Raw genomic sequence first — 52,270 nt, forward strand, 5'->3', positions numbered from 1 at the left:
TGGCGCGGGCCGCGCAGTGCGGCCAGCTCCAGGACGCGGCGGTGCTGTCCGGGGTCGTCGAGCGGTCCGTGGCTCGGTTCGCCGTACGCCGGCGCGGTGGCTCGGGGCCCCGCTCCGGAGCTCCGGGCCCGCATCAGTTCCAGTCGAAGCCCTGCGGGTCCGGGCCGATGCGCTTGCCGGTGGCGACGGCCGCGATCGTCGAGAGGTCCTCGGCGTCCAGCTCGAAGCCGGCGACGTCCAGGTTCTCCCGGATCCGGGACGGGGTGACCGACTTCGGGATGGCGATCACGCCGCTCTGCAGGTGCCAGCGGAGGACCACCTGGGCGACCGTGCGGCCGTGCTTCTCGGCGATCGCGACCAGCGTCGGCTCGGCGAGCAGCTCCCCGCCCTGGCCCAGCGGGCTCCACGCCTCGGTGGCGATGCCGTGCTCGGCGTGGAAGGCGCGCAGCTCCTCCTGCGGGAAGTACGGGTGCAGCTCGACCTGGTTCAGCACCGGGACGACCGAGGCCTCGTCGAGCAGGCGGGTCAGCTGCTCGGTGCCGAAGTTGGAGACGCCGATCGACCGGACCCGGCCGTCCGCCTTCAGCTGCTCGAAGGCCTTCCAGACGTTGAGGAAGCTGCCGTGCATCGGGCGCGGCCAGTGGATCAGGTACAGGTCGAGGTAGTCGAGGCCGAGCTTGGCCAGCGAGGCGTCGAACTCGCGCAGCACCGCGTCGCGGCCCTGCTCGCCGGACCAGTCGCGGGTGCCCGAGTTCCACAGCTTGGTGGTGATGTAGAGGTCCTCGCGGGCGACGCCGCCCGCCAGTGCCCCGGCGATCGCCGCGCCGGTGCCGGCCTCGTTCTCGTAGATGGCCGCGGTGTCGATCGAGCGGTAGCCCGCGTCGATCGCGGTGCGGACGGCCGGGGTGGCCTCGTCGTCCGGGACCTGCCACACGCCGAAGCCGAGCTGCGGGATCTGCGCACCGTCGTTGAGGGTGACGCTGGGGATGTTGCTCACGGGACGGGGTGCCCTCCTGGTCGTAGGTCTTTCCAGTGGGGGGCAACTGGCGCCGGAACGTGATTGTTCCCGCCGAACGGGTGAATCTTGGGTGTTGTTTTGCAGGGCCCCGACCGGGTCGGAGGGGTCGGCGGAGCGGGCCGGAGGAGGGCCGAGGAGGGCCGGTGGGGGGCGGAGGAGGGGCCGGCGGGGCCGGAGGAGGGGCGGAGGCGCCCCGGCCGGGCCGCACCGGCGGACGCGGGCGGTCGGCCCCTTCGGCCCGGCGGCCGGTCGACCGGTCATGGCGGCGGAAAACCTGTTGCGCGGGTCACACCGGGGTTGGCAGGCTCGCGGACATGGCCTCCTGAACTCCGGGCCCTTCGTGCCCTTCCCAGTCCGTCCGGCCCTCCCGCCGGACGCATCGACGCCGCCGTGCCGTTGCGCCGCGGGCCCGTCGTCCGTCGCCGGCCGTCCGTCGCCCGGTGCTTCTCACCTGTTGCCCGTTGCCCGTCGCCCGTGGGTCCGGGCTGCTCGGGTGAGCCGGGCTCCGGGCCGGCGGGCGAGCCCGGCGCGCACCCGTTCGCGCGTCCGTTCCCTCCTTACCCGTACCTCCGCACCGTTCGCATCGGAGTGTCATGCCGCTCACCCCCCTGCCGCTGGCCGACCCCGGCAGCCCCGATCTGTCCTCGCCCCTGGCCTTCCTGCGCTGGCTGCAGCGCAGCCAGCGGCGCGGGCAGCTGCTCGCCACCTGCTGGACCCTGCTCGAAATGGGGTGCCAGGCCGCCCTGCCGGTGCCGCTCGGAGCGGGCGTGCAGTCCGCCGTCGACGGTGACGCCGGCGGGATCTGGCGGGCCGGCGGGCTCGCCCTGCTGCTCGCCGCGGGCGCCGCCCTCGGCACCGTCCTGTCGCACCGCCAGGCGGTCTGGAACTGGATCCACGCCGCTTGCCAGGTGCGGCAGTTGGTGTCCCGGCAGGCCTCCCGGCTCGGGGCCGGGCTGTCCCGCCGGATCGCCACCGGCGAGGTCGTCGCGGTCGGCAGCGGGGACGTCGAGCGGATCGGCTGGTACGTCGAGCTGGTCGCCCGGGTCCGGTCCGCGGTGATCGTCTGGCTCGCCGTCAGTTCGGTGGTACTGGTGGTCGAACCGGTGCTGGGCGTCGGCGTGCTGCTCGGCGTACCCGTGCTGGCGGCCTCCGTCTGGCCGCTGATCGGGCCGTTCGAGCGGCGCTACGAGCAGCAGCGCGCGCTCGGCGGCAAGGCCACCGAGCTGGCCGCCGACACCGTGGCGGGGCTGCGGGTGCTGCGCGGCATCGGCGGTGAGGAGCTCTTCCTGGAGCGGTACCGGGCCGCCTCGCAGAAGGTCCGGGCGGCCGCCGTCCGCTCGGCCCGGATCTGGTCGCTGATGCAGGCGCAACAGGTACTGCTCCCGGGCCTGTTCGTGGTCGGGGTCACCTGGTACGGCGCCCGGCTCGCGGCCTCCGGCGAGCTCGACGTCGGCACCCTGATCGCGGTCTACGGTGCGACCGCCTTCCTGGCCTCGCCGCTGCGCATCCTGGGCGAGGCGGCGCACGCCTGGAGCGTCGCCCGGGTCTCCGCCGGGCGGGCGGTCCGGGTGCTGTCCCTCGGCCGGACCGGCGGAACGGCCGACGCCGCGCTGACCAGGCCGGCCAAGGCCGACCTCCACGACCCGGTCAGCGGACTGACCGCGCGGGCCGGCGAGCTGACCGCCGTCGTCTGCGGGGACCCGGACTTCGCCGGGGCGCTCGCCGAACGGCTCGGCGGCCACGTCCCGCTCGCCGACGGCGAGCCGGAACAGCCCTCCGTACGGCTCGGCGGCACGGAGCTGGACACGGTGCCGCTCGCCGAGGCGCGGGCGGCCGTGCTGGTCCACGACAAGGAGCCGGTGCTGCTCTCCGGCACGCTGGCCGAGCTGTTCGACATCCCGTCCTCGGGCCGGGTCTCCCCGGCGGAGGCGCTGGCGGCCGCCCGGTCGGACGACGTCCTGGAGGCGCTGGTGGACGGCTCGCCCGAGTGCGCGGGAGATCCGATGCGCGCCCGGATCACCGAGCGCGGGCGCTCGCTGTCCGGCGGGCAGCGCCAGCGGCTCGCCCTGGCCCGCGCACTGCTGGCGGACCCGCCGGTCCTGGTGCTGGACGAGCCCACCAGTGCGGTGGACGCCCACACCGAGTCCAGGATCGCCACCGGGCTGCGGGACACCCGGGCAGGCCGCACCACCGTGGTGTTCGCGACCAGTCCGCTGCTGCTCGACCAGGCGGACCGGGTGGTGCTGCTGCGCGACGGCCGGGTGGTCGCGGCGGGTCCGCACCGCGAGCTGATGCGGACCGAGCCGGCCTACCGCGCCGTGGTCACCCGCGACGAGGAGGCCGCCCAGCGAGTGGGTGAGGCCGTGTGAACGCCTCCCGGACCTGTTCGTCAACCGCCCTGCCACGCAAGCGAGGAGTACGCCATGAAGCCACCCGTCCATGAGGAGCAGGGGCCCGCCGCCACCCTGCCGGTCGGCTCCCCGGCCGCCGTGCGCGGGTACCTCCTGCTGCTCGCGCGGCGGCACCGCGGCGGGTTCTCCGGGGTGGTGGCGCTGCACTCGGTGGCCACGCTCGCCGGGCTGGTCGGCCCCTGGGTGCTCGGCCGGCTGGTCGAGTCGCTGGCCACCGGCACCGCCGGGTCCACCATCACCGTGGCCGTCGCGTGGTACCTGCTGGCACTGGTGGCGCAGGCGGCGTTCACCGGCTGGTCGAGGATGCGCGGCGCGGTGCTCGGCGAGCGCGTGCTCGCCGACCTGCGCGAGGACTTCCTGGTCCGCTCGGTCGCACTGCCGACCGGCGTGCTGGAGCGGGCCGGCACCGGGGACCTGGTCTCCCGGGGCACCACCGACGTCGACCGGCTGGACAAGTCGGTGCGCGAGGCGGTGCCCGAACTCGCCGTCGCCGTGGTGTCGTTGCTGCTGGTGCTCGGCGCCCTGCTGGTCACCTCGCCACTGCTCGCGCTGACCTCGCTGATCGGGCTGCCGCTGCTGCTGGCCACGTCCCGCTGGTACTTCCGGCGCGCGCCGCAGTCGTACCGCAACGAGTCGGCCGGGTACGCCGCGGTGAACACCGTGCTGGCCGAGACGGTGGACGCCGGTCGGACGGTCGAGGCGCTGCGCCTGGGCGAGCAGCGGATCCGGCTGACCGATCGCAAGCTGCGGGAGTGGCTGGCCTGGGAGCGCTACACCCTGTGGCTGCGCTCGGTCTGGTTCCCGACCATCGACGCGGTCTACACCGCCGCCGTGCTCGCCACCCTGGTGCTCGGCGGGCTGTTCACGCTCAGGGGCTGGATCACCGTCGGCCAGTTGACCACGGGCGTCCTGTACGCCCAGATGCTGACCGGCCCGGTGGACCTGATCCTGCGCTGGTACGACGAACTGCAGATCGGACAGGCCTCGCTGGCCCGGCTGGTCGGTGTGCGCGAGGTACCGGAGCACGAGGGGGACGAATCCGCCCGTCCCGACGGCCGCCGGGTGGAGGCCACGGACGTCCGCTTCGGCTACCGCGAGGGCGCGGACGTCCTGCACGGGATCAGCCTGGACGTCGCCCCGGGCAGCCGGGTGGCGCTGGTCGGGCCGTCCGGGGCGGGGAAGTCCACGCTCGGCCGTCTGCTGGCCGGGATCTACGCCCCCGGCCGCGGCAGCGTGACCCTCGGCGGGGCGTCGCTGTCGCGGATGCCGGCCGAACGGGTGCGCGCGGAGGTGGCCCTGGTGAACCAGGAGCACCACGTCTTCGTCGGCACCCTGCGGGACAACCTGCGGCTGGCCGCGCCCGACGCGGACGACACCGAGCTGCGGGCCGCGCTGGACGCGGTGGACGCCGGGGACTGGGTGGACGGCCTGCCCGAGGGCCTGGACACCGAGGTCGGCTCCGGCGGCACCGCGCTGACCCCGCCGCAGGCCCAGCAACTGGCCCTGGCCCGGCTGGTGCTGGCCGATCCGCACACCCTGGTGCTGGACGAGGCCACCTCGCTGCTGGACCCGCGCGCCGCCCGGCACCTGGAGCGCTCGCTCTCCCGGGTGCTGGAGGGCCGGACCGTCATCGCCATCGCCCACCGGCTGCACACCGCGCACGACGCGGACGTGATCGCGGTGGTCGAGGGCGGGCGGATCAGCGAGTACGGCAGCCACCCGCAACTGGTCGCGGCCGGCGGTCCGTACGCGGCGCTGTGGCGCTCCTGGCGGGACGAGCGGTAGTACGGGACGAGCGGTAGCAGTCGGGGGAGCCCGGCCGCAGGGCGTAGATCGGTAAACCCGCACGGGGTCGGATTGCCCCGTGCGGGTTACTGCCCGGCCCGGAAGGGCGCGTAACCGGGCAAATCGGCGGTCCGGCCCGCAGACTGCTCCGGTGACCAAGATTTCAGACGGCCCGTCCCGCTCCCCGCGCGGTGAGATCGGCGGGATCCCCACGCGCTACATCGGGATCGGCGTCATCGTCATCCTCGCCGTGTGGTTCCTGTTCGCCAACCTCGACCGGGTGAAGATCCAGTTCTGGGTGTTCACCGTCACCGCGCCGCTCTGGATCACCCTGCTGGCCACGCTGATCGCGGGCGGTGTGCTGGGCTGGCTGCTGAAGGGGCGGCGCAGCCGGTGACGACCGATCCCGAGTCGGCCCGCAGCGGCACCTCGGCCTTCACCCCGCTGATCGAGCTGCGCGGGGTCAACAAACACTTCGGGGACCTGCACGTGCTGCAGGACATCGAACTGACGGTGGGCCGCGGCGAGGTCGTCGTGGTCATCGGCCCGTCCGGCTCCGGCAAGTCCACGCTGTGCCGGGCGATCAACCGGCTGGAGCCGATCGAGGACGGCAGCATCCTGATCGACGGCCGGCCGCTGCCCGAGGAGGGCAAGGGGCTCGCCCGGCTGCGCGCCGACGTCGGGATGGTGTTCCAGTCCTTCAACCTGTTCGCGCACAAGACCGTGCTGCAGAACGTCTCGCTCGCGCAGATCAAGGTGCGCGGCCGGCCCAGGACGGAGGCCGACAGCAAGTCCCGGGCGCTGCTGGAGCGGGTCGGCCTCGCGACCCAGGCCGACAAGTACCCGGCCCAGCTCTCGGGCGGCCAGCAACAGCGGGTCGCGATCGCCCGCGCGCTCGCGATGGACCCCAAGGCGCTGCTCTTCGACGAGCCGACCTCGGCGCTCGACCCCGAGATGATCAACGAGGTGCTGGACGTCATGCGCCAACTCGCGCACGAGGGCATGACGATGGTCGTGGTCACCCATGAGATGGGTTTCGCCCGGGCCTCGGCGAACCGGGTGGTGTTCATGGCGGACGGCCGGATCGTCGAGGACCGTGCCCCGGAGGACTTCTTCAGCGCACCCGAGAGCGAGCGCGCCCGGGACTTCCTGTCCAAGATCCTGAAGCACTGAGGCGGCGGCGTGAACCGTGAGACGACGCCCCGCGCGCGGGCGGGGAGGTCCGGTGCGCGGACGGGGAGGGGCGGCGCACGCGCGCGGACGCTCGTGCTCGCCGTCGCTCTGCTGCTCACCGCTCTGGCGGCGGCCTGCGGCAAGCCCGGCACCCCGCCGCCCAAGGGGCCGCAGCCCAGCGCGCTGCCCAGCTACCAGGTGCAGGACGCCGTCTCGATCACCGGCTCGCCGACCCTGGACGCGGCCCGGAAGCGCGGCCACCTGGTGGTCGGCGTCAAGGAGGACCAGCCGTACCTGGGCCAGAAGAACCCGGCGACCGGCGAGTACTCCGGCTTCGACATCGAGATCGCCAAGATGGTCGGCGCCTCCCTCGGCTTCCCGCCGGACGAGATCCAGTTCAAGACCATCGCGTCGGCCAACCGCGAGACCGCGCTGCAGAACGGCCAGGTGGACTACTACGTCGGCACCTACACCATCAACGACAACCGGAAGAAGCTGGTCGGCTTCGCCGGGCCGTACTTCGTCGCCGGGCAGTCGCTGCTGGTGCGCAAGAACGACAACACCATCCACGGCCCGCAGGACCTGGACGGCAAGAAGGTCTGTTCGGCGGCCGGCTCGACCCCGTACCAGCGCATCCAGTCGCACTTCCCGAAGGCCAAGCTGATCGGCTACGACACCTACTCGGCCTGCGTGGACAACCTGATCACCGACCAGGTCGACGCCGTGACCACCGACAACGCGATCCTGCTCGGCTACGCGGCCAAGGTGCCGGACGAGCTCAAGGTGGTCGGACCGCTGTTCTCGACCGAGCCGTACGGGATCGGGGTGCCGAAGAACGACACCGTGCTGCGCGCCGCGCTGAACGACGCACTGGAGCACCACGAGCAGAACGGCGACTGGAACAAGGCCTTCGAGGCGACCCTCGGCCTCTCCGGGGAGCCGGCGCCCACCCCGCCGCAGATCAACCGGTACTGAGAGGGGCCCGCGCCGTGAAGACGCTGATCGACAACTGGTCGACCTACTGGGAGGGCTTCCTCGGCACGCTCTCGCTGTTCGCGGTGAGCGCCGTGCTGTCGCTGGTGCTGGGGGTGCTGATCGCGAGCTTCCGGGTCTCGCCGGTCAGGCCGCTGCGGGTGTTCGGGGCGGTGTGGGTGACGATCCTGCGCAACACGCCGCTGACCCTGCTGTTCTTCATCGTGGTGCTCGGCCTGCCCCGCTTCGACATCACCCTGCCCTTCTACACCTTCGCGGTGCTCGCGCTCGGCTGCTACACCTCGGCCTTCGTCTGCGAGGCGATGCGCGCGGGCGTCAACACCGTGCCGACCGGGCAGGGCGAGGCGGCCCGGAGCCTGGGCATGAGCTTCGGGCAGACGATGGGCCTGGTGGTGCTGCCGCAGGCGTACCGCTCGGTGGTGGCACCGATCGGCAGCGTGATGATCGCGCTGGCGAAGAACACGGCGATCGCCGGCTCGTTCAGCGTCACCGAACTGCTGGGCACCTACCGGACCATCAACGAGCTGGGCTACAGCATCGTGTGGACCTTCGTCTGGATCGCCGTCGGCTACCTGATCATCACCCTGGGCGTCAGCGCCGTCTTCTACCTGCTGGAGCGACGAGTGGCGGTGTCCCGATGACCGTTGAATCCTCGGCGCTGTACGACATCCCCGGTCCCAAGGCGCTCGCCCGCCACCGGCTGTACGGCGGGATCGCGCTGGTGCTGATCGCGGCAGTGCTCGGCTGGGTCGTCTACATGCTGTTCCACACCGACCAGTTCACGTACGAGAAGTGGACGGCCTTCCAGTACCGGGGCGTGCAGGAACTGCTGTTGCGCGGGCTCGGGAACACCCTGAAGGCCTTCGGCTGGACGGTCCTGTTCGCGCTGCCCTTCGGCGCGCTGTTCGCGGCCGGGCGGCTGTCCGACCACCGGGCGGTGCGCTGGCTCTCCACCCTGGTCGTGGAGTTCTTCCGGGCCATGCCGGTGCTGGTGATGATCTTCTTCGTGTTCGTGGCCCTGAAGGTGCAGCCGTTGTGGGCGCTGGTCACCGGGCTGGTGCTCTACAACGGCTCGGTGCTGGCCGAGGTGTTCCGGGCCGGCGTGCTCGCGGTGCCCAAGGGGCAGCGGGAGGCCGCGTACGCGCTGGGCATGCGCAAGACCCAGGTGATGACGTACGTGCTGGTGCCGCAGGCCAACAGGGCGATGCTGCCGGCCATCATCAGCCAGCTGGTGGTCGCGCTCAAGGACACCTCGCTGGGCTTCCTGATCACCTACGAGGAGTTCCTGCACGCGGGCAAGCTGATCGCCACCAACCTGGACTACGACCTGCCGTTCATCCCGGTGGTGATCGTGATCGCGCCGATCTACATCGGCATGTGTCTGCTGCTCTCCTGGTTCGCCCGCTTCGTCGAGAAGCGCAGCCGGCGCAGCCCGAGCGTGCGGGGCGGGGCGCCGGTGGCCAAGGCCGAGGTCTCGATGGGGCTGCCGCCGTCCGCGCAGCAGTGAGAGGCCTGGTTCGGCAGTGAACCATAGGTACGGATGGGGTCGGGGTCGGTACCTCCAAATTCCTCTTATGATTGCGGGGCTGGACGGGACCGCCCGAGCGGTTCGGACGACGACCACCCGGGCGGGAGGGGCCATGGAGCCGGTGTTCGACTCGCGGCACATCAGGACGTTCCACGAAGTCGTCCGGGCGGGCTCCTACTCGGCCGCCGCCCGCGAACTCGGCTACACCCAGCCCGCCATCACCCAGCAGATGAAGGCACTCGAACGCACCGTCGGCGTCCCCCTGTTCACCCGTGCCGGGCGAGGACTGCGGCTCACCGAGGCGGGCGAGGCGCTCTCCCGGCACGCCGAACTGATCCTCGGCAGCATGTCCGCAGCCCAGCAGCAGCTCGCCGCGCTCGCCCGGCTGCGCGCCGGGCGGGTGCGGGTCTGCGCCTTCCCCAGCGCCAACGCCACCCTGATACCCGAGGCGATGGCCCGACTGCTCGCCGAGCACCCCGGCGTACGGGTCGAGCTGCTGGAGGCCGAGCCCCCCGACTCCGTCCAGCGGCTGCTGCGCGGGGAGTGCGACATCGCGCTGGCCTTCCGCTACCCCGGCGCCGCCACCGAGCTGCCGGACGGGGTGGACGAGATCCCGCTGATGGAGGACCTGCTCACGGTGCTGCTCCCGGTCGGGCACCCGCTCGGGCGCCGGCACGCCGTCCGGCTCGTCGACCTCGACGGCGAGCGCTGGATCGCCGGCTGCCCCCGATGTCGGGCCAACCTGCTGCACGTCTGCGCGGAGGAGGGCTTCGCGCCGGACATCGTCTTCTCCACCGACGACAACCTCGCGGTGCAGTCGCTCGTCGCCGCCGGGGTCGGGATCGCCCTGATGCCCGCCCTGGTGCTCTCCTTCATGTGCCACCGGAAGGTCACCGGGCGGGCCGTCGAACCGCACCTGCGGCGGCAGGTGAGCGCGTACGTGCTCCGCGAACACCGCCGGATCCCGGCCACCGGGCTGGTGCTGGACCACCTGCGGCAGGCCGCGGCGAGCCGGGTCGGCTGCTGACCCATAAGCCCTGATGGGGATGTCGCTTACGAACCCTCCTTGGACGTGATAGGTCCATTGGTCCCAATCTGCTGACATGACGCCCCCAGCCACGGTCGGCAGCGACCGGCTCACTGAGCGGATGACCGCGCTGATCAGCGAGATCCGCGCCGTCGTGGACCGCGGACTGCCCCCGGAGCTCACCGCCTACCTGGTGGGCGAGCGCCTCGCCCCGCACCTGCACGCCGACCCGGACGGGCCCGACGCCCTGCTCACCCCCGCCCAGTGCGAGGGCGACCCGCAGCGCTACCGCCAGCACGTCCTGCACGCCGAGGAGGACGGCAGCTTCTCCGTCGTCGCCCTGGTCTGGCTGCCCGGACAGCACACCCCGATCCACGACCACGTCTCGTGGTGCGTGGCCGGCGTCCACCGGGGCCAGGAGAGCGAGACCCGCTACCGACTGGTCTCCGACGGCCGGACCGCCCGGCTGGTCGAGACCGAGCACGTGGCCGGCCCGGCCGGCACCGTCGCCGCGTTCGCCCCGCCCGGTGACATCCACCTGGTGCGCAACTCCTGCAACACCACGGCCATCTCCATCCACGTGTACGGCGCGGACGTCTCGCGGCTCGGCACCAGCATCCGGCGGGTCTACCGGCTGCCCGCCGACCAGGAGCAGTGAGCGGCGGCGTGGCACTGACCCTCCGGCAGCGCGCCGCCGGCACCCGTTCGCTGCCCCCGATGCGCGGCGACGCCCCCGGGCTGCTGCTCGCGGTCCTCGGCGTGGCCGCCGCCCTGGCCGTCCACGCGGCGGTCCCGGCCGTGCCCAAGCTCACCGCCGCCGTCGTGCTCGGCATGGCGGCCGCCCACCTGCCCGGGCTGCGCCCGGTGGTCCGCGGGGTCGCCCGGCCGGGCCTGTCCACGGCCGGGAAGCGGCTGATGCGGGTCGGGATCGTCCTGCTCGGGCTCAAGCTGAGCCTGGGCGACGTGCTCGGCCTCGGCTGGGCCACCGTCGCCATGGTGCTCGCCGTGGTCGCGGCCACCTTCGCCGGCACGCTGTGGCTGGGCCGACGGCTCGGCCTGCCGGGGGACCAGCCGCTGCTGGTCGCCACCGGGTACTCGATCTGCGGGGCCTCGGCGATCGGCGCGGTCAGCCAGGCGGCGGGCAGCGAGGAGGAGGACGTCGCGGCCTCGGTCGCCCTGGTCACCCTGTGCGGGACCCTCGCCATCGCCGTCCTGCCGCTGCTCCAGCACCCGCTGGGGCTCGGCGAGGTCGAGTTCGGGCGCTGGGTCGGCGCGAGCGTGCACGACGTCGGGCAGGTCGTCGCCACCGCGCAGACGGGCGGGGCGGGGGCGCTGCGGGAGGCGGTGCTGGTCAAGCTGATGCGCGTGGTGCTGCTGGCGCCGCTGGTCGCGGGGGTGGCCGTGGTGGTGCGGCGGAACCTGCGGGTGGCGAAGGCTGCGGGTGTGGGTGCCCGTGCCGGTGCCGGTGCCGCGGGATCGGGCTCGGCGGAGGGGGCGGCTGGGAAGTCGGTGAAGACCGCGAGCCGTCCGCCGATCCTGCCGCTGTTCGTGGCCGGGTTCCTCGCGATGATCGTCCTGCGGACCACCGGGGTGCTGCCCGAGCGGGCGCTCGACCTGGCCGGGGACGCCCAGGAGCTGCTGCTCGCCGCCGCGTTGTTCGGACTCGGCAGCGCCGTGCACCTGCCGACGATGGTCCGCACCGGCGGACGGATCGCCCTGCTGGGGCTGGGCTCCTGGGTGGTGGTGGCCGGCGTCTCCTACGCGGGGGTACTGATCACGACCTGACGGAACCGGGTGCGGACTCGGCTATTGTCGGGCGGGTACTCGTCCGCATCGGGACGGTCCCGTGCTCGCACGGGAGCCGCCGGCGGTCGAGTGCGCCCGAGTACGCCCGAGTTCGCCCGAGTTCGCTGGGTTCGTCGAGGAGGACGGATGACCACCGCACTGCCCGAACGGGACGGCCCCGAGGCCGTCGTCACGCTCGACCGGCGGGAGGGCCCGTTCGGCGAGGTGGTGCTTCGGCAGCGCGGACGGCACTTCGAGATCATCGCCAACGGCTGCTTCCTGATGGACACCGCCGACGGGCGCTCGGAGCGGCTCTTGGTCCAGGCGGCACTGGACGAGCTGGACCGCACGGGCAGCCGCGCCGAGCGGCCGACGGTCCTGATCGGCGGCCTCGGGGTCGGCTTCTCGCTCGCCTACGCGGCGGCCGAGCCCCGCTGGGGGCGGATCGCCATCGTCGAGCGGGAGACCGCGATCATCGACTGGCACCGGAACGGCCCGCTCGGCAGCTTCTCGGACGGTGCGCTCGACGACGAGCGGGTCGCGGTGCTCCACACCGACCTGCTGGAGTACCTCGCGGCCGCGGACGGCGAGCGCTACGACGCGCTGTGCCTGGACATCGACAACGGGCCGGACTGGACCGTCACCGACTCCAACAACGGGCTGTACGGCGCGGACGGGCTCGCGGTGCTGTGGCACCGGCTGCAGCCGGGCGGGGTGCTGGCGGTGTGGAGTGCGCAGCCGTCGGTGGCCTTCGAGGAGGCGCTGCGGGCGGCGGGCTTCTCGGACGTGGTGACGCACGAGATCCCGGTGTCCCGGGGAGTGCCGGACGTGGTGCACCTGGCGCGGCGCGTCGGCTGAGAGCCGACTCGGCCTGCGGGGCGGGCTGTTGGCAGTGATCGTCCGGGTGGGGTGCCCCGATCGGGCTTCCCCCCGGGGTGGTTGATGGTCTGGCGGGCGGTGGTGGGTGGTGGCTGAGAGCGGGACTCCCTCGGAGCGGATCGCGGCCGAACTTCGACGGCGCATCGTGGCAGGGGAGTTGGCGCCGGGCGAGCGGGTGCCGTCGACCCGGCGGATCACCCGGGAGTGGGGCGTGGCGATGGCCACGGCGACCAAGGTGCTGAGCCGCCTCCGGGAGGAGGGGCTGGTCCGGGCCGTCCCCGGGGTGGGGACGGTGGTGGTCGGGGCGAAGGCTCCGGGCGCGAGGACTGCCGGGGCGGGGGCTGCCGGGGAGCGAGCAGCCGGGGTGAGCGCCGGCGGGGCGAGGGCTGGCGGGGAGCGAGCGGGCGAGGCGCAGGGGAGTTCGGGGGCCTCGGGGGTGCCCGGGGTCCGGCGGGCGCGGGCCGGGGGTGACCGCGAGCTCACCCGGGAGCGGATCGTGGCGACGGCCGTCCGGGTCGCGGACACGGAGGGGCTGGCGGCGCTGTCGATGCGCAGGGTCGCGACGGACCTCGGGGTCGCGACGATGTCGCTCTACCGGCACGTGCCGGGCAAGGACGAGCTGTTGCGGCTCATGATGGACGTGGCCTTCGGTGAGCAGCCGCTGCCCGAGCCGCCCGCGTCGCACTGGCGGGAGGGCCTGGAGGCCGTCGCGCGGCTGCAGTGGCGGATCTACCGGCGGCACCCGTGGCTGGCGTCCACGATGTCCTTCACCCGGCCGGTGCTGGCGCCGGACGCGGCCCTGCACACCGAACGGTCGATGGCCGCGCTGTCGGGGCTGGGGCTGAGCTGGGAGGAGATCGCCCAGGCCTCCGTCGCGCTGGCGGCGTTCGTGTGCGGGTTGGCGGTCCACTTCGAGCGGGAGGCGCAGGCCGAGCAGGACAGCGGGCTGTCCGCCGACGAGTGGATGGACCGCCTGGGCGACGAGGACCACGATCGGCTGATGTCGGACCCGGAGCGGTTCCCGATGTTCGACGCGATGAACCGGGGGCCGGAGATCGACCTGAGCCTGGAGGCGCTGTTCGAGTTCGGGATGGCGCGGATGCTGGACGGGATCGAGGCGGCGATCGAGCGGCGGCGCGCCTGAGGAGGGCGGCTGACGGGCGACGGGGCCGGGGGACGGGTGACAGAGAACAGCTGGCAGGGAACAGCTGACAGATTTCAGAGTTCAGCGAACGAAATCTGAAATCTGTCAGCTGTTACCCGTTGTCGCCGACTGCCCGCTACCCGCTGCCCGCTACCCGCTCAGCCGAACGGCCGGTGCTCCGGCACCGCGTCGTTCGCCTCCGCCGCGGGCTTCGCCTCCTCCACCGGCGCGGTGGCCGAGAAGTCCGACATCGCGAAGGGGTCGAAGTCCGGCGGCGGGATCATGACCGGCGTGCCCTTGCGGGGCGCTCCCTCGTCGCCCGCGGTCATGGCCGGGGCGGGCGCGGCGGCCACGACGGGCGCCGGGACGACCGGCGGGGTCGACGGCGGCGGCGGGACGGCCGGGCCCTGCGAGGCGAGGGTGGTGCCGAACGGGTCGTCCTTCTGCTCGGCCGCGACCGTCGTACCGAACGGGTCGGCGACCGCAGGCGCACCCACGGGCCGGGCGGTCGGCGCGTCGCCCGGTGTACCCGTGAGGGCCTCCGGGGCGAAGGGGTCGAAGTCCGGCGGCGGGATCATGACCGGGGTGCCCTTCGGACGGTCGTCCGGGGCCTGCCTGGCCTGCGCGGCCTCGGCGGCGGCCGACTCGGCGACCGGGGCGAAGGGGTTGAAGTCCGCGGGCGGGACGCGCACCGGCGTACCGCGCAGGTGCACCGGCACCTCCGCAGGCTCGTCCGCCGCCCGCTGTTCCACCTGTTCCACCCGGTCCGCCCGTTCCGCCTCGACGGGAACGGCGGCCGGCGCCAGGACCGGTGCCGAGACCGGCGGCTGGGCGGGCTCCTGGGCGGGAGCGGTCGCCGGGACGACGGCCGGCACCGCGTCACCCATCGCCGCGGTGGGCGCGGGCTCGCCGTCCCATCCGAACTGGATGCTCTTCAGCAGCTCCGCGAACGCCTCCGTGTACAGCTCCCAGTCCTCCGGCCGTGCCGTGGACAACTGGGCGCACAGCACGGTCGCGCCGTCCGGCAGCGGGATGAAGGCCTGGACAGCCGAGGTGACCACCCAGCGCCGCTGCCCGTCGGCCGCCAGGGAACCCGGCACCGGCACGGTCCGGCCCTCGACCAGGACGGCGGCCGGTCCGGCCGGCAGCAGCACCGTCCACACCTCGGCGTGCCGCCGGACCGTGGCCAGCTCGGTGGCGAGCGCGGTGATCGGCAGCGGGTGCCGGGTGAGGGAGACGACGAGGGCGGCGTCCGAGGCGCGGTCGTCGAGCTGCAGGGCGCAGACGCCCGCGTACGCGACGCCCGCGTCACGGATCAGGTCGGCCAGGGTGGCGGAGATCACCGCGAAGTCGCGGCGCCCTTCGGTGCCGGTGGCGCTGAACAGTTCCTCGGCGACCTCCGCCAGGTGCCCGGACAGCTCCGCGGCCGACGCCACGGTGGCCCGGTCGGCCGGGTCGGCGTCGGCGGGCAGCAGCGGCACCGTACGGGCGGAGACGCCGGGGGGACCGCCGGGGGAGGTGAGCGGGTGGAAGCCGGGCGGGACGACCAGCCGGACCTCGGCGCCCGCGCCGGTGGGCAGCTCGACCGGCTGCCGGGTCTGCTGTCCGGCCGCCAGCGCGGCCAGCGCCGGGGCGAACGGTGGGCGCAGCTTGGCATCGGCGAACTCGCCGGTGACCGGCAGTTGGAACAGTGCGGCCGAGGTGGTGCCCCGGTCGGCGATGGCGCCGCGCACCGGTCCGCCGCCGTAGCGGGACTGCAGGGCGTCGATGACCCGGTCGGCGATCCGCGCGCCGGTACCGGGACGCGCGGAGCCCGCGGTGATCACCGTGCCGAGCCGGTCGACGGCGGCGTGCACCGGGCCGTTGGGGGCGAGCGGCAGGCCGAACAGTGCCTCGGCGGCGGGGTGCGCGCTCGTGCGCAGCGCGCTCAGCGAGGCCGCCGGGTGGCGCGAGGTCTGCTCGTCGAAGAGGGCGTCGGTGAGCGTGCCGAGGGTCGCGCAGACCTGCTCGGCTGCCGCGAAGGGGTTGGCCTCCGCACTGAACTGGACGTCCTGGGTCAACTGGTGAGCCCCCCGCTCTGCTCCGTCTGCCGTCGGTGGTTCGGGTGGGACCGGGCCCGCCGCGGCGGCGCGCCGTCAAATCCCTGCCCATTCCTATCAGAGCCCGCCGTCCTGACCGAACCGCAGGATGACCCGATGATCACTCGGACCAGCGCGGTGACCACTGCTTCGGCGGTCAACCGGCGGTGGTTCCGGCCTCCGGTCCGCCCTTCGGTCCGGTCTCGGGGCCGGGGGCCGTCGCGGGAGGCTCGGGCGCCCCGGCGGGCACGTCAGTGGGCACGTCGGCGAGCGCCTCGGCGGGCGCGTCGGCCGGAGCTGCGGTGGCGAGCGCGGTGACCGCGTCGAGGATCCCCGGGACGGCGAACAGCTCGGCGAGGTCCCGGACCAGGCGTCCGGTCGGGCCGTCCGGACGTTCGGCGGCGAAGAACGAGGCCAGTTCGGCGGCGAGCGCCGGCTCGCGGGCAGCGGTGAGGGTGAGCGCCGCGACGAACTCCTGCACCAGGTGCAGTTGGAGTTCCTCCAGCGGCACCGAGCGCTCGCCCAGCCACTCCAGCGAGGTGATCTCGGCGTTGGCGATCCAGGCGCGCACGGTCAGCCGCAGTCCGGGGCTGGGCGAGGGGAGTGCGAGGTGGGCCAGGATCTGCTCCTGCGCGGCCCGGCGCACGTCGTCGATCACCGCCGAGGTGCCCGCGCTGGCCGCCACCGAGCCACCCCGCAGCAGCGCCGCGAAGCCGGGCCCGTGGCTCTGGACGAAGTCCAGGTAGCGGCCCATCACGCGGAGGAGCCGCTCGGACAGCGGCCCCTCCATGGGCTCCTCGAAGCGGGCGGCCAGCTCCCGCCCGGCCCGCCGCAGCGACTCCTCGTACAGCGCCTGCTTGCCGGGGAAGTAGTGGTACACCAGCGGCCGGGAGGCGCCCGCGGCGGCGGCGATGTCGTCGATCGACACCTCCTCCGGCGGCCGCCGGCTGAACAGCTCCAGTGCCACGGCGATCAGCTGCTCCCGCCGCTCGTCCACGCTCAGCCGTCGACGGGGCCGTTCACCCGCCGCGGCCCGGCCGGTTGCGGAGGTCCGTGCTGCGCGGTCGGCCGTCGGGGACGGCGTACGGGAGGCCATGCGCGTCACCCTATCCGGCGCTGGTCCGGCGGCCCATGCTGTCCGGTCCCCGGTGCCGTCCCGGCGGCCTATGCGCTCCGGAGGTCCAGGTAGCGGCGGTAGGCCTCGCGGCCGTCAGGGACGAAGGTGTCGCGGGCGAGGCGTTCGGCGAGCTCGTCCGGGGTGAGCCAGGTGTGCCAGGCGACCTCGGACTCCTGCGGGCTGACCGGGCCGTCCCACTCGGCCTCGTACATGTCGCACCACCAGTTGAGCTTGCCGCCGTCGGGCTCGCGGTAGTGGAACTTGAACATCGGGCGCGGGGCGATGCCGTGGACGCCGAGTTCCTCCTCGGCCTCGCGGACGGCGGCCTCGGCGTAGGTCTCGCCGGAGCCGACGACGCCGCCGACGAACATGTCGTACGCGCCGGGGGCGAACAGCTTGGTGGCGGTGCGGCGGTGGACGAAGATCCGTCCGGCCGGGTCGCGGACCAGGATGAAGACGCAGCGGTGCGTCAGGCCGCGCCGGTAGACCTCCCCGCGCAAGGCTGTTCCGATCACCCGGTCGTGCTCGTCGACGACGTCCAGCAGTTCCTCGGCAGGGTTGGTCATGACGAACAGGTTAGGGTTTCGGGGCCCGGTTCGAACGGATCTCCACGAACTTTCGAACGCGGGCGGACGACGGCGATCGGAACGGTCTGAAGGCGGCGCGCGGTGGTGGAGATCTGGGGCGAGACGGCCGAGGGGTTCGGGCCCGTGCGGGCGGCCTTCGCGCGGAACTTCGTCGAGTACGGCGAACTGGGCGCGGCCTTCGCGCTGTACGTGCACGGCCGCAAGGTGGTCGACCTGTGGGGCGGCGACGCCCGGCCCGAGGTCGGCGGGCGGCCCGCGCCGGCGGTGCCGTGGACGGCGGACACCGCGCAGGTGCTGCGCTCGGTCACCAAGGGCCTGACCGCGACCACCGCGCTGCTGGCCGCAGAACGCGGGCTGCTGGACCTGGACGCGCCGGTGGCCTCGTACTGGCCGGAGTTCGCGGCGGCCGGCAAGGCCGGGGTGCCGGTGCGCTGGCTGCTCTCGCACCAGGCCGGGGTGCCCGCGCTGGACGTGCCGCTGCGGCTGGAGGACGTGCTCACCTGGGAGCGCGCGGCCGCCGCCGTCGCCGCGCAGGCGCCCGCGTGGGAGCCCGGCACGGCGCACGGCTACCACCCGTACACCTTCGGCTGGCTGGTCGGCGAGGTGGTGCGGCGGGTGAGCGACCGGACGATCGGGCAGTACTTCGCCGAGGAGATCGCCCGGCCGCTCGGGCTGGACCTGTGGATCGGGCTGCCCGCCGGGGCGGCGCCGAGGGTCGGCAAGCTCGTCGACCTGCCCGCCCCGGAAGCGGCCCGGACCGGCCCGAGCGGGCTGCGGCTGCGGCCCAAGCAGGCCGTCCGGGACGCCTACCAGGATCCGGGCTCGCTGACCGCGCGGTCCTTCGCCTCGGTGCGTCCCGGGGTGGATCTCAACGACCCGGCGGTGCAGGCCGCCGAGATCCCCGGAGCCGGCGGCATCGGCACCGCCCGTTCGCTGGCCCGCTTCTACGCGGCGCTGATCGGCGCGGCCGACCGCCCGGACGGCTCCGGCGCGCTGCTGCCGCCGCTGCTCGGGCCGGAGGTGCTGGCCCGCGCGGTCGGGCCGGCCGTGAGCGGGTCGGACCGGGTGCTGATCGTCAACTCCACCTTCGGCCTGGGCTTCTGGCGGCACGGCCCGACCGCGCCGATGGCCTCCCCGGCGAGCTTCGGGCACCCGGGGCGCGGCGGTTCGCTGGGCTTCGCCGATCCGGAGCTGGGGCTGGGCTTCGGCTACGTCACCAACGGCATGCAGCCGGGCGTCACCGGGGACGTCCGCTCGCGGAACCTGATCCGCGCGGTGCGGGGGTGCCTGGGGCTGTCCTGATCCCCGGCGGTCCGGTTCAGGCCCGCCGGTTCAGGCCTGCCGGTTCAGGCCTGCCGGTTCAGGCCTGGCCGGTCTCGAAGCGGCTGATCTTGCCGCCGTCGACGGTGAAGCGCCAGGCGGTGCGCATCTCGCCCCAGGTGTCGTTGGTGAAGTTGGCGACGAGCGCGTGGCCGCCGTCCGACTCGGTCTGGACGGCCATCCGGCCGCCGGCACCGAAGATCTCGCGCTCCGTCCAGTCCGCCAGGTCGCGGTCGGAGCCGTCGTCGGACATGGTCGCGCCGGGGGTGAGGGTGGCCTGGAAGGCCTGGCGGTCGCCCGCGTTGATCGCGGTGACGAAGTTGCGGACGGCCGGGTCGGAGAGCTTGGAGACGGCGATGGTCATGCGGGACTCCCGGGGGTGAGGGGTGTCGGGGAGTCCTGTTCTAAGGCGTTCGCGGGGTCCGTCCGGGCATGTCGGCGGCGCGTCGGGAAAATGGCAGGATTCATGTGCTTAGATCCCGAACCAGGTGATTTGCCCGAAAAGCCCGCCGCGGGGAGTGGCGGTGGAGCGGGAGGCCGGGGCCGGTCTCCCGCTCCGCCTTTCGGCCCGGAGCCTGTCGGCCCGGAGCTTCTGGGTCCGGAGCCTGTCGGTCCGGAGCCTTTCGGTCCGGAGCCTGTCGGTCCGGAGCCTTTCGGCCTAGAAGAAGCCGACCGCGTCGGTGGAGTAGCTGACCAGCAGGTTCTTGGTCTGCTGGTAGTGCTCCAGCAGCGCCTTGTGGTTCTCCCGTCCGATGCCGGAGTTCTTGTAGCCGCCGAAGGCCGCGTGGGCCGGGTAGGCGTGGTAGCAGTTGGTCCAGACCCGGCCCGCCTGGATGGCGCGTCCGGCCCGGTGGGCGGTGTTGAGGCTGCGGGTCCACACACCGGCGCCGAGCCCGTACTGGGTGTCGTTGGCGAGCGCGACCGCCTGGTCGAAGCCGTCGAAGCGGGTCACCGAGACGACCGGGCCGAAGATCTCCTCCTGGAAGACCCGCATCGAGTTGTCGCCCTCGAACACGGTGGGCGTCACGTAGTACCCGCCGGCCAGGGCGCCGCCGAGGTCGGCGCGCTCTCCGCCGGTGAGGACCTTGGCGCCCTCGGCCTGGCCGATCTCGAAGTAGGAGAGGATCTTCTTCAGCTGTTCGGCGCTCGCCTGGGCGCCGACCTGGGTCTCGGTGTCCAGCGGGTCGCCCTGGCGCATCGCGCGCACCCGCTGCAGGCCGTCGGCGAGCAGCCGCTCGTAGATCGAGGAGTCGATCAGTGCCCGGCTGGGGCAGGTGCAGACCTCGCCCTGGTTGAGGGCGAACATCGCGAAGCCCTCGATGGCCTTGTCGTAGAAGGCGTCCGAGGCGTCGGCGACGTCCGCGAAGAACACGTTGGGGCTCTTGCCGCCGAGTTCCAGGGTGACCGGGATCAGGTTCTCGGCCGCCGCGCGGGAGATCAGCCGGCCGGTGGAGGTCTCGCCGGTGAAGGCGAGCTTGCGGATCCGCGGGCTGGCGGAGAGCGGGGCGCCGGCCTCCTCGCCGAAGCCGGTGACGATGTTGAGCACGCCGGGCGGCAGCAGGTCGGCGGTGAGCTCGGCGAGCAGCAGCACCGAGGCCGGGGTCTGCTCGGCGGGCTTGAGCACCACCGCGTTGCCGGCCGCGAGCGCCGGCGCGAGCTTCCAGATCGCCATCAGGATCGGGAAGTTCCACGGGATGATCTGCCCGACCACGCCCAGCGGCTCGTGGAAGTGGTACGCCACGGTGTCCTCGTCCAGCTGGGAGAGGCTGCCCTCCTGGGCGCGCAGTGCACCGGCGAAGTAGCGCAGGTGGTCGATGGCGAGCGGGAGGTCGGCGGCCAGCGTCTCGCGCACCGGCTTGCCGTTCTCCCAGCTCTCCGCGACGGCCAGCTTCTCCAGGTTGGCTTCCATCCGGTCGGCGACCCGCAGCAGCACCTGGGCCCGCTCGGCGGCCGGGGTGCGGCCCCAGGCGGGGGCGGCGGCGTGGGCCGCGTCCAGGGCGGCCTCGACGTCCTCGGCGGTGCCGCGGGCGACCTCGGTGAAGACCTCGCCGGTGACCGGGGTCGGATCGCCGAAGTACTCGCCGCGCACCGGGGGCGTCCATCCACCGCCGATCCAGTGCTCGTACCGGGACCGGTAGGCGACGATGCTGCCGGGCGCGCCGGGGGGCTGGTAGACCGTCATGCTCTGGTGTCTCCTCGCGACGTCGGGCGCCGCCCGGACCGCACGGCCGGAGGCGGCGCGCCGGACCGCCCGGTCGGGGCGGCCCGGCGGGAGGGTATGGACACGCACACGGGCCGGGCGCCCGGGGGCGCCCGCCGTCGAGCACGATAACCGCCGGGCGCGTGGTGCGGCTACGGTCCGTGCGACCCGTCCGTACGGAGGGTGGGCGTTCCGGCCGTTCTCGCAGGCGCGGTCGGGGTCGGTGCGGTCGCCGTGGTCGGTGCGATCGCCGTCGTCGTGGTCGTCGGCGTCGCCGCCGTGGTCGATGCGATCGTCGTCGCCGTCGTGGTCATCGGCGTCGGTGCGGTCGTCCACCTCGCCGTCCCCGGGCGGGGCGGGTGCGGTGGCCGCGCCCGGCAGGCGCACGGCCGGGTGCCCGGCGGGCGGGTGTCAGACCGCGTGGTACCGGCCGGTGCGGGCCTCCCAGCTGAGGTAGCCCGCCAGCCAGGTGAGCAGCCCGTCCGCGTACCGCTGGGCGATCGCCCGCTCTATCCGGGACAGGCCCAACTCGCGGTAGACGTCGGGGAGTCGTCCGTGCAGCTCGGCGCAGCGTTCGACCATCAGCTGGGCCTCCGCGATGACCGCCGCGCACGCCTCCTCGGCCGAGCAGCGGCGCTCGCGCTGGACGATCATGACCAGGTTGTTGACGTCCCCGCGCGGCGCCTCCAGCGGGTAGGACCGGACGTCGTTGCTCAGCGACGGTATGTCGGCTGCCAGCTGGCGGAGTTGACGGAGCACCGGGTGGTGCAGGACGGCGGCGGGGACCTCGAACAGGCCGATGCGTTCGACCATGTCGAAGATGGTCTCCATCGCCGCGGTGCCCCGTCTGAGCTCCAGATAGCCGTCCCGGTCCGGCGGTCGGGCGGAGATCCGGCCGGCCGCCTCGGCGGGGTGACTGGCCAGGTAGTACTCCCAGTTGTACGCGGCGCGCGCCTGCCAGCGCGCGGGCATGCCCTGCACGCTGCGGCTCCACAGGTCGGCGAACGCGGTTTCGACCGGGGAGCCCTGGTCGGGGCGGGCGCCGTGCAGGACGGCGATCAGGCGTTCGCAGATCGGAGCGACTTCCGAGGGGCGGCGGCCGAGCGGGCCGTCGAACTGGTCGTCGAAGAGGAAGTAGAAGCCCATCAGGTCGGCAGCCAGGGCGAGTTCGGTCGGCCCGGCGTCGGGGTAGCCCAGCGCGGCGAGGTCGACCACCTCCCAGTGCGCGTAGCCGGGGTGGTCGGCGTCGGGCAGCAGGGGGTGCCGGATCAGCCAGTCGCGGTGCAGTGCGGTGGCGAGAGGGCCGTGCGGACTGCGGCGGTGCGGGAACGGAATCTGAAGTGAGGTGTCGTCAGACATCGGACTCCCGGTGCAGCGGAGGGTGGGGGCGCTTGTGGTTCGAGCACTGTCTGTGGGGGGAGTTGACACGGGGAGGCTGAGATGGTGAGGGTGGGGTTCGCAAGATCATCTTTGCCTGAGTGCCGTAGGGTATCTGATGTAATGATCGGACGTTAGGGATATAGGGCAATTGCCCTTGGCAAGCTCTCCGAACCCTCACCGTCCGTCCCAGCCTGCACGAATGGCGCACAGTGAGGCCCACGCAGCGCTAACCTCGGCTCCACGCAGTGATGGAGCTGTGACGCGATCGGGCGAGGCGGAGGCGCGACGGTGACCGAGCAGGAGAACGAACTTCGGGCGGGGGCCGGTTCCGGGCGCGACGGTGACGGTACCGCGCCCCGCGTCCGACTGCGCGACCGGGACGCCGAACTGCGCTCGGTGGAGAACGCCGTCGACCGGCTCTGCCGCGAATTCGCCGCCGGCGGCACCGAGATCGGCGACCTGCTCGCGTTCTCCGGCCGCCCCGGCATCGGCAAGACCAGCCTGCTGCAGGAGGTCCGACGGATCGCCAAGCTGCGCGACGGCGCCACCGTGCTGTTCGCCCGAGGCGGCGAACGCCAGTTCAAGGAGCCGTACCACGTGCTGCGCCAGCTGCTCCAGCCGGTGCTCACCGACCTGGCGCCGGACGTGTTCCGCCAGGTCATGGGCACCTGGGAGGAGGTCGTCGGACCGGCCATGGGCCTCAAGCAGCCCAAGGCCGGTGCCCGCCGCCTCGACCCGCAGGGCGTGCGCGACGGCCTCGACTACGTCCTCACCCAGCTCGCCCCGCGCCGCGCGCCGATGGTGATGATCGTCGACGACCTGCACTGGGCCGACGCGGAATCCCTCTCCTGGCTCGCCAAGTTCGCCGTCCGCTCCAGCGAACTGCCCGTCCTGCTGGTCTTCGCCTTCCGCGAGGACGAGAACGACTGGCCCGTCGCGACCCAGGAGTTCCGCCGGGACATCATCGGCCTCAAGGGCCGCAAGCACGAGCTCAACCGGCTCAACCTCAGCTCCGTCACCGACATGATCCGCGCCGAACTCGGCCCCAAGGCCGAGGACGCCTTCTGCTACGAGTTCTGGAACGTCGTCAACGGCAACCCCTTCGAGGTCGTCGCCCTCCTCGACCAGGTCCGCGACCAGGAGCTCGAACCGGTCGAGGAGAACTCCCGGCAGCTGCGCGAACTCGCCGTCGACGCCACCGGGATGACCCTCAAGAGCTGGCTGGACCGGCTCGGCGCCAGCACCCTGCGCTTCGCCTGGGCCTGCGCCATGCTCGGCACCGACATCAGGGTCGACCTCGCCACCCGGATCTCCACCCAGAGCACCGAGGGCGCCCGCGACTCCATCAAGCAGCTGCGCAAGCAGCGCGTGCTCACCCAGGCCCCCAACGGGAACCTCGAATTCGTCCACCCGCTGATCGCCAGCTCGATCTACAACACCATGCCGGACGCCACCCGCCTCGGCATGCACGGCATCGCCGCCGTCGAGATCGAGAACGCCGGACTCGGCCTGCTCGCCGCCTCCCGCCACCTGGTCGAGACCCACTCCGGCGAGGGCGACGACCGGATCGTCAAGAAGCTGCGCCGCGCCGCCGTCGAACACCAGCTGATCGGCGCCCCCGAGGCCGCCCAGCGCTGCCTGCACCGCGCGCTCAACGAGCCGCCCGCCGACGAGATCAAGGCCGAGGTGCTCTACGAACTCGGCTGCTCCGCCCTGCTGACCGACCCCGTCGCCACCGTCAACCAGCTCAAGCTCGCCCTCGACCCGGACGAGGTGCCGCTGCGCCCCGAACTGCGGGTGGACGCCACCTTCCGGCTCTCCGAGGTGCTCGCGCACAGCGGCGAGCTGCGCCAGGCCGCCCTGGTCTGCCAGGACGAGGCGCAGCTCACCGACGACCCGGCCGGGCGACAGCGGCTGCAGGCCGCCTCGTTCATGTGGCACGCCTTCCGCAAGTCCGAGGAGGACGGCCCCGGCCGCTCCGCCCGGCTCGGCGCGATGTGCGGCAGCCTGACCGGCCAGGAAGCCGCCGACCGGGCCGTGCTCGCCATGCGGGCCTGGGACCTCACCCTGCGCGGCGCCCCCTCCGCCGACGCGCTCGCCCTCGCCGACAGGGTGCTCGACGGCGGCCGGCTGCCCAAGGGCCTCGGCTGGACCGACACCACCTGGGGCTTCGAACTGCCCTCGATGCTCGGCCTCACGTACATCTACAACGACCGCGTCGCCCAGGCCGAGCGACTGGCCGCCGACGCCATCATCCAGTTCGAGGTGGCCGGCTGGAGCGGAGCCCACCGGGGCTTCGCGTACTTCCTGATGGGGCTGGCCCGGTTCCGCCGCGGCCTGCTCGCCGAGGCCGAGGACTTCCTGCGCCGGGCGTACCGCATCTCCGAGCGGATCGGGCAGAGGCTGCCGCTGGCCTGGGACGCGGTCGGCGTGCTGGTGGACACCCTGATCGCCCGCGGCCGGGTCGACGAGGCCTGGGAGCTGGCCAACGACTTCGGCTTCCACCCGCCGTACCACGCGACCGCCATGGTGCTGCCGGACGCGGCCTCGCTGTACGGGAAGCTGCTGATCGCCAAGGGCCGGCACGCGGGCGCGGCCGCCGCGCTCACCGAGGCCGGCACCCAGCTGGAGATCCGCGGCTGGCGCAACACCGTCTGGGCGCCCTGGGCCGGCCACCTCGCAGTCGCGATCGCGGAGGACGAGCCCGAGCGCGCCCGCGAGTACGCCCAGACGGCCGTCCGGCACGCCCGCACCTTCGGCACCGCCTCGGCGATCGGCAGCGCGCTGCGGCTTCAGGCGTACGTCGAGGACGGCCAGCAGGCGGTCGAGCTGCTGGAGCAGGCCGTGATGCACCTCGGACAGTCCCCGGCCGGCTACGAGCACGCCGTCGCACTGGTCGACCTCGGCGCCGCGCTGCGCCGGGTCGGGCGGCTGGAGGACGCCCAGGAGTACCTGTACCAGGGCATCGAGCTGGCCCAGCACTGCTCGGCGGAGGGGCTGGTCGAACAGGCGCGGCGGGAGCTGGCCAACTACGGCCTGCGGCCCAACCGGCTCGGGCTGCGCGACTTCCGGGACACCCTGGACACGCTCAGCGGCCCGGAACTGGAGGTCGCCCGGCAGGCGGTGCAGGGCCTGCCGCCGCAGCGGATCGCCGAGGAGCTCGGCCTGCACATCAGCCTGGTGAACAGGCGGCTGGCGGCCGTCTACCGCAAGGCGGGGAGCGGGCCGGACGGGCTGGCCTCGGCGCTCGGGCTGCAGCAGCAGCGGGAGGCGAGCCGGGCGGAGGACGAGGAGTAGGGGGGCGGCGGTCCGCGCGGCGGTGGCTCGTCGTGCGGCCGCTCCTTGTGGGGCGGCTTGTCGTGCGGTGGTGGCAGTGGTGGGCGATGGCGGCCGTGGCAGGTGGCGGTCGGTCAGGGCGGGTACAGCGTAAGGGCGGAGCGCGCCGGTGCCGCTGCGCCCGGGTGGCCGCCGCCGTCGATAGGCTGACGGAGACGGGGCTGCCGAGGCACCCTCGACGGACCAGGAAGCGGCCGGGCGCGGAGTGCTCCGGCCGACAGTGAGGAGCAGGCCATGGCGAGCGAGGCCACCAGTGTTCGACACGAACACCTCGAACCCTCGGGCGCGGGCGCCGCGATCGAGCGCTGGACGCTCACGGCCGGTCCGTACGAGGCGAGCGTGCTGAACCTCGGTGCCACCCTGCACACCCTGAGCGCACCGGACCGTTCCGGCCGCTCCGCGCAACTGCTGCTCTCCAGCGACGAGTTGGCCCAGCTCCTGGGCCCGGCCCGGCACTACGGCACGGTGGTCGGCCGGTACGCCAACCGGATCGACCGCTCGTCGGTCACCGTCGACGACGAGGAGTACCCGCTCGCCCCCACCGGCGGCGGCATGACCATCCACGGCGGGCCGGACGGCTTCGCGCACCGGATGTGGGAGGCCGAGGCGGTGGAGGGCGGGGTGCGGCTGCGGCTGCACAGCCCGGACGGCGACCAGGGCTTCCCCGGCGCCCTGGACGTGACCGTCGACTACACGCTCGACGCCTCCGGCGAGCTGGTGATCGCCTACCGCGCGGTCACCACCAAGCCGACCGTCGTCAACCTGACCAACCACGCGTACTTCAACCTCGCGGGTGAAGGCAACGGCGACGTCCTCGGCCACCTGCTGACCCTGGACGCCGACGAGTACACCCCGGCCGACGAGCGTCAGGTCCCGACCGGGCGGACGGAGCCGGTGGCCGGCACGCCGTTCGACTTCACGGTGGCCACGCCGATCGGCAAGTCGGTGCACGACCGGCACCCGCAGCTGGTCGGGCCCGGCGGCTACGACCACAACTGGGTGCTGCGGGAGCGGCCCGCGGACGGCAGCCCGGCGCGGGCGGCGCTGCTGGAGGACCCGGTCAGCGGCCGCACCCTGGAGGTGCTGACCACCGAGCCGGGCGTCCAGGTCTACACGGCGAACAAGTTCCAGGGCGCGGTCACCGGTGCGAGCGGCGTCCCGTACGGGCCGTTCGCCGGGGTCGCGCTGGAGACCCAGCACTTCCCGGACTCCCCGCACCACCCGGCGTTCCCGAGCACGGTGGTGCGGCCGGGGGAGGAGTTCCGCTCCACGACCGTGCTGCGGCTGGGGACGAACTAGCCCGTCACGGTCAGGGCCGGGGACCCGAACTAGCCCGTCACGGTCAGGGCCGGGGACCTGCCCGCAGCTGTGGCCCCGGCCAACGGCAGGGCCGCGGGCAGGATCACGGCCGCAGGTCCCGGCGCATGCAGAGCCGGGGCCAGCGGTCCAGGCCGTGCTCGGCCTCCTGGCGCCGGATCTCGCGCAGGCCCGGGGTGACCTCGGCGTCGCTCAGCGGGCGGAAGCCGCAGCGCGCGTAGTAGGGGGCGTTCCAGGGCACCTCGGCGAAGGTGGTGAGGGTGAGCGCCGGGGCGTCGGTGGTCCCGGCGAGGTGCTCGATCAGCGCCCGGCCGATGCCGCGGCGGGCGTGGTCGGGGTGGACGGAGACCTGCTCGATGTGCATCGCGCCGTCCACGGGCTCGGCCAGCAGGTAGGCGGCGATCGTGCCGTCGGGGGCCTCGGCGACCAGGGCGACGCCCCGTTGCAGGTAGTGCGCCAGCTCCTCCGGGGCCGGGGGCTCGTCCTCGGCGACCTCCGGCATGCCGATCGCGGCGAAGGGGGCGCCGGCGGCCCGTTCCAGCTCGGCGAGCAGCGGAAGTTCGTCCTCGGTGACGGTCCTGATGCGCATGCGTCCAGTCTGCGCCAGGCGGCTTTCAGCCACGCACGGTGGTTCCGTCGGCCACCCGGCAGCGGTCCGAATCGGACGAACCGGGGCAATCGGCGTGGGCGTCAACTACCGAGTGGCAACGTCCAGGACACGCGGATGTAACGATCCCCGTTTCTTGCAGAAACTTGCTGCAAGGACTTTCCGTCGATCTTTCACCGCTGTTAACTTCCTTCCAGCCCGACGGCAGCAAGGATGCGGTCGGCACGAGGCAGCCATTATGCGCCTGTCTCCGAAGATCTCGGGCACCCCCACCCTCCCAAGGAGTTCTCATGCGGCGTGGCATCGCGGCCTCTGCCCTCGTTGTGGCCCTCGCGGTCTCGATGGCTGCCTGTGGCAGCAGCGGCTCCAGCTCGGACGGCAAGGCCGACGGGCCGGTCACCCTCACGTACTGGGACACTTCGAACGCCACCAACGAGGCGCCGAACTACCAGGAGCTCGTCAAGAAGTTCGAGGCCGCCAACCCGAACATCAAGGTCGACTTCGTCAACGTCCCGTTCGACCAGGCGCAGAACAAGCTCCAGACCGCCATGGGGGCCAAGGGCGCTCCGGACGTGTTCCGCTCCGAGGTCGGCTGGACCGCCGCCTTCGCCAAGGCCGGCTACCTGGAGCCGCTGGACGGCACCCCGGCCGCCGCCGACACCTCCGCCTTCCAGCCCAGCCTGATCCAGCAGGCCAAGTACGAGGGCAAGCTGTACGGCGTCCCGCTGGTCACCGACACCCTGGGCCTGCTCTACAACAAGGAGCTGTTCGCCAAGGCCGGCATCACCGAGGCGCCGAAGACCTGGGACGAGCTGAAGGCCGACGCCGCCGCCGTCAAGGACAAGGCGGGCGTGGACGGCTTCTGGCTGAAGGCCGCCGACGGCTACTACGCGATGCCGTTCCTGTTCGGCGAGGGCACCGACACCGTCGACGCCGCCGGCAAGAAGATCACCGTCACCTCGCCGGAGGCCGTCAAGGCCGTCGAGACCTACAAGTCGATGTTCACCTCGCCCGGCACCGCCAAGGCCGACGTCACCACCGACGCCTACGCGCACATGATGGACGCCTTCAACAGCGGCAAGGTCGCGGCGATCATCCAGGGCCCCTGGGAGATCACCAACATCTACAAGGGCTCGGCCTTCGCCGACAAGACCAACCTCGGCATCGCGGCCGTCCCCGGCGGCTCCGCGGGCAAGGCCGGCGCCCCGACCGGCGGTCACAACATCGCCGTCTACGCCGGTGCCGACAAGGCCCACAAGGCCGCCGCCGAGAAGTTCGCCGCCTTCATGACCTCGGCCGAGAGCCAGGCGTTCATCGCGCAGAAGAACTCCACCCTGCCGACCCGCTCCGACGCCTTCACCGCCGACGTCAAGGCCGACCCGGGCATCGCCGGCTTCCAGGGCATCCTGAGCAGCGCCAAGCCGCGCCCCGAACTGCCCGAGTACAGCTCGCTGTTCGCCTCGCTGGGCACCAACCTGGGCAAGGCCGTCCAGGGCACCGGTACCCAGGACGCGCTGAACACCGTCGCCACCGACTACGCCAAGCTCCTGCCGGGCTTCGCCAAGTAGTCCCCGTGCCCGGTCCGTCGGATGACGGCTGACGGATGACGGCGAACGGATAACAGAGAACAGATTTCATCATCTGTCAGTTGTCCGCCGTCATCCGTCGCCTCCCCGACGGGCCGGGCCGTCGGCCTCCCCCGAGAATCCCCCCGAGAAGGTGCAAACGATGTCAGTCGCCGTGCAGGGCGCCACCGGCAAGGGCAGCCGGGAGCGCGAGCAGCGTCCGGGCCTGCTGGAACGCGTCAAGCGCTCCTACGCCAAGCACTGGTACGCCTATGCGATGATCGCCCCGGTCGTCCTGGTGCTCGGCGTGCTGGTGCTCTACCCGCTCGTCGAGGGCATCTGGCTCACCCTCACCGACGCCAACAGCCTCAACGTCGCCCGCACGATCGGCGTCAACGAGATCCCGGCCAGCTACAACTTCGTCGGCTTCCACAACTACGCCGACATCCTGTGGGGCCCCGGCTCGTACGACCGCTTCTGGTCGCACTTCGTCTGGACCATCGCCTGGACGGCGATCTGCGTCTTCCTGCACTACACCCTCGGCCTGGGCCTCGCCCTGCTGCTCAACAAGAAGCTGCGCGGGCGCGCCTTCTACCGGATGATGCTCATCCTGCCCTGGGCCGTGCCCACCTTCGTCACGGTCTTCTCCTGGCGCCTGATGCTCTCCGACGGCGGCGTCGTCAACGGGATCCTCTCCTCCCTGCACCTGCCCGAGCCCGGCTGGCTCACCGACCCGTGGGCGCAGAAGGCGGCCGCGATCCTGGTCAACACCTGGGCCGGCGTGCCGTTCATGATGATCTCGCTGCTCGGCGGCCTGCAGTCGATCCCGGCCGAGCTCTACGAGGCCGCCGAGATGGACGGCGCCACCCCCTGGCAGCGCTTCCGCCACGTCACCATGCCCGGGCTGCGCAGCGTCTCCTCCACCGTCGTCCTGCTCGGCGTGATCTGGACGTTCAACCAGTTCAACGTCATCTTCCTGCTGTTCGGCACCGGTGCGCCCGACGCCCAGCTGCTGGTCACCTGGGCCTACCGCCTCGGCTTCGGCCAGATCCCCCGGGACTACGCGCAGTCCGCCGCGTACGGCGTGATCCTGCTGTCCATCCTGATCGTCTTCACCGCCTTCTACCGGCGCTGGCTCGCCCGCAACGAGCAGGCCAACGGCTGAGGCCCCGGACCCAGTTGACCCACGAAGGCAGGTAACCCCGATGAGCACCACCACCGAACGCCCGGCCCCCGCGGCGACCGCCGCCCCGGCCGCCCGGCCGGCCAAGGTCCGCCGCCGCGGCGAGAGCAGCCCGCTGGTCCGGGCGCTGTCCCACGGCACCCTGATCGTGGCCAGCCTGATCGCGCTGTTCCCGGTCGCGTGGATCCTCTTCGTCTCACTCGGCCCGGACAAGACCGACTACCTCCACCCGGGCCAGATCTTCGACAAGCTGACGCTGTCGAACTACCAGCACGTGCTGTCCGACACCGACTTCTTCACCTGGTTCGGCAACGCCCTGCTGGTCTCCGGCATCACCACCGTGTTCGGCGTCATGCTCGCCGCCACCACCGGCTACGCCGTCTCCCGGATGAAGTTCCCCGGACACAAGCCGCTGATGTGGTCGCTGCTGGTGACCCAGATGTTCCCGATCGCGGTGCTCATCGTGCCGATGTACACGATGCTCTCCGAACTCGGCCTGCTGGACAGCTACACCGGTCTGATCCTGGTCTACTCGACCACCACCGTGCCGTACTGCGCCTGGCTGCTGAAGGGCTACTTCGACACCATCCCGGTGGAGATCGACGAGGCCGGCCGGGTCGACGGGCTCACCCCGTTCGGCACCTTCTGGCGGCTGGTGCTGCCGCTCGCCCGCCCGGGCCTGGCCGTCGCCGCCTTCTACTCCTTCCTCACCTACTGGGCCGAGGTGCCGTTCGCCTCGACGTTCATGCTCAGCTCGGACAAGTACACGCTGGCCGTCGGCCTGCAGACCTTCGTCAGCGAGCACGACGCCCAGTGGAACCTGATGGCTGCCACCGCCGTGCTGATCGCGATCCCGTCCGCGGCCTTCTTCTACCTGGTGCAGCGCCACCTGGTCACCGGCCTGACCGCCGGTGCCTCCAAGTCGTGACGCCTGCCGCGACACACCTCGCGCGCAAGGCCCCCCGCTCCTCCGATCCCCAAGGGATACCGTCCATGACCCAGAACCTGGCCGACACCTCCCGGCCTGTCGCCGACACCGCTCACGAGGCGGCCACCCCGGCTCCTGCGGCGGGCGGCGTGCACAGAGACTGGTGGCGGGACGCGGTCATCTACCAGGTGTACCCGCGCAGCTTCGCCGACTCCAACGGCGACGGCATGGGCGACCTGCCCGGTATCCGCAGCCGTCTGCCGTACCTGCGCGACCTGGGCGTGGACGCCGTCTGGCTCTCGCCGTTCTACGCCTCGCCGCAGGCGGACGCCGGCTACGACGTCGCCGACTACCGCGCGGTGGACCCGATGTTCGGCACCCTGCTGGACGCCGACGCCCTGATCCGGGACGCCCACGGGCTGGGGCTGCGGATCATCGTCGACCTGGTCCCCAACCACTCCTCGGACCAGCACGAGTGGTTCCAGCGCGCCCTGCGCGAGGGCCCCGACTCCCCGCTGCGCGACCGCTACCACTTCCGTCCCGGCAAGGGCGAGAAGGGCGAACTGCCGCCCAACGACTGGGAGTCCATCTTCGGCGGCCCGGCCTGGACCCGCACCGAGAACCCGGACGGCACCCCCGGCGACTGGTACCTGCACCTGTTCGCCCCCGAGCAGCCCGACTTCAACTGGGAGAACCGCGCCGTCGCCGACGAGTTCCGCTCGATCCTGCGGTTCTGGCTCGACATGGGCGTGGACGGCTTCCGCATCGACGTCGCCCACGGCCTGGTCAAGGCCCCCGGCCTGCCCGACCTCGGCGGCTCCGACCAGCTCAAGCTGCTCGGCAACGACGTCATGCCGTTCTTCGACCAGGACGGCGTGCACGAGATCTACCGCAGCTGGCGCAAGATCCTCGACGAGTACCCGGGCCAGCGGATCGGCGTCGCCGAGGCCTGGACCCCGACCGTCCAGCGCACCGCCAACTACGTCCGCCCCGACGAGCTGCACCAGGCCTTCAACTTCCAGTACCTGGGCACCGATTGGGAGGCCGCCGCGCTGCGCGAGGTGATCGACCTCTCGCTCGACTCGATGCGTCCGGTCGACGCCCCCACCACCTGGGTGCTGTCCAACCACGACGTCACCCGGCACGCCACCCGCTTCGGCAACGAGCCCGGCCTCGGCACCCAGATCCGCACCGCCGGCGACCGCGAGCTCGGTCTGCGCCGCGCCCGTGCCGCCACCCTGCTGATGCTCGCGCTGCCCGGCTCCGCGTACGTCTACCAGGGCGAGGAGCTCGGCCTGCCCGACGTCACCGACCTGCCCGACGAGGTGCGCCAGGACCCGTCGTTCTTCCGCCAGGCCGGACAGGACGGCTACCGCGACGGCTGCCGCGTCCCGATCCCGTGGTCCGGCACCGAGGCCCCGTACGGCTTCGGCCCGGTGGCCGGCGGGCCGTCCTGGCTGCCGCAGCCCGCCGCCTGGGCGGAGTTGAGCGTCGAGGCGCAGACCGGCGACCCGTCCTCCACCCTGGAGCTCTACCGCAGCGCCCTGGCCCTCCGCCGGGCGACGGCCGACCTCGGCGCCGGCACGGAGGTCGAGTGGCTGGACGGCCCCGAGGGCACCCTCGCCTTCCGCCGCGGGTCCTTCGTGTGCACCGTGAACACCACCGGCGAGCCGGTGCGGATCGCGGCCCCGGGTACCCTGCTGCTCGCCTCGGCCGACCTCGTGGTGGACGGCGGCGAGACGGTGCTCGCTCCGGACAGCACCGGCTGGTGGGCGGTCTGACGTGGTTGCAATAGGCTCTGGGACCGTGACTACGGCGCGACTCTCAGACATCGCGGCACAGGCGGGGGTCAGCGAAGCCACCGTCTCCCGCGTGCTCAACGGCAAGGCGAACGTCTCCGCCGCCACCCGGCAGACGGTGTTGGCCGCGCTCGACGTGCTCGGCTACGAGCGTCCGACCCGGCTGCGCCAGCGCAGCGCCGGGCTGATCGGGCTGATCACACCGGAGTTGAGCAATCCGATCTTCCCGGCACTGGCGCAGGTGATCGAGCAGGTGCTCAGCCGGCACGGCTTCACGCCGGTGCTGTGCACCCAGACACCGGGCGGATCCACCGAGGACGAACTGGTGGAGATGCTGGTCGACCGGGGCGTGGCGGGCATCGTCTTCGTCTCCGGACTGCACGCCGACACCACGGCCGACCACGACCGCTACGCGCGACTGGCCGGGCGCGGGGTGCCGTTCGTGCTGATCAACGGCTTCAGCGAGAAGATCGACGCGCCGTTCATCTCGCCGGACGACCGGGCCGCGATGTGGATGGCCGTCCAGCACCTGGCCGAACTCGGCCACGAGCGGATCGGGCTGGCCGTCGGGCAGCGCCGGTACGTGCCCGTGCTGCGCAAGATAGAAGGCTTCACGGCGGCGATGCGGGAGGTGCTCGGGCGCACCCAGGAGGAGGCCGAGAACCTCGTCCACCACACGCTGTTCAGCGTGGAGGGCGGACACGCGGCGGCCGGCGCGCTGCTCGACAAGGGCTGCACGGCGATCGTCTGCGGGAGCGACATGATGGCGCTCGGGGCGATCCGGGCGGTGCGGCAGCGCGGCCTGTCGGTGCCGCAGGACGTGTCGGTGGTCGGGTTCGACGACTCGCCGCTGATCGCCTTCACCGAGCCGCCGTTGACCACGATCCGCCAGCCGGTCGAGGCGATGGCCACGGCGGCGGTGGACGCACTGCTGGAGGAGGTCGGCGGGAACGCCGTCCAGCGCGGCGAGTTCATGTTCCAGCCGGAGCTGGTGATGCGCGGGTCCACCGGGGCCTGCGCGCGCTGAGCGCCGGCCGCAGGGCCGAGGGAAGGGCCCCGGAGGGCAGTTGCTCTCCGGGGCCCTTCGGCGTGCCTGTGCGCGGCCCTGCTCGGCAGCGCTCGGCAGATCTCGACTGCGCTCAGCCGTGCTCGGTGTCGCCGGTGCGGTCCTGGGCGAGGCGGTTGCCGTCGGCCGGGTCGCCGGTGCGGGCCTCGGTGCGGCGGCCGCGGGCCAGGTAGTCGCGCAGGACCAGTTCGACGGCGTCCTGCGGGTTCGTGGTACCGGAGAGCATCATCGCGTCGATCGCGAGGTTCGCGTCGAGCGTGACGGTGACCTGGGCCATGTGACTCCTCCTCGGGTGCAGAGCAGCAGCATGCCCGTTCGGGTCCGGTTCCACCACGGGGATACGCCGCGACCCCCGGGGAGGAGCGACCAGACTCTTCCCCGGGGGTGGCGGGTGATCAGTGTTCGGTTGGCGACGGCCGACGGCCGACGGCCCGCGATCTGCGGACGACGGATGACAGCTGACAGATGTTGAAATCTGTCAGCTGTCAGCTGTCAGCTGTCTGCCGTCAGCCGTCTCGCCGTGCTCAGACCCGGCCGGCGAAGTCCGGGGCCCAGTTGGCGACGGTCTGCTCGCGCACACCCGCGCTCGGGTTGGCGGCCTCGACGTACTTGCCGCCACCGACGTAGATCGCGACGTGGTAGACGCCCGAGTCCTTGCCGTTGTTGGACCAGAACAGCAGGTCGCCCGGCTGCAGGCTGTCCAGCGAGACGTGGGTGCTGGCGGCGGCCTGGTCGGCGGCGACGCGCGGGACGGAGATGCCCGCGGCGCGCAGGGCGGCCTGGGTCAGGCCGGAGCAGTCCCAGCCGCCGTTGCCGGTGCCGCCGTAGACGTACGCCTGGCCGACCTTGGACTCGGCGAAGGCGACCGCGGCGGCCATGCTGCCGCTGGCGGCCGGGGCCTGCGCCGGGGCCTGGGCGGCCGGGGTCTGGGTCTGGGCGACCGGCTTGGCGTTCACGGAACCGCCGTTCGCGGACTGACCGGACTTCTGCGAGCGGTTGAACCAGGTGAAGTCCGAGCCGGACTTGTCCGAGGAGGCGGACTGCTGGGTCTGGCCGTGGTCACCGAAGGTCAGGTGCTGGCCCGGGTAGATGGTGTTCGGGCCGTCGGTCAGGGTGCTGCGGTTGAGCTCGTACAGCCGCTCCCAGCCGCCCTGGACGTTGTGCTTGTCCGCGATCGAGGACAGCCAGTCGCCCTCGACCACGGTGTAGTCGTCGCTCTGGGCGGCCTGCTGGCGCTTCTGGGCCCAGGTGCCGGCGGCGGAGTCGGCGGCGTCCTGGGCGGGCGCGGCCGGCTTGGCGGGCTTGGCCGCCGGGGCCGGGGTCTGGGTCTGGGCGGCGGGCTTGGCAGCCGGAGCGGCCGGGGCGGCCGGGGCGGCAGCGGCCGAGGTGTCGACGGCGGCGGGGGTGCCGCCCTTGGTCAGGCCGGCCTTGACGGAGCAGACGGGCCAGGCGCCGGGGCCCTGCGAGGCGAGGACCTTCTCCGCGACGGCGATCTGCTGGTCCTTGGTGGCCAGGTCGGCGCGCGAGGCGTAGGCGGTGCCGCCGAAGGCGGACCAGGTGCTCTGGGTGAACTGGAGGCCGCCGTAGAAGCCGTTGCCGGTGTTGATGCTCCAGTTGCCGCTGCTCTCGCACTGGGCGACCTTGTCCCAGGTCGCGACAGAGGCGGCGGAGGCGGTGCCGGAGACGAGGCACGGGACGGTGAGGCCGACGCCCGCGACGCCGATGGCGGCGATCACGCGGCGGGTGCGGCTGGACAGACGGGTGCCGTTGGTGGGCAGCATGAAGACGCGGTCCTCTCCCACGCCTGCGAGGTGAGCTGTCGGATTCGGGCCGGAGTTGCCCGGCCGCGCGTGAGCGCGGCTTCACCCCTAGCCCTGAACCGTTCCTGGGAGCGGTCCGGGGCGACTTACCTGTGGGTCCCCCGCTCCTGCCGTGGTGCGTTTTCGCGCTGCCAGGACATCCGACGGCAGGACTCGGCGTCGCGGATGAACTGGGTCCGTGTGGTCACGAACGGGGAGCACGTTAAGCAGACTTAAGTTCAAACTGCAAATAGCTGTGACGCGCATCACGGATTAGTGGGTAGTGCCAAATTGGCGGCTAATCATGATCGTAAATGATCGTTTTTCGGCAATGCGATTGCGGATGCCCACAACTGTCTTTGCCTCAGGAATGGCATGACGGTGTGTCGAAGCGCGAAACGGCGCACCGGTCGAACCAGTGGAGCGGACGTGATTCGAGCGCCCCGGAGTGCGCTCGCCATTCCCCGGCAAACAGCAGCAGAACGGACATTCCATTCATTGTTCGCTTAACTCCGGTAACTCCCGTACGCCGCAAGAGCAGGAAAGCGGGCAAAGCGAAGGGCCCGGAACGCAAACCGTTCCGGGCCCCGTGTGCGCGCCGACGGGCGCGCGGTGTCCGCTACTGTCCGGCAGGCCCCTCGGCGGCCGCGTGGGCGCCACGGGTGCCCTCCACGACCCCCTCGGCCTCGGCGGCGGCCGCCGCCTCCGCCTCGGCCCGCGCCAGCTCCTCCGCGGACGGTGCGGGCAGCGCGGCCAGGTAGGTCGAGGCGATCAGCTGGCCGACGGTCGGGTACGCGCCCAGCGGCGCCGCCGACGGGCAGCCGGTCTCCTCGGCGGCCGCGGCGAGCAGCTCGGAGTCGGCCTCCGGCCCGATCACCAGCGGGGCCAGCGCCGGGCGCTGGGAGCCGGTCTCCTTGAGGTGGTCGACGGCCGCGGCCACCGAGCCGGGCACGTCGAGCGCGGCGGCCACGACCGGCACGGCCAGGCGGGCGGCCAGCAGCACGCCGGTGATGCCGGCTGCGGCGGCGGCGTCCTCGCCGCCGACGGTGGTCAGGACCACGCCGTCCGCGGCGGTCGCGATGGCGAAGAGGCGGGCGCGGTCGGCGCGGGCCAGCCCGGCCTCGGAGAGTCGCACGTGGACGGCCTCGGCGAGCAGCGGGTGCGGGCCGAGCGCGTCGGTGACGGGCGCGCCGTACTCGGCGGCGAGCGCGTGGAGTTCGGGCAGGAAGCCGTGCGGACCGGGCACCAGCGGCACCAGGACGGGCATCGGCAGGCCGGCCTCGGCGGCCGTGGCCAGGAGTTCGGCGACGGTACGGTCCTCGCCGCCCTCACCCTCGGCGGAGTCGCCGGGGAGGTAGCCGACTGCGGCCTGGACGCCGTTCTGCTCGCTGCGGACGATGGAGAGCAGCTCCTCGACGACCGAGCGGGACTCGGGCCCGGCGGCCGTGGGCACGGCGAGCACCAGGGCCGGCGCGCCGGTCGGAATCTCGGGGCGCTCGGGACGACGATGGCGCCCCCGCGCACGGGAGCCTGGAGTGCGGACGGGCAGTGGCGCGCCCGGAATGGCTGCGGTGCTCATGCCGGAGATCGTAGGACATCTGCCCGTCCGGCCTGCAGTCGGCTGCCGTACGGGTTTCGCGCGGCCGCTGTGCGAACCCGGTGTGTCCGCCGCATCGGGTTCGGGCGGTTTGCCTACAATCCGGACATTCCACACCCAACCCCCGTGCGGGCGCGGCTCATTGCCTGGACGTGCCGGACGGGGTGCGGCGTTGCAGTCGCGGCGCGTGAGATGTCTCACAGCCCGGAGGTCGCCTGACGGAGGGTCACGGCGGTGCGACTCCCGGCATTCGAAGATCAACATTAAGCGGGGGGCCGCTCACGGCCGGTTATCGCGACCCCGGTGATTCAGTCGGCTATGTCCGTTTACGTACCGTCAGGAGAAGGCCCCGTGAAGAGTTCGGGGCTGCGGGTGAAAGGCCTCGTGCACCTGCAATGTCCCGTGCTGATGCACGTGCACTGCAGCTATCATCGCGTCAAGTGAGGCGTTGTGCCGGGCCGGTACGGGGCCGGTCCGTTCGTTCGGCGGTGCCGGGGGCGCCGCGCTGGACGACAACTCCGGAGCTCTTCGGGAGACTTCTATGCACGACTCGCAGAACACGCACGGCTCGCACGACACCTACAACGGGATGGCCGCGGCCGATCTCACGGGGGTGGTCTGGCAGAAGAGCCGGCACAGCAACTCCCAGGGCAACTGCGTCGAGTTCGCGGCCCTGCCGGGCGGCGACGTCGCGATGCGCAACTCGCGCTTCCCGGACGGTCCGGCCCTCATCTACACCCGGGCCGAGATCGCCGCCCTGCTGCTGGGGGCCAAGGACGGGGAGTTCGACCACCTGGCGGTCTGACCGGCCGCCGTGCTTCACCATCGGGGGGCCGTCGTGGGTGCCGACACCGCGACGGCCTTTGTCTTTTCGGTCGTCTCCTCCGACTGCTCCGACTGCTCCGACTGCTCCGCCTTTCCGCCTTCGCCGACCGTACCGGTCGCCGCCGGGGCGACGTGATGACGGGGCCTGGCGCAGGGGCCCGGGGCGTGGTCCTCCTGGGGCTTCCCTCGACCGGCCGCTCCGTCCGCCGTCCGGCCCGCTGCAGGGCCTGGTGCGGGAAGGCGTTCCGGGTCGACCACTCGACCGACCACCGCCGGACCGGTCCTCCGACCGATCGCCGAGCCGGTCCTCCGACTGATCGCCGAGCGGGTCCTCCGGCCGACCGCCGGGCCGGTTCCTCGGTCGACCGCACGGCGTCGGGCGCTGCTCGCCACGTGCCGCGGGGCGCTAGGCCGAGCGCCGGTGCCGTCCACCGATGTCGACCGGGCCGCCGAGTGCGTCGAGCGCCCCGCGTCCGCCGATCTCCGGGTGTCCGTCCAGCGGTCCGCGCGCCGGCTCCGCCTCGAACAGGGCCCAGACCACCTTGCCGCTGCCCAGCGGGTGCCAGCCCCAGGAGCGGCTGAACGACTCCACCAGGTGCAGCCCGCGGCCGGATTCGGCGACGAAGTCCGCCTCCCGCGCCACCGGTCCCACGCTGCTCGGGTCGCTCACCGCGCAGACCACCTGGGGCGCGCGGTGCACGAGGCTTATTCGGATCGGCAGCCGCCCGTCCGGGGTGGGCTGTGTGGGAAAGTCGTACTCGCCCGGGGCACCGCCCGTCGGGTCGGGCCGTGCGCCGATCGCATGCCGGAGCGCGTTGGTCACGAGTTCCGACGCCACCAGCGCCACGTCGTCGAACAGCTCCGTCAGTCCCCAGCGCTGGAGCGTGGTCCGGGCGAAGTCGCGCGCGGTTCTGACGGCTTCGAAGCGAGGAGCGAGCGTACAGGTGACCACATGGGGGTCAACCGCCAAAGCCGTACCGGTGCTCATGAAGAGCTCCTCCCATAAGGGGGCGGACACGGCTGGACCCGCCGGGGTCATGCCGGTCACCTCCGACTCGCTCGGCCGCTCGGCCGCCCCTTCGACCAGACGCACGCGCACTCGAACGCCCGATGACGCGGGGGACGCCGTCGGGCCGGTGCACGGAGTCGCGCGTGGGGTCGACGCGGAGCCCGCGGGATTGCCAGGGATGTGCAGGTGCACGTGCACCATGGTGGTGTGCGCTCACTGCAGATGCAAGAGTCGATTCACGTGCAGTCGCACTATTGGCATATGCAAGCGCCGGATGCACGTGCATCCTGGTGTGCGGAGTGCAGAACTGATAGGAACATCCGTCAGTATCGGCACCGTGAGCGCTCAACTGATGGCAGACTGTGCGCTGTTTGCCCTAGGTGGAGGTTTCGACCGCATGACCACAGTTCAGCCGGGCGGCGGCTCGATGGTCCGCCGGATCCTCCTCGGCTCGCAGTTGCGTCGCCTGCGAGAGGCGCGCGGCATCACCCGCGAGGACGCGGGCTACGCCATCCGGGCCTCCGAGTCCAAGATCAGCCGCATGGAGCTCGGCCGCGTCAGCTTCAAGGAGCGTGACGTCGCCGACCTGCTCAGCCTGTACGGCGTCGACGACGGCATCGAGCGGGAAGCCCTGCTCGGCCTCGTCCGCGAGGCCAACAAGTCCGGTTGGTGGCACAGCTTCAACGACGTGTTGCCGGGCTGGTTCCAGACCTACGTCGGACTGGAGGAGGCCGCTCAGCTGATCCGCACCTACGAGGTGCAGTTCATCCCCGGGCTGCTGCAGTCCGAGGAGTACGCACGGGCGGTTTTCGGCCAGAGTCGGCCGGTCATCAGCGAGGAGGAGGTCGAACGGCGGGTCAGCCTCCGTCTGCGCCGCCAGAAGCTGCTGACCGAGGGTGCCAGCCCTCGTCTGTGGGCGGTCATCGACGAGGCCGCGCTGCGCCGGCCGGTCGGCGGGCCCAAGGTGATGCGCGGTCAGGTGCAGTACCTGATCGACGTCGCCGAGCAGGCCAACGTGGTGATCCAGGTGATGCCGTTCCGCTTTGGGGCGCACGCCGGGGAGTCCGGCGCGTTCACGATCCTGCGCTTCCCGGAGCAGGACCTCGCGGACGTGGTCTACCTGGAGCAGCTCACCAGCGCGCTCTACCTGGACAAGCGGGACGACGTCGACGCGTACATCCAGGTCATGGAGCGGCTCTGCGTGGACAGCCTCACGCCGGAGCGCACCATAGACCTGCTCGCCTCGATCCTGAAGGAGCGCTGAAACCCCGGGGGCCCGCTCCCTCGCGGAGCCCCCGGCAGCAGACCGAAGTGAGTGAGTGAGTGGCAGGCCGCCCACCCCGCCGTCAACCGCGGGCCGGCGGCCTTTCGCGTTCCGGCGGGTCGGGCTGCGGCGGACTGCCGAGGTGCCAGGCCAGGTCGTAGCGGCGGAAGAGGTCGGCCCGGATCGGGGCGAGCGGGATCTCGGCGCCCGGCAGCAGCACCCCGATGCAGCCCCCCATCAGCGCGCTGCGCAGCACCGCGTGCTCGGCGACCGGGTCCGGCGCGCCCCAGTCCTGCAGCAGTCCCTGCAGGATGGCGCCGAGCTGTTGCTGCTCCGGGTCCTGGACGAAGGCGCCGGTGTCCGGGTCGAGGATCAGCGCCAGGTGCGAGCGCATCACCCGCGGGTGCTCCATCGCCAGCGCGAGGACGGCGTCTATGGCGCGGGCCAGCCGGGCCTCGGGGGAGGAGTCGGGCGCGAGTTCCGCCAGGGCGCCGGACAGTGCCTGGTGCATCATCCGGTGTGTCGCGGACTGCATCAGCAGTCGTTTGCCGTCGAAGTAGTAGGAGACCAGCCCGCGGGCCAGTCCGGCCCGCTCGGCGATGTCGGTCAGTGTCGTGCCCGCGTAACCGCGCTGGTCAACCAGCTCGACGGTGGCCCGCATGATGCGTCGGCGGGAGCGTTGCCGCATCTCCTCGTTGACCGAATCCCCGCGAGGTGCCATCGTGTCTGCTCCGAACGTTCGTTGGCTCCGGGCCAATATACTTGCGAAGCCGACAGCCGCCCCGCGCAACCGTGCCCTGACGGGCGCCGCCCGGGCGGCCGGTACGAAGACGGCCGGCTCCACCAACACGGGGGTTTGGTGGAGCCGGCGCCATTGCCCGACGGCCGGGGGTCGGCCGCGGGCGGGGCTCACGGGATCAGTGCTCGGTCAGAACTTCGGTCCGGGCCGGCGTCGGCCCGACTGACGGATAATCATAGTCAGGCACCGTCGCAGGGGCGGTACTCCGGCGTCGGTCCACCAGCGCTCCGACCGTCGCGACCAGCAGTCCGACCAGTGCGACCGCCGTGACGAACACCAGCGCCGGACGGTATCCGTCCAGCTGGGCCTGCGGGCTGTCGCCGCCGGCGCTGCCGGCCGTGATCATCGCGGTCGCCCCGGCCAGCACCACCGCCGTGCCGACCTGGATCGCGGTGTTCACCAGGCCCGAGGCCAGGCCCTGCTCCTCGTCGGCCACGCCGTCGGTGGCGGCGATGTTCACCGAGGGGAAGGCGAGCGCGAAGCCGACGCCGAGCAGCAGCATCGAGGGCAGCACCAGGGCGACGTAGGAGCTGTGCTCGTCCAGCCGCAGGAAGAGGGCGAAGGCGCCGACCAGGGCGAGCACGCCGATCGGCAGCAGCCGGCCGGTGCCGAAGCGGTCCACGATCGGGCCCATGAACGGCGCGGAGAGAGCGATGAACGCTCCGGCCGGCAGCAGTCCCAGGGCCATCTGCAGGGCCGACCAGCCGAGCAGGTGCTGCAGGTAGAGGGTCACCACGAACTGGAAGCCGCCGTAGGCACCGGTCATCGCGAAGGCGACCAGATTGGCCCGGGCGACCGAGCCGTTGCGGAAGATCCCGAGCCGGACCAGCGGGTGGGCGGTACGGCTCTCGACCAGCAGGAAGGCGGCGGCCAGCGCGGCGACCGCGACCAGCGAGCCGACCGTGCGCACGCTCAGCCAGCCGGCACCCTGCGCCTCGGTGACGGTGAACACCAGCAGCAGCACGGTCGCGGTGCCGGTGATCGCGCCCAGTACGTCGTAGCCGCCCTTGGCGGGCTCCTCGACCGGGCGGGGGAGCAGGCGGACCGCGAACACCAGGGCGAGCAGCGCGACCGGGACGGGCATCAGGAAGGTCCAGCGCCAGCCGACCGAGGTGAGCAGGCCGCTCAGCACCAGGCCGAGCGAGAAGCCGCTGGCGCCGCAGGTGGTGTAGATCGACAGCGCGCGGTTGCGGGCGGGGCCCTCGGCGAAGGTGGTGGTGATGATCGAGAGGCCGGCCGGGGCGGTGAAGGCGGCGCTGACGCCCTTGAGGAAGCGGGCCGCGATCAGCAGCCCGCCGTCGTCGACCAGGCCGCCGAGCAGCGAGGCGGCGGCGAAGGCACCCAGGGCGACCAGGAAGACCCGGCGGCGGCCGAGCAGGTCGGCGGCGCGGCCGCCGAGCAGCAGCAGGCCGCCGTAGCCGAGCACGTAGCCGGAGACCACCCACTGCAGCGTGGAGGTGGACAGGTGCAGTTCGGAGCCGATGGACGGGAGGGCGACGCCCACCATCGAGACGTCCAGGGCGTCCAGGAACATGGCGGCGCAGAGCACGATCAGGGTGCCCCAGAGGCGGGGAGTCCAGTGCGGCCCGCTGGTTGACGGGGCGTCGGGTGGCGTGACGGTCGCGGTGGTCATGGGGAGGACAGTACATGCGCATGCATTCAATGCAAATGAATTAGATGTGAACGCAATAATTTACGGCGCAGGTGCTAGGGTGGCGGCGTGGCAGAACTCGACTCCCCGGCGGAGGCCGGCCTCGTCGCGCAGTGGCGCGACCTGCTGGCCAGGCACGCTGCGGCCGCCTGCATGCTCGACCGCGAGCTGGGCGACCGGTTCGGGCTGGGCATGAGTGAGTTCGAGGTGCTGGAACGCCTCGTCGAGGGATGTGACGCCGGTGGCGGCCACGCGCTGCGGGTGAGCGAATTGGCGCCCACCGTCCACCTGAGCCAGAGTGCGCTCTCCCGGCTGATCGCCCGCCTGGAGAAGGCCGGGCTGGTGACCCGGGCGATGTGCGAGAAGGACCGGCGGGGCATCGTGCTCACCCTCACCGAGGCCGGTCGGGAGCGCTACGAGCAGGCCCGGCCGCTCCACCGTGAGGTGCTGGACCTGACCCTCGGCGACGGGCTCGGCAAGCCCTGCGAAGCCCCGTCGGGCTGATCCGCCGTCACTTTCTCTCCGGCCTGGTCGGCGCGGGTCTGGTCTGGTCGGAGCGGGCGCGGGTCGAATGGGGCTGAGGCGGATCGGGCCCGGGTCGGATCGGGCGGACCGGGCTGTCCGCGCGGGCCCTGGGGGGCTCAGAGGAGGGAGTGCAGCCCCGGGGCGACGGCCAGCAGAACGGCTGCGGCGGGTGCGGCCAGGGCCACCACGGTGAGCCGGAGCCGGTGGGACACCGGGAGTCGTGGACGGCCCGCGAGGAGCCGGTCCACCCGCTTCGGGGACTGCGCCAGACCGGGCGGACAGGAGCCGAACACCCCGCGGTCGAGGTTGAGTTCGGCCAGCGCGAGGGCGGTGGTGTGCCGGCCGTGCCGGCGTGCGGCCCGGTCGTCGGCGGCCAGCTCGACCAGCTCCGCCACCTGGTCCCGGAACGCGCTGAACACGCCGACGCCGGGGAAGCCGGAGGCGAGCGCCTGCGCGAACTGCTGCAGCCAGTGGTGCCGGGCCCGCACGTGCCCGCGCTCATGGCTCAGCACGGCCGCCAGCTCCCGATCGGTCAGCTGCTGGAGGGCGCCGGTGGTGACCACCAGGCGGGAGTTCGGGCCCGGCAGCGACCAGGCCTCCGGGCGGATGTTCTCCAGCACCACCAGCCGCTCCCGGCGGCTCCGGGCGGTCTCGATCGACTCGGGCAACTCCGGCGCACGGGTGGCGAGTTGCGCGTGCCGCCGGTCGCGCAGTGCCTTGGCCGTACGGACCTCGCGGGTGAGCGCCAGCACCGTCTGGACGCCCCCGGCCGCCAGTACCGCGGCGCACAGCCGGCCCCAGCCCTCGGCGTCCTGCAGTCCGTACGCGGCCTCCACGCCGTGCGGCGCGCCCGAGAACACCAGCGCGCGCAGCTCCGGCAGGGCGGCGGAGGCGGCCAGCAGCAGGCCCAGTGCGCAGCACAACAGCACCGCCACCACGAGGCACTGCCACACCAGCAGGGCCAGCACCGGTTCGCGCTCCACCCAGCCGGCCCGGGCCAGTAGCCGGGGCGCGACGGTCGAGAGCAGCAGTCCGAGCAGCAACAGGCCGATCAGGGCAGTCATCGCATGGGCTCCCCGAGTACGCACGGAACGCGACAGCGCGCTCCCTGCCAACCTATGTGCCGGCGACGCCCGGTGGAACGGCTTTCGACGGGCCAGTGACCAACGCCACGCGCGCGACGGGGTCTTGGCGCAGGCGGGCGGGCGGGTAGACGTCACATGGTCAGGAGCATGGCGAACATGCCGATGCCCATGGTGAGCCGGCAGGCCTGGGGGAGTCCCGCGGTGCCGACGGCGAGGGTGCCGGCCGGGGTGCGCAGCAGCCGGCTGCCGGCCCAGACGGCGTACCCGCCGAAGTAGAGGAGGAGGCTGCCGGTCAGCAGCGGCACGCCCAGGCCGCCCTGGTGGTGCTGGTGGCCGGGGGGCCCGGCCATCGTGAGGGCCGTGTACGTCATGGCGAGCGCGCCGACGGCGTGGTGCAGCCGGTGGCCCCGGCCGGCCGGGGCGTGGGCGGCGGCGAGCAGGAAGGCCGCGGCGGGGAGGCCGAACAGCGAAGCCCAGACGGCGGCCGGGACGGTGGCGCCGGTGACGGCCATCGCGGCCATGCCGAGTCCCATCAGGGCTTCGGCGGCGTCGGACTCCCGGGCGCGCGGGCGGTGCGTGCCCGATGCGCAGAGGGCGGGGGAGTGGCGCAGTCTGATCAGGCAGGTGGCGCCGGCCGTGGCGGTGAGGAGGGCGAGCAGCCAGTTGACCAGGGTGGGTCCGTGCAACGGCGGCCTCCCGGGGCGGCGGGCGGCGGAGGGCGGCGAACGACGAACAGCGGTCGGCGAACAGATGACAGCTGACAGATTTCAACATCTGTCAGCTGTCGGCTGTCATCCGTTCGTCGTTCCTCGCCGCCGTTCGCCGCCCCCGTCCGCGGTGACGGTCGTCCCGTCCACGATCACCGGAGTCACCTCGGTGCGGCCAGGGCGCGTACGGGGGCGCACGGTTGTGACCGTCGTTGCGAAGCTCCTGGCCGCGCACCCCCGCCGGCTGCCCGGCTTCAGCCCTGGAGCCGCCCCGAGGCGACCACCCGGCTGAGGAACTGCCGGGTCCGCTCCTCCCGCGGATCACCGAACACCTGCTCCGGCGGACCCTGTTCGAGCACCACTCCGTCGTCCAGGAAGCAGACCTGGTCGGCGACCTCCCGCGCGAACCCCATCTCGTGGGTGGAGAGGACCATCGTCATCCCCTGCTCCTTGAGGTCCCGCACCACCGAGAGCACCTCCCCGACCAGCACCGGGTCGAGCGCCGCCGTGATCTCGTCCAGGAGCAGCAGCCGCGGCCCGGTGGCCAGCGCCCGCACGATGGCGACGCGCTGCTGCTGCCCGCCGGAGAGCCGGTCCGGGTACTCCTTCGCCTTGGCCGCGAGCCCGAGCCGGTCGAGCAACTCCAGCGCCCGCGCCTCGGCCTCGGCCCGCGCGACCCCGTGCACCCGGCGCGGCGCGAGCGTGATGTTCTCCAGCACGGTCATGTGCGGGAACAGGTTGTAGGACTGGAACACCACCCCGATCCGGCGCCGCACGGCGTCCTCGTCCGCGCGTGGATCGGTGATCTCCTCGCCGTCCAGGAAGATCGCGCCGTCGTCGATGCCCTCCAGCAGGTTGACGCACCGCATCAGCGTGGACTTCCCGGAGCCGGAGGCCCCGATCAACGCCGTCACCGAGTGCTCGGGCACGGCGAGGTCCACGTCGCGCAGCACCACGTGGGCGCCGAAGGTCTTGCGCACCGACTCCAGCCGCAGCACCTGCGCCGTCACACCGCACCTCCCTGGAACTGCCGACGGTTCATCCGCGCGGTCAGCCAGTCGGCGAACCGGGTCAGCGGAACGGTCAGCACGATGAACACCAGACCCGCCAGCAGGTACGGCGTGAAGTTGAAGGACCGGGACGCGATGATCTTCGCGGCGTACACCGCGTCGATCGCACCGCCGATGGACACCAGTCCGGTGTCCTTCTGCAGGCTCACCAGGTTGTTGAGCAGCGGCGGGACCACCCGCCGGACCGCCTGCGGCAGCACCACGTACCGCATCGCCTGCGCATTGGTGAGCCCCAGTGACCGCGCCGCGGCCCGCTGGCTCGGGTGCACCGATTCGATCCCGGAGCGGAACACCTCCGACACGTACGCCGAGTACGTCAGCACCAGCGCGGCCCCGCCCAGCAGCAGGGGATCGGTGGTGACCCCGGTCAGCCGCAGCGCCGGCACCCCGGTGATCATCACCAGCAGGCAGATGATCATCGGCAGCCCGAGGAAGAAGTCCACGTACGCGGTGGCCAGCAGCCGCACCGGCAGGAAGACCGGCCCGCGCAGCGTCCGCAGCACCGCGAGCAGCAGGCCGAGCACCAGGATAAGCACCCCGCAGCCGAGCATCAGCTCCAGGTTCACCCGCAGCCCCTTCAGCACCTCGGGCAGCGCCTGGCGCGCGTAGTCGAGGTTGAAGAAGGTCCGTCGGGTCACCTGCCAGCCGGGGGAGTTGACGATCAGCAGGTAGAGCGCGACCGCCGTCGCGAGGGTCGAGGCCGCGGCGATCAGCGCCGACCGGCGGGCCCGGGCGCGCCGGTACGCCTCGTGCGCGAGGCGCCGCTCGGACGGGCGGTACCCGTCGTCCCCTTCCCCGTCCACGGGCTTCGCGAGCTCCACGGCTCCGGTCGCCGTCGCGTCCCCGGCCGTGCCGGGGCTGGTGTCAGCGCTCACTTCAGCACCGGTGCCGAGACGGCGTCGGAGAGCCACTGCTTCTCCAGCTTCGCCAGCGTGCCGTCCGAGCGCAGCGCGTCCACGGCCTGCGACACGCAGCCGGTCAGTTTGGAGCCCTTGTCCAGGACCAGGCCGAACTGCTCGCCCCGCGAGGCCGCCTCGAACTGGCCCACCACCTGCGCCTCCGGCACCTCGGCGCCGGTGATGTAGAAGGCGGTCGGCAGGTCCACCACCAGGGCCTCGACCTGGCCGTTCTTCAGCGCGGCCTTGGCCAGGTCGTTGGAGTCGAAGACGGCCGGCTGGCCGGTCGGCTTGATGGTGTTGGTGATGGTGTCCAGGCTGGTGGTGCCGATCTGCGCGCCGAGCTTGGCGCCCTTGAGGTCGGCGATGCTCTTCGCGCCCGCCGCCTTGGAGTTCTTCAGCGCGATGACGGCCTGGCGCACGTCGTAGTAGCCGGAGGAGAAGTCCACCGCCTGCTTGCGCTCGTCGCTGATCGACACCTGGTTGACGTCGAAGTCGAACTCCTTGGCTCCCGGCGCGGTGGCTTTGCCGAACGGCGCGACCACCCAGCTGACCTTGGACGTCGGGTATCCCAGCTTCTCCGCCACCGCGTAGGCCACGGCCGACTCGAAGCCCTTGCCGTTCTCCGGCTTGTCCTCGGAGAACCAGGGGTCGTAGGCGGGCTTGTCGGTGCCGATGGTCAGGGTCCCGGCCGTGCGGGTCGCCAGCGCCCCCGGCGCGCAGCCCGCCGCCGTGCCGCCCGTGCCCGGGGCACCGGAGGCGGCGTCGGACTTCGAGTCCTGCGGCGCGCACGCGCTCAGCGTGGCTGCGGCGGCCACCAGCGCGGCGAGGGACAGTACGGCGGACGGCTTGCGGAGGGTCATGGCGGGACTCCAGAGGAAGGACCGGGCAGGACGGGGGGAGGGACAGGCAGGACGGGCGGGAGGAGCGGGGCGGAACGGGTACGACGGGCGGGACGGGCGGGACGAACGGCCGGGACGGCAGGGCGTGGCGGGGCGGGCGGGTTCCCGGCGGGTCACTTCCCCGGTGGCGGCGCCGGAACACACACGGCATGGTCGGCGTACGGGCCCATGTCCGCGGTGCCCCCGAGCCGGATCCGCCGCGGCCGGGTCGACGGCAGCCGGACAGCGGCCGGAGGCCGGCTCAACAGCAGCGGCAACAGCGGCGGCGGAGACCGCGCGCGCGACACCGACGGCAACAGCAGCCGTGTCGACGGGTGGGCACCCGGAACGGGCTGTCGTGGCGTACGGCCACCGTGATCACCGCCGGGAACATGCCGGGAGGTTCGCATCAGAACGGCGCATCTGTCCAGAACATCCAGATCAGTGTCCACATGTCGGACAACCGCCTTCCCGCACAGGATTTCGGGCCGGAGCGGCCGGGCGCCGCAGCTTTGCCGGTCCGGACCCCCTTGAACGGGAGAACCTTTCGTACTTATGGTGTCCCCGTTGAAATAACTCCTGTCGAAGTGAGTCCACGATGCAGAATCTTTCGCCAAGGCTCGCTGCGGCGGCCGACGCCCCGGTCTCGACCCTCGCCGGCCACCCGGCCTGGCTGCGCCTGAAGGAGGCCGTCGAGACGCTGCGCCCGCTGCAGTCCAAGGACGGCTCGATCGACCTGGCCGCCGTCCAGCGGCACACCGTCGACCCGCTGGTCGCCACCGTCCGCGCCGCCGTCGAGGAGCTCGCCCCGAACTTCCCGCACGACGCCGCGTACCTCACCGCCGTCGACGCGGACCTCGCCAAGTGGGCCGACACCGGCTACCGCGAGCCCGACTTCCTCGACTCGCTGCTCGCCTTCCAGCCCGCCGACCAGCGCGAGGACGGCCTGGAGCACCTCGTCGTCTTCCCGATGTACACCCAGAACGGCAACCCGAACCGCAACCTGGAAGCCGTCCTGCTGCGCGTCGTGTGGCCCGACTGGCTGGCCGAGCTGGAGCGCACCCGCTTCGACAACCCGATGTTCGTGCCGATCACCTTCACCGACTTCACGGCCGGCTACGACACCAACTCCGCCGTCCTCTTCCCCGAGACGGTGTCCGTGCGCAAGGCGCCGGAACGTTTCACCTGGGGTGGCATCTTCTGCGACCGCGAGGCCGCCCGCTTCCGCGCCGTCTCCACCAGCGCCGTCCAGCAGCTCGGCCTGGAGATCCCGGCCGACGCCGAGGGCCTGCTCCAGGACCAGCAGCGCGCGCAGGAGACCTTCGTCCTGTGGGACCTGGTCCACGACCGCACCCACAGCCACGGCGACCTGCCGTTCGACCCCTTCATGATCAAGCAGCGCAGCCCGTTCTGGATGTACGGCCTGGAGGAGCTCCGCTGCGACCTCACCACCTTCAAGGAGGCGGTGCAGCTGGAGTCCGAGGGCAACCCGCACGCCCGCGACGTCCAGTACGCCGTCCTCTTCGACCGCATGTTCCGCTTCCCGGTCAGCGGTGACCGCGTGCGCAACTACGACGGCCTCGGCGGCCAGCTGCTCTTCGCGTACCTGCACAAGCACGGCGCGCTGAGCTGGCGCGACAACCGCCTCTCCATCGACTGGGAGCGCGCCCCGCAGGTCACCAACGCGCTCTGCGCCGACATCGAGAAGCTGTACCGCGACGGCATCGACCGGCCCAAGCCGGCCCACTGGATCGCCGCCTACGAGCTGGTCTCCCAGTACCTCACCCCGCACCCCGCCTCCACCTGGGCGAAGGGCCCGGAGGCCCTGCCGCTCGACATCACCGACGGCAAGGCCCTCAACAAGGCCCTGTGCGACGCCGTGCTCCCGGACGAGTTCCCGCTGAGCATGTTCTACGAGGCCCTCAACAAGAAGCTGAGCGGCGTCATCGCCTCCACCACCGGCATCACCGGCAACACCATCCAGGGAGCCGCAGCGTGACCACCTCCACCAACGCGCCGCTGGCCGGCAAGGTCATCGCCGTCGCCGGAGCCAGCGGCCCCGCCGGCCGGGCCGTGCTGCGCCGCCTCGCCGCCGACGGCGCCACCGTGATCGGTGCCGACATCGACGCCCAGCGCCTGGAGTCCGCCCTGGACGCCACCCGGGTGGCGGTGCGCGGAGCCAAGATCAGCGGCCAGGTCATCGACCTGCTCGACCCGCAGGAGGTCCACGACTGGGCCGACCACCTGGAGTCGGAGCACGGTCACGTCGACGGCCTCATCCACCTGGTCGGCGGCTGGCGCGGCAGCAAGACCTTCTTCGACAGCCGGCTGGACGACTGGGACTTCCTGCACGACACCGTCGTGCGCACCCTCCAGCACACCTCGCTGGCGTTCCAGCCCGCGCTGGTCCGCAGCGAGTCCGGCCGCTACGCGATGATCTCCGCCTCGGCCGCGCACAAGCCCACGGCCGGCGGTGCCGCCTACGCTGCGGCCAAGGCCGCCACCGAGGCGTGGACCCTCGCCATGGCCGACTCCTTCAAGAAGGAGACCACCGCCCCGGACGGCGAGCCCACCGCGGCGGCTGCGATCCTGGTGATCAAGGCGTTGGTCAGTCCCGAGATGCGGGCCGAGAAGCCGGAGGCGAAGTTCGCCGGCTTCACCGACACCTCGGACCTCGCCGATCACCTGGCGGGCCTCTGGGACCGCCCCGCAGCAGAACTGAACGGACAGCACCTGTGGCTGACAGCCCGATGACCGACCTCACCCGTACGGACGCGGTACGGCGGCACGACCCCGCCGTCCGCGGCTTCGCCAGCGACAACTACGCCGGCGTGCACCCGGAGGTCCTGGCCGCGATCGCCCTCGCCAACGGCGGCCACCAGGTCGCCTACGGCGAGGACGACTACACGGCCCACCTCCAGGACGTCTTCCGCCGCCACTTCGGCGAGACCGCCGAGGCGTACCCCGTCTTCAACGGCACCGGCGCCAACGTGGTCGCCCTCCAGTCGCTGCTGCCGCGCTGGGGCGCGGTGGTCTGCGCCGAGACCGCCCACATCCACGTGGACGAAGGCGGCGCCCCGGAGAAGATGGGCGGCATCAAGCTGCTCACCATCCCCACCCCGGACGGCAAGCTCACCCCCGAGCTGCTCGACCAGCAGGCCTGGGGCTACGGCGACGAGCACCGCGCGCAGCCGCTCGCGGTCTCCATCACCCAGAGCACCGAGCTCGGCACCCTCTACACCGCCGAGGAGATCCGCGCGATCACCGAGCACGCCCACGAGCTGGGCATGCTCGTCCACGTCGACGGCTCGCGCCTGGCCAACGCCGCCGCGTCGCTCGGCCAGCCGCTGCGCGCCTTCACGACCGACGTGGGCGTCGACGTGCTGTCCTTCGGCGGGACGAAGAACGGCCTGCTGTTCGGCGAGGTCGTGGTGGTGCTCAACCCCGAGCGGGTCCGCAACATCAAGTACCTCCGCAAGACCTCGATGCAGCTGGCCTCGAAGATGCGCTTCGTGTCGGTCCAGTTCGAGGCCCTGCTCTCCGGCGACCTCTACCTGCGCAACGCCGGCCACGCGAACGCGATGGCCAGCCGCCTGGAGGCCGCCGTCCGCGGCATCGACGGCGTGGAGATCGTCCGCCCGGTCCAGGCGAACGCGGTCTTCGCGATCCTCCCGCGCGAGGTGAGCGAGCGGCTGCAGAAGCGTTACCGCTTCTACTTCTGGAACGAGCACACCGGCGAGGTGCGCTGGATGTGCTCCTTCGACACCACGGAGGCCGACATCGACGCCTTCGCGGCGGCCATCGCCGAGGAGATGGGCCGCGCCTGACGGTGCTCGACCGACGGATCGCCCCCGCCCGGACTCCCGGGCGGGGGCGATTTGCATGTGGTGGGCCGGTCCCCGTACAGTTCCGGAGTCGCCGCGGGAGACCGGGGTG

General features: G+C 72.5%; 44 protein-coding genes, 1 pseudogene and 1 riboswitch. Of the genes and pseudogenes, 26 read left to right on the forward strand and 19 right to left on the reverse strand.

The genetic code is table 11. The annotated features are described in order from the left end of the window. Positions 1–133 precede the first annotated feature (133 nt). Entirely contained in the window at positions 134–997 is an 864-nt protein-coding gene (locus tag ABT048_RS27715) for an aldo/keto reductase (protein ID WP_350524236.1), read from the reverse strand. 614 nt (positions 998–1,611) lie between these two features. Between ABT048_RS27715 and ABT048_RS27720 the strand changes: the two genes are divergently transcribed. From ABT048_RS27720 to ABT048_RS27775, 12 genes are all read left to right on the forward strand, one after another. After that, positions 1,612–3,387, forward strand: a complete 1,776-nt coding sequence (locus tag ABT048_RS27720) for an ABC transporter transmembrane domain-containing protein (RefSeq protein WP_350524237.1) — start codon at positions 1,612–1,614, stop codon at positions 3,385–3,387. A 54-nt stretch (positions 3,388–3,441) separates the two neighbouring features. Then, positions 3,442–5,214: an ABC transporter ATP-binding protein gene (locus ABT048_RS27725; RefSeq protein WP_350524238.1), complete on the forward strand. Its 1,773-nt coding sequence runs from the start codon at positions 3,442–3,444 to the stop codon at positions 5,212–5,214. Between the two features lie 151 nt (positions 5,215–5,365). Further along, positions 5,366–5,611 carry a LapA family protein gene (locus tag ABT048_RS27730; RefSeq protein WP_350524239.1) on the forward strand — a complete coding sequence of 82 codons (246 nt, stop codon included), beginning with the start codon at positions 5,366–5,368 and terminating at the stop codon, positions 5,609–5,611. Positions 5,612–5,658: 47 nt separating this feature from the next. Beyond that, positions 5,659–6,387, forward strand: coding sequence for an amino acid ABC transporter ATP-binding protein (locus ABT048_RS27735; RefSeq protein WP_350524280.1), 729 nt, complete (start codon positions 5,659–5,661; stop codon positions 6,385–6,387). Positions 6,388–6,480: 93 nt separating this feature from the next. Beyond that, entirely contained in the window at positions 6,481–7,362 is an 882-nt protein-coding gene (locus ABT048_RS27740; protein WP_350524240.1) for a glutamate ABC transporter substrate-binding protein, read from the forward strand. Positions 7,363–7,376: 14 nt separating this feature from the next. Further along, positions 7,377–8,021 (forward strand): amino acid ABC transporter permease, encoded by a 645-nt coding sequence (locus tag ABT048_RS27745; protein WP_350524241.1) that lies wholly within the window; start codon positions 7,377–7,379, stop codon positions 8,019–8,021. Further along, positions 8,018–8,887 (forward strand): amino acid ABC transporter permease, encoded by an 870-nt coding sequence (locus ABT048_RS27750; protein ID WP_350524242.1) that lies wholly within the window; start codon positions 8,018–8,020, stop codon positions 8,885–8,887. Before ABT048_RS27745 ends, ABT048_RS27750 begins: the two co-directional genes overlap by 4 nt. Before the next feature lie 142 nt (positions 8,888–9,029). Further along, positions 9,030–9,935 carry a LysR family transcriptional regulator gene (locus tag ABT048_RS27755; protein WP_350524281.1) on the forward strand — a complete coding sequence of 302 codons (906 nt, stop codon included), beginning with the start codon at positions 9,030–9,032 and terminating at the stop codon, positions 9,933–9,935. Between the two features lie 76 nt (positions 9,936–10,011). Continuing rightward, positions 10,012–10,593 (forward strand): cysteine dioxygenase family protein, encoded by a 582-nt coding sequence (locus tag ABT048_RS27760; RefSeq protein ID WP_350524243.1) that lies wholly within the window; start codon positions 10,012–10,014, stop codon positions 10,591–10,593. A gap of 59 nt (positions 10,594–10,652) precedes the next feature. Continuing rightward, positions 10,653–11,720, forward strand: a complete 1,068-nt coding sequence (locus ABT048_RS27765; protein ID WP_350524282.1) for a YeiH family protein — start codon at positions 10,653–10,655, stop codon at positions 11,718–11,720. Positions 11,721–11,867: 147 nt separating this feature from the next. After that, entirely contained in the window at positions 11,868–12,578 is a 711-nt protein-coding gene (locus ABT048_RS27770) for a spermidine synthase family protein (RefSeq protein ID WP_350524244.1), read from the forward strand. 109 nt (positions 12,579–12,687) lie between these two features. Then, on the forward strand, positions 12,688–13,743 hold the full coding sequence (locus ABT048_RS27775) for a TetR/AcrR family transcriptional regulator C-terminal domain-containing protein (protein WP_350524245.1): 1,056 nt from the start codon (positions 12,688–12,690) through the stop codon (positions 13,741–13,743). Positions 13,744–13,901: 158 nt separating this feature from the next. Here ABT048_RS27775 and ABT048_RS27780 read toward each other — a convergent pair whose 3' ends face one another. The 3 genes and pseudogenes from ABT048_RS27780 to ABT048_RS27790 all read right to left on the reverse strand — a co-directional run bounded on the left by ABT048_RS27780 (position 13,902) and on the right by ABT048_RS27790 (position 17,504). Beyond that, entirely contained in the window at positions 13,902–15,803 is a 1,902-nt protein-coding gene (locus tag ABT048_RS27780) for a hypothetical protein (protein ID WP_350524246.1), read from the reverse strand. 349 nt (positions 15,804–16,152) lie between these two features. Then, positions 16,153–16,824 (reverse strand): annotated as a pseudogene (locus ABT048_RS27785) (TetR/AcrR family transcriptional regulator); the annotation flags it as partial. 161 nt (positions 16,825–16,985) lie between these two features. After that, on the reverse strand, positions 16,986–17,504 hold the full coding sequence (locus ABT048_RS27790) for an NUDIX hydrolase (RefSeq protein WP_350524247.1): 519 nt from the start codon (positions 17,502–17,504) through the stop codon (positions 16,986–16,988). Positions 17,505–17,606: 102 nt separating this feature from the next. Here ABT048_RS27790 and ABT048_RS27795 point away from each other — a divergent pair, with 102 nt between their 5' ends. Next, entirely contained in the window at positions 17,607–18,827 is a 1,221-nt protein-coding gene (locus tag ABT048_RS27795) for a serine hydrolase domain-containing protein (RefSeq protein WP_350524248.1), read from the forward strand. A gap of 58 nt (positions 18,828–18,885) precedes the next feature. Here the strand turns inward: ABT048_RS27795 and ABT048_RS27800 are convergent, their stop codons facing one another. From ABT048_RS27800 to ABT048_RS27810, 3 genes are all read right to left on the reverse strand, one after another. Next, positions 18,886–19,209 (reverse strand): nuclear transport factor 2-like protein, encoded by a 324-nt coding sequence (locus ABT048_RS27800; RefSeq protein WP_350524249.1) that lies wholly within the window; start codon positions 19,207–19,209, stop codon positions 18,886–18,888. Between the two features lie 294 nt (positions 19,210–19,503). Beyond that, a complete protein-coding gene (gene exaC / locus ABT048_RS27805) occupies positions 19,504–21,027 on the reverse strand; it encodes an acetaldehyde dehydrogenase ExaC (protein ID WP_350524250.1) in 1,524 nt (507 codons plus the stop codon). A gap of 429 nt (positions 21,028–21,456) precedes the next feature. Beyond that, the gene (locus ABT048_RS27810) at positions 21,457–22,404 is read right to left on the reverse strand and encodes a terpene synthase family protein (RefSeq protein WP_350524251.1); all 948 of its coding nucleotides are present in this window, start codon (positions 22,402–22,404) and stop codon (positions 21,457–21,459) included. Between the two features lie 309 nt (positions 22,405–22,713). Here ABT048_RS27810 and ABT048_RS27815 point away from each other — a divergent pair, with 309 nt between their 5' ends. Both ABT048_RS27815 and ABT048_RS27820 read left to right on the forward strand, forming a co-directional pair. Continuing rightward, the gene (locus tag ABT048_RS27815) at positions 22,714–25,722 is read left to right on the forward strand and encodes an ATP-binding protein (RefSeq protein WP_350524252.1); all 3,009 of its coding nucleotides are present in this window, start codon (positions 22,714–22,716) and stop codon (positions 25,720–25,722) included. A 273-nt stretch (positions 25,723–25,995) separates the two neighbouring features. Next, positions 25,996–27,060, forward strand: a complete 1,065-nt coding sequence (locus tag ABT048_RS27820; RefSeq protein WP_350524253.1) for an aldose epimerase family protein — start codon at positions 25,996–25,998, stop codon at positions 27,058–27,060. Positions 27,061–27,163: 103 nt separating this feature from the next. On the opposite strand, the gene ABT048_RS27825 is transcribed toward ABT048_RS27820, so the two are convergent. Further along, positions 27,164–27,667 carry a GNAT family N-acetyltransferase gene (locus ABT048_RS27825; RefSeq protein WP_350524254.1) on the reverse strand — a complete coding sequence of 168 codons (504 nt, stop codon included), beginning with the start codon at positions 27,665–27,667 and terminating at the stop codon, positions 27,164–27,166. A gap of 308 nt (positions 27,668–27,975) precedes the next feature. Between ABT048_RS27825 and ABT048_RS27830 the strand changes: the two genes are divergently transcribed. The 5 genes from ABT048_RS27830 (at position 27,976) to ABT048_RS27850 (ending at position 34,187) form a co-directional block, all read left to right on the forward strand. After that, positions 27,976–29,253 carry an extracellular solute-binding protein gene (locus ABT048_RS27830; RefSeq protein WP_350524255.1) on the forward strand — a complete coding sequence of 426 codons (1,278 nt, stop codon included), beginning with the start codon at positions 27,976–27,978 and terminating at the stop codon, positions 29,251–29,253. Positions 29,254–29,413: 160 nt separating this feature from the next. After that, on the forward strand, positions 29,414–30,415 hold the full coding sequence (locus ABT048_RS27835; protein WP_350524256.1) for a carbohydrate ABC transporter permease: 1,002 nt from the start codon (positions 29,414–29,416) through the stop codon (positions 30,413–30,415). Between the two features lie 40 nt (positions 30,416–30,455). Then, positions 30,456–31,361, forward strand: a complete 906-nt coding sequence (locus ABT048_RS27840) for a sugar ABC transporter permease (protein WP_350524257.1) — start codon at positions 30,456–30,458, stop codon at positions 31,359–31,361. Between the two features lie 65 nt (positions 31,362–31,426). Further along, positions 31,427–33,142: a glycoside hydrolase family 13 protein gene (locus tag ABT048_RS27845; protein WP_350524258.1), complete on the forward strand. Its 1,716-nt coding sequence runs from the start codon at positions 31,427–31,429 to the stop codon at positions 33,140–33,142. Positions 33,143–33,167: 25 nt separating this feature from the next. Next, on the forward strand, positions 33,168–34,187 hold the full coding sequence (locus ABT048_RS27850) for a LacI family DNA-binding transcriptional regulator (protein ID WP_350524259.1): 1,020 nt from the start codon (positions 33,168–33,170) through the stop codon (positions 34,185–34,187). 112 nt (positions 34,188–34,299) lie between these two features. Here the strand turns inward: ABT048_RS27850 and ABT048_RS27855 are convergent, their stop codons facing one another. From ABT048_RS27855 to ABT048_RS27865, 3 genes are all read right to left on the reverse strand, one after another. Further along, positions 34,300–34,503 carry a hypothetical protein gene (locus ABT048_RS27855; protein WP_350524260.1) on the reverse strand — a complete coding sequence of 68 codons (204 nt, stop codon included), beginning with the start codon at positions 34,501–34,503 and terminating at the stop codon, positions 34,300–34,302. Positions 34,504–34,750: 247 nt separating this feature from the next. Then, entirely contained in the window at positions 34,751–36,007 is a 1,257-nt protein-coding gene (locus ABT048_RS27860; protein ID WP_502894086.1) for a transglycosylase family protein, read from the reverse strand. Between the two features lie 7 nt (positions 36,008–36,014). Further along, positions 36,015–36,176, reverse strand: a riboswitch (cyclic di-AMP (ydaO/yuaA leader). A 468-nt stretch (positions 36,177–36,644) separates the two neighbouring features. Beyond that, positions 36,645–37,604, reverse strand: a complete 960-nt coding sequence (locus tag ABT048_RS27865) for a sirohydrochlorin chelatase family protein (RefSeq protein ID WP_350524262.1) — start codon at positions 37,602–37,604, stop codon at positions 36,645–36,647. Between the two features lie 559 nt (positions 37,605–38,163). Here ABT048_RS27865 and ABT048_RS27870 point away from each other — a divergent pair. Further along, a complete protein-coding gene (locus tag ABT048_RS27870) occupies positions 38,164–38,427 on the forward strand; it encodes a DUF397 domain-containing protein (RefSeq protein ID WP_350524263.1) in 264 nt (87 codons plus the stop codon). Between the two features lie 426 nt (positions 38,428–38,853). Here the strand turns inward: ABT048_RS27870 and ABT048_RS27875 are convergent, their stop codons facing one another. Further along, a complete protein-coding gene (locus tag ABT048_RS27875; protein ID WP_350524264.1) occupies positions 38,854–39,435 on the reverse strand; it encodes an ATP-binding protein in 582 nt (193 codons plus the stop codon). Positions 39,436–39,853: 418 nt separating this feature from the next. Here ABT048_RS27875 and ABT048_RS27880 point away from each other — a divergent pair, with 418 nt between their 5' ends. Next, entirely contained in the window at positions 39,854–40,720 is an 867-nt protein-coding gene (locus ABT048_RS27880) for a Sco1979 family transcriptional regulator (RefSeq protein WP_350524265.1), read from the forward strand. Positions 40,721–40,802: 82 nt separating this feature from the next. On the opposite strand, the gene ABT048_RS27885 is transcribed toward ABT048_RS27880, so the two are convergent. Beyond that, a complete protein-coding gene (locus tag ABT048_RS27885) occupies positions 40,803–41,408 on the reverse strand; it encodes a TetR/AcrR family transcriptional regulator (protein ID WP_350524266.1) in 606 nt (201 codons plus the stop codon). A gap of 229 nt (positions 41,409–41,637) precedes the next feature. Further along, positions 41,638–43,152: an MFS transporter gene (locus tag ABT048_RS27890; RefSeq protein ID WP_350524267.1), complete on the reverse strand. Its 1,515-nt coding sequence runs from the start codon at positions 43,150–43,152 to the stop codon at positions 41,638–41,640. 87 nt (positions 43,153–43,239) lie between these two features. Between ABT048_RS27890 and ABT048_RS27895 the strand changes: the two genes are divergently transcribed. Further along, positions 43,240–43,674 carry a MarR family winged helix-turn-helix transcriptional regulator gene (locus tag ABT048_RS27895; RefSeq protein WP_350524268.1) on the forward strand — a complete coding sequence of 145 codons (435 nt, stop codon included), beginning with the start codon at positions 43,240–43,242 and terminating at the stop codon, positions 43,672–43,674. A gap of 137 nt (positions 43,675–43,811) precedes the next feature. Here the strand turns inward: ABT048_RS27895 and ABT048_RS27900 are convergent, their stop codons facing one another. The 5 genes from ABT048_RS27900 to ABT048_RS27920 all read right to left on the reverse strand — a co-directional run bounded on the left by ABT048_RS27900 (position 43,812) and on the right by ABT048_RS27920 (position 48,316). Continuing rightward, a complete protein-coding gene (locus tag ABT048_RS27900; RefSeq protein ID WP_350524269.1) occupies positions 43,812–44,759 on the reverse strand; it encodes a M56 family metallopeptidase in 948 nt (315 codons plus the stop codon). A gap of 152 nt (positions 44,760–44,911) precedes the next feature. Continuing rightward, the gene (locus ABT048_RS27905) at positions 44,912–45,466 is read right to left on the reverse strand and encodes a DUF5134 domain-containing protein (protein WP_350524270.1); all 555 of its coding nucleotides are present in this window, start codon (positions 45,464–45,466) and stop codon (positions 44,912–44,914) included. 275 nt (positions 45,467–45,741) lie between these two features. Further along, the gene (locus ABT048_RS27910) at positions 45,742–46,497 is read right to left on the reverse strand and encodes an amino acid ABC transporter ATP-binding protein (protein ID WP_350524271.1); all 756 of its coding nucleotides are present in this window, start codon (positions 46,495–46,497) and stop codon (positions 45,742–45,744) included. Next, on the reverse strand, positions 46,494–47,360 hold the full coding sequence (locus ABT048_RS27915) for an amino acid ABC transporter permease (RefSeq protein WP_350524283.1): 867 nt from the start codon (positions 47,358–47,360) through the stop codon (positions 46,494–46,496). The genes ABT048_RS27910 and ABT048_RS27915 overlap by 4 nt, the downstream gene beginning before the upstream one ends. A 68-nt stretch (positions 47,361–47,428) precedes the next feature. Next, a complete protein-coding gene (locus ABT048_RS27920; protein ID WP_350524272.1) occupies positions 47,429–48,316 on the reverse strand; it encodes an ABC transporter substrate-binding protein in 888 nt (295 codons plus the stop codon). Between the two features lie 616 nt (positions 48,317–48,932). On the opposite strand from ABT048_RS27920, the gene ABT048_RS27925 reads away from it, so the two are divergent. The 3 genes from ABT048_RS27925 to ABT048_RS27935 are packed head-to-tail and all read left to right on the forward strand — an operon-like array spanning position 48,933 to position 52,161. Next, positions 48,933–50,333, forward strand: coding sequence for a DUF6421 family protein (locus ABT048_RS27925; RefSeq protein ID WP_350524273.1), 1,401 nt, complete (start codon positions 48,933–48,935; stop codon positions 50,331–50,333). Continuing rightward, positions 50,330–51,088, forward strand: coding sequence for an SDR family NAD(P)-dependent oxidoreductase (locus ABT048_RS27930; protein ID WP_350524274.1), 759 nt, complete (start codon positions 50,330–50,332; stop codon positions 51,086–51,088). The genes ABT048_RS27925 and ABT048_RS27930 overlap by 4 nt, the downstream gene beginning before the upstream one ends. Next, positions 51,085–52,161, forward strand: coding sequence for a threonine aldolase family protein (locus ABT048_RS27935; protein ID WP_350524284.1), 1,077 nt, complete (start codon positions 51,085–51,087; stop codon positions 52,159–52,161). Before ABT048_RS27930 ends, ABT048_RS27935 begins: the two co-directional genes overlap by 4 nt. Positions 52,162–52,270: the final 109 nt, after the last annotated feature.

The sequence above is a fragment of the Kitasatospora sp. NPDC096140 genome (genome assembly GCF_040303045.1).
Lineage (GTDB): Bacteria > Actinomycetota > Actinomycetes > Streptomycetales > Streptomycetaceae > Kitasatospora.

Excerpts from the sequence above, each read along its gene's own strand:
- ABT048_RS27720 (WP_350524237.1), top strand. The coding sequence starts at position 1,612 with ATGCCGCTCACCCCCCTGCCGCTGGCCGACCCCGGCAGCCCCGATCTG.
- ABT048_RS27725 (WP_350524238.1), top strand. The coding sequence starts at position 3,442 with ATGAAGCCACCCGTCCATGAGGAGCAGGGGCCCGCCGCCACCCTGCCG.
- ABT048_RS27750 (WP_350524242.1), top strand. The coding sequence starts at position 8,018 with ATGACCGTTGAATCCTCGGCGCTGTACGACATCCCCGGTCCCAAGGCG.
- ABT048_RS27760 (WP_350524243.1), top strand. The coding sequence starts at position 10,012 with ATGACGCCCCCAGCCACGGTCGGCAGCGACCGGCTCACTGAGCGGATG.
- ABT048_RS27765 (WP_350524282.1), top strand. The coding sequence starts at position 10,653 with ATGCGCGGCGACGCCCCCGGGCTGCTGCTCGCGGTCCTCGGCGTGGCC.
- ABT048_RS27770 (WP_350524244.1), top strand. The coding sequence starts at position 11,868 with ATGACCACCGCACTGCCCGAACGGGACGGCCCCGAGGCCGTCGTCACG.
- ABT048_RS27790 (WP_350524247.1), bottom strand. The coding sequence starts at position 17,504 with ATGACCAACCCTGCCGAGGAACTGCTGGACGTCGTCGACGAGCACGAC.
- ABT048_RS27800 (WP_350524249.1), bottom strand. The coding sequence starts at position 19,209 with ATGACCATCGCCGTCTCCAAGCTCTCCGACCCGGCCGTCCGCAACTTC.
- exaC (WP_350524250.1), bottom strand. The coding sequence starts at position 21,027 with ATGACGGTCTACCAGCCCCCCGGCGCGCCCGGCAGCATCGTCGCCTAC.
- ABT048_RS27810 (WP_350524251.1), bottom strand. The coding sequence starts at position 22,404 with ATGTCTGACGACACCTCACTTCAGATTCCGTTCCCGCACCGCCGCAGT.
- ABT048_RS27820 (WP_350524253.1), top strand. The coding sequence starts at position 25,996 with ATGGCGAGCGAGGCCACCAGTGTTCGACACGAACACCTCGAACCCTCG.
- ABT048_RS27825 (WP_350524254.1), bottom strand. The coding sequence starts at position 27,667 with ATGCGCATCAGGACCGTCACCGAGGACGAACTTCCGCTGCTCGCCGAG.
- ABT048_RS27830 (WP_350524255.1), top strand. The coding sequence starts at position 27,976 with ATGCGGCGTGGCATCGCGGCCTCTGCCCTCGTTGTGGCCCTCGCGGTC.
- ABT048_RS27835 (WP_350524256.1), top strand. The coding sequence starts at position 29,414 with ATGTCAGTCGCCGTGCAGGGCGCCACCGGCAAGGGCAGCCGGGAGCGC.
- ABT048_RS27840 (WP_350524257.1), top strand. The coding sequence starts at position 30,456 with ATGAGCACCACCACCGAACGCCCGGCCCCCGCGGCGACCGCCGCCCCG.
- ABT048_RS27845 (WP_350524258.1), top strand. The coding sequence starts at position 31,427 with ATGACCCAGAACCTGGCCGACACCTCCCGGCCTGTCGCCGACACCGCT.
- ABT048_RS27855 (WP_350524260.1), bottom strand. The coding sequence starts at position 34,503 with ATGGCCCAGGTCACCGTCACGCTCGACGCGAACCTCGCGATCGACGCG.
- ABT048_RS27860 (WP_502894086.1), bottom strand. The coding sequence starts at position 36,007 with ATGCTGCCCACCAACGGCACCCGTCTGTCCAGCCGCACCCGCCGCGTG.
- ABT048_RS27865 (WP_350524262.1), bottom strand. The coding sequence starts at position 37,604 with ATGAGCACCGCAGCCATTCCGGGCGCGCCACTGCCCGTCCGCACTCCA.
- ABT048_RS27870 (WP_350524263.1), top strand. The coding sequence starts at position 38,164 with ATGCACGACTCGCAGAACACGCACGGCTCGCACGACACCTACAACGGG.
- ABT048_RS27875 (WP_350524264.1), bottom strand. The coding sequence starts at position 39,435 with ATGAGCACCGGTACGGCTTTGGCGGTTGACCCCCATGTGGTCACCTGT.
- ABT048_RS27880 (WP_350524265.1), top strand. The coding sequence starts at position 39,854 with ATGACCACAGTTCAGCCGGGCGGCGGCTCGATGGTCCGCCGGATCCTC.
- ABT048_RS27885 (WP_350524266.1), bottom strand. The coding sequence starts at position 41,408 with ATGCGGCAACGCTCCCGCCGACGCATCATGCGGGCCACCGTCGAGCTG.
- ABT048_RS27890 (WP_350524267.1), bottom strand. The coding sequence starts at position 43,152 with ATGACCACCGCGACCGTCACGCCACCCGACGCCCCGTCAACCAGCGGG.
- ABT048_RS27900 (WP_350524269.1), bottom strand. The coding sequence starts at position 44,759 with ATGACTGCCCTGATCGGCCTGTTGCTGCTCGGACTGCTGCTCTCGACC.
- ABT048_RS27920 (WP_350524272.1), bottom strand. The coding sequence starts at position 48,316 with ATGACCCTCCGCAAGCCGTCCGCCGTACTGTCCCTCGCCGCGCTGGTG.
- ABT048_RS27925 (WP_350524273.1), top strand. The coding sequence starts at position 48,933 with ATGCAGAATCTTTCGCCAAGGCTCGCTGCGGCGGCCGACGCCCCGGTC.
- ABT048_RS27935 (WP_350524284.1), top strand. The coding sequence starts at position 51,085 with ATGACCGACCTCACCCGTACGGACGCGGTACGGCGGCACGACCCCGCC.